Below are 56,753 nucleotides of genomic sequence, written 5' to 3' on the forward strand. Positions count from 1 at the left end.
CCTGCGCAGCGCGCCGGAAGTGGGCGATGCGTTGGCCGCGCTGGCTCGTCGCATGGGTCACACGCCCGTGCGCGCCAAGGACATGCCCGGCTTCATCGTCAACCATGCCGGCCGTGGCATGAACACCGAAGGCCTGCGCGTGGCGCAAGAGGCCGTGGCCACCTTTGCACAAGTCGACGCCGTGATGCGCGAGCAGGCCGGCTTTCGCATGGGGCCTTTTGAACTGCTGGACCTGACCGCGCTGGACGTGTCGCACCCGGTGATGGAATCCATCTACCGCCAGTTCTTCGACGAAGCGCGTTTCCGCCCGTCGCCGATCACGACCGTGCGCCTGGCGGGCGGGCTGATCGGCCGCAAGGCGGGCGAAGGCTTCTACGTCTACGCCGACGGCCAGAAGCAGGTGCCGGCCGAACCGCCCGTGCCGGCGCTGCCGGAAGGCCTGAAAGTCTGGGTCAGCCCCAAGCACGCGGAAGGCTACGCGCGCGCGTCGGCACTGATCGAAAAGCTGGGCGCTACGTTGGTGACAGGTGCAACTCCCGATGCCGACGCGCTGGTTGTCGTCACGCCGTTTGGTGATGATGTGTCGACATCGGTGTCCGCCCAAGGCTTGAACGCCGGCCGCACGGTGGGCCTGGACACGCTGTATGCCTTCGACGGCGCCAAGCGCCGCACCATCATGGTGTCGCCCGCCACCGAAGCCAAATGGCGCGATGCCGCGCACGCGCTGCTGGCCGCCGATGGCGTGCCGGTGACGGTGATCGAAGACTCGCCGGGCTTTATTGCGCAGCGCATTGTGGCCATGATCGTCAACATCGCCAGCGACATCGCGCAGCAGCAGATCGCCACCCCGGAAGACATCGATCAAGCCGTGACGCTGGGTCTGGGTTACCCGGTGGGTCCGTTGGCCTTGGGCGACAAGCTGGGCGCCGACCGCATCCTGGAAATCCTGAAGAGCATGCAACGCGTGACCGGCGACCCGCGCTACCGCCCCAGCCTCTGGCTACAACGCCGCGTGCAATTGGGCCTGTCGCTGCTGAAATCGTCCGACACGTAGGATGGGTGAAGCGCGCGAAAGTCGGCAGAAGAATTCTGACGGGCAACGCGCGCAACCCATCAGGCAGCGCCCGAAGCTTCATCTGATCCAGGCAAGAAAAAACCCCCTGAGTTTCTTCTTCAGGGGGTTTCTTATTTGTACGGTTGCTTGATGGGTTGCGCGCGTTGGGCGGTATCTCAGTGGCCTGAATCCTGCCGCGCTTCACCCATCCTACTTGGCGTGGTCGACCATGTATTGGACGGCTGCGCGGATGTCTTCTTCCGAGGCGTTGGCGGCGCCGCCCTTGGGGGGCATGGGCGGCTTGCCTTGCATGGCGACCTTCACCATGGCGTCCATGCCGGTCTTGATGTAGGGTTCCCAGGCGGCCTTGTCGCCAAACTTGGGCGCGTTGGCCACGCCGGTGGCGTGACAGGCGAAGCAGACGCTCTTGTAGAGCTTTTCGCCGGCCGGGTTGACGGCGGCGGCCTGTTGCGGCGCAGCGGCGGCCGGCGCTGCGGCGGCGGGAGCGGCGGCAGTGGCGGGCGCGGGAGCGGCAGCAGGCGCGGCGCCAGATGCAGCGGCAGCTGCAGGAGCAGGAGCAGGAGCAGCGGCAGGAGTAGCTGCCGGAACCGCACCAGCGGCCGGCGCAGCAGCATCCGCTTCCTTCTTCGCGCCTTCTTCGGCGGGGGCGGCGGGTTCGGGCAGCGATGCGCCGGACTTGTTGGCCATGTAGACCACCGCGCGCGCGACTTCGTAGTCGGACAGCGTGGGGTTGCCGCCCTTGGCGGGCATGCCGCCCTTGCCGTGCAGGGCCACGTTCAGCATGGTGTCGTAGCCGGCCTTGATGAAAGGCGCCCAGGCCGCGTTGTCGCCCATCTTGGGTGCGCCGGCCACACCGGCGGTGTGACAGGCCGTACAGACGGCGGCAAAGACCTGTTCGCCCGTCTTGAAGACTCGGGGCGCGTTGGCGTCTACCAGTTCAAACCCCGCGACCGGGGCGATGCGCTTGGTAATGGCTTCCGGGGTCAGCGTGTCCGAGCCGGCTCCGGTCTTGTCGCCGGAGACCACCATGTTCACCAACAGGATGATGATGGCGATTGGGATCACGAAAGACAGGACGATCGTGACGACCAGTTGCTTGGGGGTCTTGATGGGGGAGGAGTGCTCTTCTATGTGTTCCTGCTCGTTGCTCATGACCAAATCCTGCTAACGGGTGGGGCGCCTGACGGCGGCAACAGAAAATCAGTAACTGCACAAATCGGCGAACAAGTCGGGCATCCGCCTGCAAGCAAACGCTGGATTATATAACGGTGTCAGGGACGCACGTCCAATGCCTCTGGCCGGGTTTTCGATGAGATTCGCAGAAGATTTAATGCGCTTCATGCAGGCCACTCAAAACTAGGTACAATGTCGCCTCTTTGCGCTGCGCCCGTAGTTCAATGGATAGAATGAGAGTTTCCGAAGCTCTTGATACAGGTTCGATTCCTGTCGGGCGCACCACACATCATGCAGTGACGAGCAATACCTGATGCAGAACGACGTGGCATAGAAAGTCGAATCCCGGATTCGATATTCGAAACCCGGGATCCATCAGCGTGTACACATCAGCGTCTGCACACCAACGTCTACACATCAGGGCGGCCATCCAGTCATACGGCCATCAAGCTCCCTGAATATCAAACCCCCCTGGATTTGAAATTCGCTTCAATACGCGCGGCGGCTTTGTTGCGTTCAATCATCCAGCGACGGCACCGTGCCGATCTGCGTCAGGATGCGCGGCGATTCCATGTCGCCGGTTTCTTTGTCGATCCATACTTCATAAGCGGCCACGCCCGCGAATTTGGAAGCCATGGAATTGGCGATTCGGATGGCGCCGAATTCGCTGCTGGCTGGACGGATCTCCCCAGGGGCCACGCCGTTGGCGGCGGCGCGATAGGGCACGACGATGTACTGAACAAGATGAGCGGCTTCTGACACAGGTTTCTCCCTGGATGACAGGTTTTTGGGCGAGCGAAATGTATCACGTCGAACTGTGTTTTTGTACAGTATTTTGAAGCGTCGCACCAACTAATTCTTGCTTGGCGGGAAAACCCCTAGCGGGCAATCGTTGCCCGAAATTCCGCTCGCCTCTATTATTTTCGAAAATCTTCACGGTTTTATAAAAAAGAGGCAAGGGATGGAAGCGAACCGGTACGACGCCTATCGCGAGGACACCGCAGGCCGCGCCAATGTGGCGGACTCGCCCGAACGCATTGCCTATTACCAGGAGCTGGCACGCCTGGAAACCGGCGCCTTGTGGACCGTGGCGAACAAGATTGAACCCTGGGCGCCGCGTTCGGCGTCGGTGCCAGTGGTGTGGCGCTACCAGGACTTGCGCGCGCATGTGCTGCGATCGGCCGAACTGGTGTCGCCCGAGGAAGCGGGCCGCCGCGTGATCTACCTGAACAACCCCGGCCGGCGCGATGTGGCCGCCGCCGTGGGCTGGTTGTATTCCGGCTTGCAGGTGATGCAGCCGGGCGAACTGGCCTCGGCCCACAAGCATTCGCATTCGGCGCTGCGCTTCATCATGGAAGGCCAGGGCGCCTACACCGTGGTGGACGGGCACAAGATGACGCTGGGCGCGAACGACTTCGTGCTGACGCCCAACGGCACCTGGCATGAGCACGGCGTGGCCGAAGACGGCACCACCTGCATCTGGCAGGACGGCCTGGACATTCCGCTGGTCAATGCCCTGGAGGCGGGCTTCTACGCCGTGCATCCCGACCTGAACCAGACCGTGACCCATCCGGTGGACGACACCAGCGCCGCCTGGGGCAACGCGGCCTTGCGCCCGCAAGTGTCGGGCTGGACCAAACCGTATTCGCCGCTGTTCAAGTACGAATGGGAGCCCACTTACGAGGCCTTGCGCCGTTATGCGCGCACCACCGCCGGCAGCCCGTACGACGGCATCCTGCTTGACTACGTGAACCCCGCCACCGGCGGCTCGGTCATGCCGACCATCGGCGCCAGCATGCAATTGCTGCGCCCGGGCGAACACACCAAGGCCCATCGCCACACGGGCAGCTTTATCTACCAGGTGGCCAAGGGCAGCGGCTTTTCCATCATCGACGGCAAACGTTATGACTGGACCGAACGCGATATTTTCTGCGTGCCGTCCTGGGCCATCCACGAACACGCCAACCTGTCCAGCAACGACGACGCCTGCCTGTTCTGCTTCAACGACCTGCCCGTGATGCGGTCGCTGGCGCTCTACCGCGAAGAAGCGCTCAAGGAAAACGACGGCCATCAAGTGCTGATCTAGCACCGCCCCCCCATTCGAATTTTTATCCGCCGCGCGGGGCTTGCTCGCGCGCCTGGCTCAACTCGTCCTGATTTAACTCTTCCTACTCAACTCGTCCTGAATCAATGGAGTTCCTATGCGCTTGGTGACTTTTCGCGCTCATCCCACCGCTGCCGCGCGGCTTGGCGCGCTGGCCGAAGGCTATGTAATCGACCTGGCCCTGCTGGGCCGCGCCGGCGGCGTGGACCTGCCCGACGACATGCTGGCTTTCATCGACTTAGGCCCGGTAGCCGTGGCGCAGGCCAGCCGCCTGATGGATGCCTACCGTGGCGCGTGGCCGGTGGGCACGGCGCTGCCGCAAGAAAACGTGAAGCTGCTGGCGCCCATTCCGCGTCCGCGCAAGAACATCTTCGGCATCGGCCTGAACTACGTTGAACACGTGGCGGAATCCAGCCGCACGCTGGATACCTCGGCCGACCTGCCCAAGCAGCCGGTGATCTTCTCCAAGCCGCCCACCACCGTGATCGGCCCGGGCGACGCCATCGAGCACAACGCCAAGATTACGCAGCAGCTGGACTGGGAAGTGGAGCTGGCGGTGATCATGGGCCGCCGTGCCTCGCGCGTGGCCGAGGCCGATGCGCTGTCCTACGTGTTCGGCTACAGCGTGATGCTGGACATGAGCGCGCGCGACTGCCGTCGCGCGGGCCAATGGATCTATTCCAAAGGCCAGGACACCTACGCGCCGTTTGGCCCGTGCATCGTCACCGCCGACGAAATTCCGGACCCGCAGGTGCTGGACCTGTGGCTCACGGTCAACGGCGAAAAGAAGCAGGGATCGAACACGCGCCACATGCTGTTCAAGGTGCCGTTCCTGATTGCGGACATCAGCGCCGGCATCACGCTGGAACCGGGCGACATCATCGCCACCGGCACGCCGGAAGGCGTGGGCGCGGGCCGCAAGCCGCAGGAATGGTTGTGGCCGGGCGATGTGGTGGTGGCGTGCGTGGAAGGCATCGGCACGCTGCGCCATCCGGTGGTGGCGGTTTAGCTCAGGCCTGCCGCCAGGCGGGCAACGCAGTCTTCAAGGGGAAAACATGATCAAGAAACAGCATCTGGGCGGCGTGGCCGCCGCGTTGTCCGTCGCGCTGGGCGCGGCCTTTTCAACAAGCGCCGCGCGCGCCGCCGAGCCCGTCAAGATCGGCTTCATCGCCACCTTGTCCACGCCGGCCGGCTACATCGGCGAAGACGAGCGCGATGCTTTCAACCTGGCCATCAAGGAAGGCGACGGCAAGCTGGGCGGGGTTCCCGTGCAACTGGTCATCGAAGACGACGGCTTGAAGCCCGCCAACGCCAAGCAGGCCGCCGACCGCCTGGTGCAATCGGGCGTGAAGCTCTTTACCGGCGTGAACTTCTCCAACGTGCTGGCGGCCGTCGTGCCGGGCGTGGTGAAGTCAGGCGGGTTCTACGTCAGCCTGAATCCTGGCCCGTCGAACTTCGCGGGCGAAAAGTGCGACCCCAACTATTTCGTGGCGTCTTACCAGAACGACGCCTTCCACACGGCGGGCGGCGTGGCGGCCAATGAACTGGGCTACAAGCGCGTGGTGCTGCTGGCGCCCAACTACCAGGCTGGCCGCGACGCCATCGAAGGGTTCAAGCGCACATACAAGGGCGAGGTGGTGGCCGAGATCTACACCAAGCTCGACCAGTCGGATTTTTCCGTGGAGTTGGCGCGCCTGCGTTCGCTGGCGCCTGACGCCATCTACCAGTTTCATCCGGGCGGCACCGGCATCAACTTCGTCAAGCAGTATGCGGCGGCGGGCTTGAACAAGAGCATCCCCATGCTGATGCCCAGCTTCTCGATGGACGCGCGCATGATCCAGGCCACGGGCGATGCGTCCTTGGGTTCCTACACCACGGGCATCTGGTCGGAAGACTTCAACAACCCGCAGTCGCAGGCCTTCGTCAAAGCCTTCAAGGAAGCCTATGGCCGCGTGCCCACCGACTACGCCATGCAGGCCTACGACACCGCGCAGTTGATCGGCGTGGGTTTGAAGGCCACGGGTGGTGATCTATCCAAGGCGGCGGAATTCCGCGCGGCGCTGCGCAAGCCCGGCTTCACGTCCTTGCGCGGCAACTTCAGCATGAACACCAATCAGCATCCCATTCAAGACCTGTACCTGATGCGTATCGACAAGGACAGCGCGGGCGGCCTGGCGCCGCATCTGGTCCGCAAACTGGTGTCTGACGACAAGGACGCCTACGCCCAATTCTGCAAGATGCCATCATGACGCTGCTGTTCGAACAACTGCTTAACGGGCTGCAGTTCGGCGCCATGCTCTTCATGCTGGCGGCCGGACTGACGCTGATCTTCGGCATCATGGGCGTGGTCAACCTGACGCATGGCTCGATCTACATGGTGGGCGCGTACTGCGCGGCCTATGCCATCGGCACCACGGGCTCGTTCCTGGCGGGCGTGCTGGCGGCGCTGCTGGGGGCGGGGCTGTACGGCATATCCGTCGAAGTGCTGGTGATACGCAAGCTGTACAAGCGCGATCACCTGTACCAGGTGCTGGCCACTTTCGGCCTGCTGCTGTTCTCGAACGAAGCCGTCAGCCTGATCTTTGGCCGGCGTCCGCCGCTGGTCAGCATCCCGTCGTTCCTGGAAGGCGCGGTGACGCTGGCGCCGGGCTTTCAGTATCCGCTGATCCGCCTGTCGTTCATCGCCATTGGCGCCTTGGTGGCGGTGGGCTTGTGGTGGCTGGTGAACCGCACGCGCATCGGCATGCTGATCCGAGCCGGCGCGGATGACCGTGAAATGGTCGACGCGCTGGGTGTGGACATCCGCAAGCTCTACACGCTGGTGTTCGGGCTGGGCGCGTTGCTGTGCGGCTTGGCCGGCGTGATGGCCGCGCCGCTGCTGGCGGTGGAAATCGGCATGGGCGAACGCATCTTGATCACCACCTTCGTGGTCATCGTGATTGGCGGGGTCGGCTCGGTGCGCGGCGCCTTGGCGGGCGCCTTGCTGGTGGGCATGGTCGACAGCCTGGGCCGTGCCTTTCTGCCGCAGTTGCTGTCCACGATGTTCTCGCCCGCCACGGCGGACCCGCTGGCCGCCGGCATGGCGTCGGCCAGCATTTATGTGTTGATGGCGATTGTGCTGATCGCCAAGCCGGGCGGCTTGTTTCCGGCGCGAGGATGATGATGGCAAAAACACTTTCAAATCGCGCCCGCTGGGGCTTGGCTGGGCTGGTGGTGCTGATCCTGCTGCCCGCCGCCGCGCTGGCCTCGGGTTCGCCGTTCCTGATTGGCGTGGTGACGCGCTTTCTTATCTACGGGCTGGCCGCGGTCAGTCTGGACCTGGTGATCGGCTACGGCGCCATGGTCAGCTTTGGCCACGCCATGTTCTTTGGCCTGGGTGGCTACGCGGTGGGCATCATTGCCTTTCACACGGCCGAAGCGGGGCCCATCTTCGGCTGGGCCGGCAGCAATGCCGCGTTGGTGGTGTGGCCCATTGCGCTGGCCGTGTGCGCGTTGGCGGGCTGGGTCTTCGGTTACCTGGCGCTGCGCACGCGCGGTGTGCAGTTCATCATGATTACGCTGGCCTTCGGGCAAATGGTGTATTTCATCCTGGTGTCGCTGCAGTTCTATGGCGGCGACGACGGGCTGATGATTACGCAGCGCAACGTGTTGCCGGGCATCAATCTGGAAAGCCCCATGGTGTTCTATTACGTGTGCCTGGCGCTGCTGACGGCGTGGACGCTGCTGTGCATTCGCATCACTAATTCGCGCTTCGGCATGGTGTTGCAGGCGCTGCGCCAAAGCGAGCGGCGCGCGCTGAACCTGGGCGTGGCGCCCACGCCGTACCGCCTGAGCGCGTTCGTGCTGTCGGCGGTGGGCACCGGGCTGGCGGGCGTGCTGTGGGCCAACTATGCCGGGCTGGTGACGCCCGACATGGCGGCGTGGACCAAGTCCGGCGAGCTGATGGCGATTGTCATCCTGGGCGGCGTGGGCACCTTGCTGGGCCCGATTGCGGGCGCGGCGGTATTCCTGGGGCTGGAGCAGATGCTGTCGTCCTTGACCGAGCATTGGCTGCTGTACATGGGGCCGATCCTGGTGCTGGTGGTGCTGTGGGGCCAGAAGGGCCTGTTCGGCAAATTGCTGGAGACGCGCCATGTCGACTGACCCCCAAGCAAGCCTGTTGCGGCTGACGCAGTTGCGCAAGGCCTTTGACGCGGTGGTGGCCACCAATGGGGTGGACCTGGATGTGCGGGCCGGCGAAATCCACGCCATCATCGGCCCCAACGGCGCGGGCAAGTCCACGCTGATCGCGCAGATCTGCGGCGAGATCCGGCCCGATTCCGGCACCATCCATCTGGACGGGCGGGACGTGACCGGGCTGCGCGCGTTCGAGCGGGCGCGGCTGGGCCTGGGGCGTTCGTTCCAGATCACCGAGCTTTGCCACGAATTCACCGCGCTGGAAAACGTGATCTTGTCGCGCATGCTGAAGGACGGCCCCGCGTTTGGCGCCTGGTCCGATCCGCGCCGCGACGCCGGCCTGAAGGCCGAGGCCATGCAATGGCTGACGCATGTGGGCCTGGCTGAGCGCCGTCATGTGCGGTCGGCCGACTTGGCGCACGGCGAACGGCGGCAACTGGAGCTGGCGGTGGCGCTGGCGCGCGAGCCGCGCCTGTTGCTGCTGGACGAACCCATGGCCGGCATGGGGCCCGAGGAATCGGCGCGCATGACGCGCCTGCTGCAAGGCATGAAGGGCGATTACGCCGTGCTGCTGGTCGAACACGATATGGACGCCGTCTTCGCGCTGGCCGACCGCATCAGCGTGCTGGTCTATGGCCGCGTGGTGTTCAGCGGCACGCCGGACGAGGTGCGCCGCCATCCGGACGTGCGCGCGGCCTACCTGGGAGAAGAACATGTTGAAGGTTGACGGCCTGACGGGCGGTTACGGATCCAGCAAGGTGCTGTTCGGCATGTCGTTCGAGGCCAGCGAAGGCGAGGTGATTTCGCTGATAGGCCGCAACGGCATGGGCAAGACCACCACGGTCAAGACCCTGATGGGCATGTTGCCCGCCACCGGCGGCGCGGTGCAGTTCCGGGGGCAGACGCTGGGCCGGTCTGCGCCCAGCACGGTGGCGCGCCTGGGCGTGGGGCTGGTGCCGGAAGGGCGGCGCGTGTTTGGCTCGCTGACGGTGCAGGAAAACCTGGTGGCGACGGCACGCGCGGCCGCGGGAGGCTCATCGGGCGGCTGGGACCTGGAGCGCGTCTACACCCTGTTCCCGCGCCTGAAAGAACGCCGCGCGCAGTCGTCGCGCACCTTGTCGGGCGGCGAGCAGCAGATGCTGGTGGTGGGCCGCGCGCTGATGACCAACCCCAAGCTGCTGATTCTGGACGAGGCCACCGAAGGGCTGGCGCCGCTGATCCGCCAGGAGATCTGGCGTTGCCTGCGGTCGCTGAAGGCCGAGGGCCAGACCATTCTGGTCATCGACAAGAACCTGCCCGAGATGGCCACGCTGGTGGACCGACACTACATCGTGGACAAGGGCCGCGTGGCCTGGTCTGGCAAGCCCGCCGAGCTGTCCGCCCAACCCGAATTGGCGCAGCGGTATCTGGGGATATGAGGTGGCCGAGCCCACGCGTGCCGCCCACGGGCGCGAGTAGAATGGGCCGCCTGTGCGCGGATCAGCGGACACGCCGCTGACATCTGGAGAGCATGTTGAAGCCAAGAATCAAAGCTTCCCGCCAGGACGATTCCGGATCGGCCGGGAATGCCGACGTGGAAGACATCACGCTGTCGGAGCAGGTTTACCGCCTGCTTCGGCGCGACATCATGAGCGGGGTTTTCGCGCCGGGCCAGTCGCTGCGGCTGGAATTGTTGAAGCAGCGCTACGGCAGCAGTTTTTCGCCCATCCGCGAAGCGCTCAACCGCTTGCGCAGCGAACGCATGGTGGTGAACACCACGTCGCGCGGCTTCAGCATCGCGCCCTTGTCGGTCGAGGAAATGTGGGACGCCTGTGAAACCCGCATCCTGATCGACTGCGATGCCTTGCGCCGGTCGCTGGCGAATGCGGACGACGCCTGGGAAGCGCGGCTGGTGGGCGCCTATCACGCGCTGACGCTGGCGGCGCAGCGGGCGGGCGAAGCGTCAGCCCCGTCCGACGAACTGGAAGATCTGCTGGAAGCGCGCCACCTGGATTTCCATCATGCGCTGATTGGCGCATGCCGCTCGCATTGGCTGTTGGACCTGTCCACGCAGCTGTATGCGCAAACCGAGCGCTACCGCCGCCCCGCGCGCGCGGGCGCCACGGCCTATGGGCCGGAACGCAACGTCGACGACGAACACCGCCAACTGCTGGACGCCGCGATCTCGCGCGACGCCGAGCGTTCCGTGGCCATGTTGGCCGCGCACTATCGCAAGACCGCGCAATTCATCGAACGCATCATTTCACAGCCCGACACCCAGGCACGACATGCATAACGCCGAGATCGATCTTTTCTTTTCCTCTATCGCCGAGCGCGACGTGCAATACAACGCGCGCGAATCCGTGGCCGACTTCGACGCCTGCGTGCGCCGCTACGCGGAGTCGTCGGCGCGAGTACGCTCGCGTCGCCCCGGCGTGCTGGACCTGCGCTACGGCATGGGCCAGGACGAACGGCTGGACCTGTTCCTGCCCGCCGCGTCGCACGCGCCCGCGCCGCTTTTCGTGTTCATTCATGGCGGCTACTGGCGCGCGCAGCGCAAGGAAGACGCGCCCGTGATGGCCGAGGCCTTCAACGCGGCGGGCGCGGCGGTGGCCACGCTGGAATACACGCTGGTGCCCGAAGCCACGCTGGGCGAAGTGGTGCGCGAAGTGCGTTCCGCCGTGGCCTGGCTGTACCAGAACGTGGCGGCCTACGGCGTGGACCCCAAGCGCATCTACGTGAGCGGCAGCTCGGCCGGCGGCCACCTGGCCGGCATGCTGGCGGCACCCGGCTGGCCCGCGCGCTATGGCGTGCCGGACGACATCATCAAGGGCACGCTGGCTTTGTCTGGCCTGTTCGATCTGCGTCCGCTCTGCGACATCCTGCCCAACACCTGGCTGCGACTGACGCCGGAGCAGGCCGCGCATCAAAGCCCCATCTTCAATCTGCCCGAGCGCGCCGGCCCCATGCTGCTGGCGGTGGGCGGGCTGGAGACGCAGGGCTTCAAGAACCAGACGAGCGCGTTCGAGGCGGCCTGGAACGCGGCGGGCCTGGCGTCCACCCGCATTCCCACGCCGCACTGCAATCACTTTGACCTGGTCAACGAGCTGGAAGACCCGGACAGCGCGCTGACCCGGGCCACGCTGGCGATGATGGGGCTGGCCGCCCGTTGAGGGCCAGCGCTGATGGCCGCCGCGCATGGCTGACCTGAAACTCCTGGAAGACCTGATCGCGCTGGCGCGCACGGGCAGTTTCGTGCGCGCCGCCGAACTGCGCCACGTGACCCACCCCGCGTTCGGGCGGCGCATCCGCGCGCTGGAAGCCTGGGCGGGCGCGCCGCTGGTCGAACGCCAGCACCTGCCCGTGACGCTGACCCCGGAAGGCGAGGCGCTGCTCCGGACGGCCACGCAGGTGGTCGAGCAGATGGGGCTGGTGCGCCATCGCATCAGCAGCTCGGGCGCGGGTGGCGAAGCCGTGTTGCGCATCGCCACGGGCCGCAGCCTGGCCCGCACGTTGGTGGCGGACTGGATTGCGCGCTTGCGGCATCGCACGCCCAAGGTGCTGACCGAAGGCACGCAGGTTGAACTGTCGACCGGCCAGGCCAAAGACCTGGTGGTGCGGCTGGAGCAGGGCAAGGTGGACCTGCTGTGCTGCTACGAGCATCCGGCCTTGTCCGTGCCCTTGAGCCCGGCGCGCTACCGCTACATGACGCTGGCCACCGACAAGCTGGTGCCCGTAAGCCAGGTGGATGCGCGTGGCCGTACCCGATATACGCTGCAAGACGGCGGCCAGCCGGTGCCGCTGATCACCTACACGGGCGGCCTGGCGATGGAGCGCATTGTGGGCGACCGCCTGGAAACCACGCCCTATGCGCTGACACCGTTCGTGCGCAGCGATTCGCTGGATGCCGCGCACGGCGCCGTTGCCAAGGGTCTGGGCGTGGCGTGGTTGCCGTGGTCCATGGTGGCGGCGGATTGCCGTCGCGGGGCCTTGGCCGCGCTGGGCGGCCGCAGCGAAGAGATCGCTTTCGAGGTGCGCCTGTACCGTCCGCGCGCGCGCTTGACGGACCTGGCGGAGGCCGCCTGGGAGGCCACCGCCAACCGCAAGGTCTGACGCGCGCCGTTGCGTCAGCCGTTTTGGGCCAGGCCGGATCGGCACGAAGATGTGCCGTTTCGGCACAGTGGGTGGCCAGGGCACCCGTGAAAATACAATCCTATACCTCCAACGAGACGGCCACGCCGTCCACCTCAGCACCCCAAGGAAGAAAACATGAAATCTCACCTGCATACGCTGCGTGCAGCGCTTGTTGCGCTTTGTGCCGCCTCGGCCGTGGCGGCCGCGCCGTCCGCCGTCGCCGCCGATTACCCCTCCCGCAGCATTTCGCTGGTTGTTGGCTACCCCGCTGGCGGTAGCCTGGACTTGACCGCGCGCCTGTTGGGCGAAGAGCTGGGCAAGCGCCTGGGCCAGACCGTCGTGGTTGAAAACGTGGGCGGCGCTGGCGGCACCATCGGTGCGCAGCGCGTGGCGCGCGCCGCACCCGATGGCTATACGATTTTCCTGGGCTCCACCAACGAAATGGTGATTGCCCGCATGATCAACACCGCGGTGAAGTACGACAGCGCCAAGGATTTCACCCCCTTGGGCCTGGTGGCGTCGCAGCCGATGCTGCTGGCCGCCAGCAAGAATTCCGGCGTCAAGACGGCGGCGGAGTATCTGCAGAAGCTGCGTGGCGCGGAAGCGGGCACGTTCAATTACGGCTCGTCCGGCGTGGGCACCACCTTGCACCTGGCCGGTGAAATGATCAACCGGGCCACCGGTACGCGCGCCGAACACGTGCCGTACCGTGGCGTGTCGCCCCTGGTCACGGACCTGATGAGCGGACAGCTGGACTTCGGCATGCTGGTGCTGTCTTCGGGGCTGCCGCAAGTACGCAGCGGCAACATCGTGGCGCTGGGCCTGACCGAAAACAAGCGTTCGCCGGCCGCGCCTGAAATCGCGCCGCTGGCCGCAACACCGGGTTTTGAATCCGTCGACATCAACCTGTGGTTCGCGCTGTATGGCCCGGCCGGCCTGCCGGAGCCGGTAGTCGCCAAGCTGCGCGGCGCGCTGGACGAGACGCTGAAGTCGGATCAGTTCCGCGGCAAGTTGCAGGACGCGGGCGGTGAAATCGCCAAGCCGGGTGTGGATCTGGCGGCCTACCAGGTTGAAGAAACGAAGAAGTATGGCGCGCTGGTCAAGGCCGCCAAGATCGAAGCGCAATAAATCAGGCGCAAGCCCAAGCTCTTGCCACACCGGAATCAAGCGGATCACACCATGGAATTCAAGCTACCCGTTCCTGACCTGAGCGCCGAGCGCGCGGGCAATACCGACACGCCGGGCGTCTGGCATTTTGATTCGGGCGTGCCGGGGCGGGCGCTGATGGTGACCGCGCTGGTGCATGGCAACGAGCTGTGCGGCGCCTGGGCACTTAAAGACCTGCTGGCGGCCGGCGTCAAGCCGCGCCGTGGCAGCCTGACGCTGGCCTTTTGCAACCTGAACGCCTTCGATCGCTTTGACCACGCCAACCATGACGCCTCGCGTTTTGTGGCCGAAGACATGAACCGCGTCTGGAGCGCCGAGCGTCTGGACAACCCCACCACGCCCGACCGCCAGCGCGGCGCTGAGCTGCGCCCCTGGGTGCAGCGCGCGGATTGGTTGCTGGACCTGCATTCCATGCACGAGCCGGGCGCGCCCTTGCTGCTGACGGGCGTGCTGCCGCGCAACATCGCGCTGGCGCGTCGGCTGAAAGCGCCGCAGCACGTGATCGTGGACGCGGGGCACAAGGACGGCGTGCGGATGCGTGACTTCGCGCAGTTCGGCGACCCCGCGCGTGAAGACGCCTGCGCCTTGCTGATCGAATGTGGTTTCCATGGCGAGCTGGCGGCACGCGATGTCGCTCGCGACATGGTGGCCCGCATGCTGGTGGAGTCGAAGGTGCTGGACGCGGCTGATGTGCCGGCCGGCTGGCGCTTGCCGGACCCGGCGGCGCAGCGCGTGCTGGAAGTGACGGACGCCGTGGTCGCGCCGTCGATGGATGTGACGTTCGCGCAGCCATGGACGGGCCTGGAAACGTTGGAGCAGGCCGGCTCGGTGATCGGCTGGGCAGACGGCCAGCCCATCGTGACGCCTTACGACAACTGCACGCTGATCATGCCGTCGTTGCGGCAGTTGAAGCCCAGCGTGACGGTGGTGCGGTTGGCCCGCGATTACGTGGGCTGATTACGCGGGCTGATCGCGCGGGCTGAACCCCCGCGCAAAAGCCCCGCGTGGGACGCCCGCGTTATTTCTGCGGCGTGTACCGCAGTTCGTCCAGCTCGTAGCCTTGGGCCTTGGCGGCAGCCAGGGCCTTGTCCAATTCTTCCTTGGGCAATTGGGGCGAACGCGACAATATCCACAAGTACTTGCGATCGGGCGTGCCGACCACGGCCCAACGGTATTCGGGGTCCAGGCCGATGACCCAGTAGTCGCCCTTGAACGGCTTGAAGAAGGTGACTTCCAGCTTGGCGTTGTTGCTGCCTTCCACGACGGTGGCGGTGCCGGATGCGGAATCAATGTCGCCATCCTTGGTGCGGCAGCGATTGTTCACGCCGACGGTGCCATCGGCATTCGCGGTGTATTCCGCGGTGGTGTCGCCCACGCAGTTGCGCTGGAAGAACATCGGGAAATTCGCGATTTCGTACCACATGCCGGCGTAGCGTTTCAGGTCCACCGATTCCACGGTCTGCATGGGCGGCGGCGCGGCGTGGGCGATGCCCACACTGGCGGCCAGGGCCATCAGGAATGTTGCGGTGCGGCGCATGAAAAAAACCTCCGGAGTAACGGATAAGGAATTGAGCCACGGCGCGCCTGCCCGTTGGGCACGCGCGCCGCGAACGCAAACCCTAACGATACGCTTTATTTACGCGGCGCTTTCAGAGCGTCGTGATAGCGGGCCACGTAGGTGGCGAAGTCCACCGTGTCCGATTCCTCAAGGCGTTGCTGTTCCTGCGTGGATTGCACCGCCGCCTGCTGATAGGCCGCCGCCACGTCCGCGGGCAGTGCCTGCGCACGCAGCGTGTTGGCGTGCTTGGCGCTTTGCGCCAAGGAGTAGTCGTGAAACGACATGCCGCTTTGCGTCAGGGCTTCCAGCAGGCGTGCCGACGGGGTGGTGTCAGGCTGATCCAGCTTGAGCCGTTGCGCGGCCAGGGCGTCCGCGTAGGCGGTACCGCCCAGGGCCGAATCAAACAGAGCGGCATAGGGCGCGATCTGGTCCAGAAGATCGTGACCCCACTGCGGCAGCGCCACGGCCTGGCCGTCGCGGTCCAGCGTCAGACCGGGCTTGCGGCCTTCTTTGACCACCGTGGAAAAATTGTCGGCGCTGCGTTGACAGTAGCCGTTAGCGGGAAAGAAGGGGCTGTCGGACGCCGCGCAGAACAGCAGGAAGGCGTCCACGAAGCGGCTCGTGCTGGCATCGATGCCCACGGGCGATTCGGGGTCGATATCCAGGCAGCGCACTTCCACGTACTGCACGCCGCGTTCCGCGAGCGCGGTGATGGGGCGTTCGCAGCGGCCGGTGGCGCGCTTGGGGCGGATGCTGGAGTAGTACTCGTTTTCGATCTGCAGCACGTTGGTGTTCAGCTGGATCCATTCGCCGTTGCGGTGCGTGCCGATCTTTTCGTAATCGGGCCAGGGTTTTGTCACGGCGTCGTACAGGCGGCCCAGGAAGGTGTCGAGGTCGTTGTAGCAAAGCTTGAGCTGCGACTGCGCCTTGTTCTGGTAGCCAAGATCGCTCATGCGCAAGCTGGTGGCGTAGGGCAGGTAGAGCGTATGGTCGCCCAGGCGTTGCAGCGGGTGGTCCTGGCCGCGCAGGAAGTCGCTGGCCAGCGCGGGGGCCGCGCCAAACAGGTACATCAGCAGCCAGGAATAGCGCGTGAAGTTGCGGATCAGGCTGATATAGCCGCGCGAACGGCGGTCTTGCGCGGAGCCGGCCTGCGTGTCCAGCACCGACCACAGATCTTCCGGCAGCGAGAAGTTGTAATGCACGCCGGCAATGCATTGCATTGTCTTGCCATAGCGTTCGGCCAGCCCACGGCGATACACATGCTTGAGCATGCCCGTGTTGGACTTGCCGTACCAAGCGATGGGAATGTCCGCTTCGGCGGGCAGCGTGGCGGGCATGGACTGGTTCCAGATCAGCTCGTGGTCCAGCACGCTGTAGACGTGGCGGTGGGTGTTGGTGAGCTCGGCCAGCAGCGCATCCACATCGGTGTGCGTGCCCGTGATCAGTTCCAGCAGCGATTCGGAGTAATCGGTGGTGACGTGTTCATTGGTCAGCGCCGAACCCAGGCCGGCAGGGTGGGGCGTGCGGGACAAAATGCCCTGCTCGTCCACGCGCAGGCCTTCTTTTTCAATGCCTCGCAGCGTCTGGGTCAGCAGCGAGCGGTTGGCCTCTAGGCGGGAGAGGCGGTTGGCGGCGGTATCAGTCACGGATTCTTCTCGTTGGGGTCTGTCGCGGGATTTTACGGGGTGCCGGCCTCCTGTGCCGAGGGAGTCAATACAGGGGGCAGGGACAATGCCTGTGCCGTGCGCGCCAGCCATTCGTCCAGGTCAGCATAAACCGGATCAGAAATAGGGGCCGTTTCATTGAAGATCTCGTGCCAGGCGCTGTCGTACCAGCGCAGGGTCAGCAATTCCGCGGGCGCGCGCTGGGCGAATTGGCGGCTGCCTTCGGCGGCGACGATGGAGTCATCCCCCGCCACCATCAGCAGGGTGCGGCAGGGCAGCAGGCCGGCCTCGCGCAGGGATTCGCGGCCGTTTTCATCGACGAAGCGGGCCAGCCGGCCCGTCATGCGCCGCCGCACCAAGGGGTCGGACCGGTAGGCTTTGACGACGGCCCGGTCGTGCGAGATACGCGCGGGCGCCAGGCCGTGGGGCACGCGCAGGTCAGGGGCATGCAGCGACATCCAGGTCAGCGTGCGGCGCACCCACAGGGGCACGTTGACGACAAAGGGCGGCGAGCTCAGGACCAGCGCGTCCAGTTCGGCCATGCGGCGCAGGGCGACACGCACGGCCACCAGCGCGCCCAGGCTATGGGCCAGCAAGATGGGTGGGCGGCCCTGGGCCTGGGTCCAGGCCTGCAGGCGGTCCACGGCGTCGTGAACCAGATCGTCCTGGTGGCTCAGGGTGGCGGGCGGGCCGCCCGACCGCCCATGGCCGCGGTGGTCATGCGCGCCCACGGTCCAGCCGCGGGCGGCCAGCCAACGGGCCAGGCGGTCGTAGCGGCCGGCGTGTTCGCTTAGCCCATGCATCAGGTAGACGCTGGGGGTGCCGGGGCCGGTGATGGGGGCGGGCACATTGGGGGCGGCGGGCCAAAGATAGTTGGCCAAGGGGGTGCCGTCGGGCGCGGGGGTCATGGAAATCGGCGACAATTTCAGCCTTCCTAGAAATGAATGGGCCGTCGGGTCACGGTAATGACGATTTCATCGCTGTTTCGTTTCATGTTCAAGAAAGCCGGCCTGATTGTGGGGCTGGCCTTGCTGGTGGCGGCGTGCTCGCCCCGTTACAACTGGCGGGAAGTCGACGTGGCCGATGGCCATGTGCGCGCGGCATTCCCGGACCGCGTGTCCACCGACAGCCGCGACCTGCGCCTGGATACCCATACCTTGCGTTTTACCCTGTCCACCGCGACCGTGGGCGAAGCCGTGTTCGCGATCGGGTCCGCGCCGCTGCCGCCCGAGATGGCGGCGGACCCGGCTGCCCGGCAGGCGCTGGGCATGGCGCTGATGCAGTCCCTGTACACCAACATGCAGGCGCCGCCGCCCGCACAATGGCCAGCCTACGGGCAGGTCATTGAGGTGCACGGCAAGGCCATGGGCAAGCCGGGATGGCTGCAGGCCAGGGTCTGGGTGACCGACACGATGCTGATCGAAGCGGTGGCCGCCGGCACGACGGAAAGCCTGCCCCCGGAACGCGCGCGGGAATTCCTGCAGTCAGTGGTGATCAAGCCCGGGGCGCCCAGCCAGGCCAGCCAGACCAGCCAGCCGGCGAGCCCTGCCGGCGTTTCTGGCGGTATCCCAGAACCCGCCAGCCCCGTCAGGTAATGACGGTGTCCAGCAGCCCTTGGCGCAGCGCCGCCACCACCGCGGCCCTGCGGCCCCGCACGCCCAGCTTGGCGCAGGCGTTGCGCAGGTGGAAATTCACGGTACTTTCACTGACGCCCAGGATGCGGCTGGTTTCCCAACTGGTCTTGCCCGCCGCCGACCAGAACAGGCACATGGCCTGGCGGTCGGACAGCGTTTTCGGGGCTGGCAGCGCTGATAGTGGCGAGAGCGGCGCCAGCGGTGGCCCCAGCGCCGACAGCGGCCCGCCGCCCTGGGCAAGCTCTGGGTGGAACGCGCACAAGCGTTGAAAGGCGGACGACCGCGGGAACGTGGACGAACGCGGGAAAGTGGGCATGCGACGGCTGGCGGTCATGGCGGCTGGGGGTACGAAGCCCCGTCATTGAAGTTGCTGCATGCTGCGGCCGCCACGGGCGCTGCGCAAGCATTGATGCGTACGCGCATTGATCTCCTTATCTCTAACGGAATAGCTGTATGTTTGCCATCGCCCAGTTCTACCTTTCAGCCATTGTGCTGATGCTGCCCTTGCTGTCCTGCGTGGGCATCGGGGTGTTCTGGGGCAAGCGCGACATCCCCTTTGGCGGCGCGTTCATCACTACGCTGGTGACCTCGGTGACCACCCCCGCGCTGGTGTTCCACACCTTCGTCACGACCCACCTGGACGACCGCGCGTTGGCCGACATTGTTGGCGCTACGCTCTTGGCCTTGCTGCTGTGCGCGCTGATCGGTGCGCTGCTGCTCAAGGTCTGGAAGCTGCCCGTGCTTACGTTGCTGCCCACTGCGTGCCTGCCGAACGCCGGCAACCTGGGGCTGCCGATCTCGCAACTGGCGTTTGGCGACGCGGGCCTGTCGGTGGCGGTGGCGTTTTTTGCGGTGAACTCATTCGTCATGCATACGGTGGCCGTGCGGCTGTTGCCCGGCGTCAACACCAAGGGCAGTTGGAAAAGCCCCATCTTGCTGGCGTCGGTGGTGGCGGTGGCAATGCGCTTGTTGCACATTCCAGTTCCCGAATGGCTGATTGAAACAGCCCGTATGCTGGGCGCCGTCACGGTGCCGCTGATGCTGCTGAGCCTGGGCCACGCCTTGGCGCTGATCCCGTCCAATGGCCTGCGCGACGGCGCCAAGGTGGCGGCGATCCGGTTGGTGGTGGGCCTGGGGGCCGGACTGGCCGTAGTGTGGGCACTGGACCTGGAACCCGTGCTGGGCGGGGCGCTGACCCTGCAGATGGCCATGCCCTGCGCCGTGGTCAGCTATATGTATGCCAAGCGCTACACGACGATGGGCGACACCGCGGCAGGCGCGGTGTTGGTGTCGACGGTGGTGTTCCTGCTGCTGGCGCCGCTGATGTTGTGGTTCACGCACGGAGCATAGCGGCGCGGCTGGGTGCGGGAAGAAGGACGTGGCGGGGTGCGAAGCATGGCGCGGCCAGGTACGCGAAGCATGACGCGGCCACACCGGCTACTTCAAGCCGCCCCGGCCATGTCGCGCAACTGCGCCATGAGCGCGTCGGGGATATCCACGCCATGCTTGATGGCGGCGTCGCGCAGTTTGCGGCGACGGTCGCCGGGCAGGCGCACGCCGTCGTCTTCCAGCATGGCGTCCACCAGGGTCTCGACGCGTTCCAGATAGGCGTTGTTGCCGGCCAGCGCGCCGGGGTCGATCGCCATGAACGCCTGCCCCAACCGGGCGGGGCCGCCCGCGTCGACAAAGAACGATTCCGTTTCGAAGCCGAAGTGCGCGCCCGTCAGCGCGCAGGCCAGGAGTTCGACAATCAACGCCAGCATGGCTCCCTTGACGCCGCCCGCCGGCAGCATGCTGCCCGCCAGACCGGCCTTGGGGTCGGTGGTGGGTTGGCCATCCGCGTCCAGCGCCCAGCCCAGCGGAATGGGCTGATTGTCGCGCGCGGCGATCATCAGCTTGCCGCGCGCCACCTGCGACAGCGACATATCAATCACCAGCCTTGCGCCGTTGCGCCGGGGAAAGATCGCCGCGATGGGGTTGGTGCCGAACAGCGGGCGCTTGCCGCCCCAGGCGGGCATGGCGGCGGGGGAATTGCTCAGGGCCAACGCCACCAGCCCGGCGTCCGCCAGGGCTTCAAGGTGGTAGGCGGCTTCACCGAAATGATGGCTGTTGGCCACGCCGATGAAGGCGATGCCGTGTTCACGGGCGCGCAGCGCGGCTTGTTCGACCGCCATCGCGCAGGCGGGAAACGCCAGGCCCGAGCCCGCGTCGATCAGCGCCGCGCCACCGCGTTCATGCACGATTTTCGGCACGGCCGAGCCGATGGCGCGGCCCGCGCGCAGGTGCCCCGCATAGAACGGCACGCGCGACAGACCGTGCGAACTGATGCCCTGGCTTTCCGCAAAAACCAAGGCGCGGGCGGTGCTGTCCGCCATGGCCGGATTGGCGCTGGCGGCGGCCAGCGCGGCGGCGGCCAGATGTTGCAGTTCGTCCAGATAGATGTGAGCCATAGCCTTCCTGTCAGGGGGGGGCGCGCGTCCGGTCGAAAGTGGGGCGCCGCCAGCAGGCACGATTGTCCCACCAGCCTGAGGTGGCTGCAGCATCCGCAAGCAGTGCTAGAATTCTTTTCGCTGTACCCATGCAGCACCCATATTTCGGCGCCGATTTGCCTGATCCGCTTGCGGGCGCCTTCCAATAAATCCAGCTAAAGAGGTCCGTATGACCACTCCTGCCCAACATTTGGCCGGTGATCTGGCCGCTGATCCGGCCAACGGGTTCGTCCCCGCCACCGTCACGACTTCCGACACCGTTGATCCCGGTTCTGTCGGCCTGGTCGCACCCACCTTCATCCGCTTCGATGAGCCGCTGCCTTTGCTTAGCGGCCAGTCGCTGGCTGCCTACGAACTGGCCGTGGAAACCTACGGCACGCTCAACGCCCAGCGCAGCAACGCGGTCTTGATCTGCCACGCGCTGAACGCCTCGCACCACGTTGCCGGGCAAGCGGCCGACAACCCCAGCGACGTCGGCTGGTGGGACAACATGGTGGGCCCCGGCAAGCCGGTGGACACCAATATCTTCTTTGTGATCGGCGTCAACAACCTGGGCTCGTGCTTTGGTTCGACCGGCCCGGCAAGCATCAACCCCGCCACCGGCAAGCCCTGGGGCGCGGCATTCCCCGTGTTGACGGTGGAAGACTGGGTGCGCGCCCAGGCCCGTGTGGCCGACCACTTCGGCATCGACCGCTTCGCGGCCGTGATGGGCGGATCCCTGGGCGGCATGCAAGCGCTTAGCTGGGCCATCACCTTGCCCGACCGCGTGGCCAATTGCGTGGTCATCGCCAGCACGCCGCGCTTGTCGGCGCAGAACATCGGCTTTAACGAAGTGGCGCGCCGCGCCATCATCACCGACCCGGATTTCCACGGCGGCGACTACTACGCGCAAGACACCGTGCCGCGCCGCGGCCTGTCGGTGGCGCGCATGATCGGCCACATCACGTATCTGTCCGACGACGACATGGCCGAAAAATTCGGCCGTGCCCAACGCGCGCCGGCCGAGAACGGCGCCTATCACTATGGCTACGACGTTGAATTCGAAGTGGAGTCGTACCTGCGCTACCAGGGCGAAAAGTTCACTCGCTATTTCGACGCCAATACCTATCTGCTGATTACGCGCGCGCTGGATTATTTTGATCCGGCCCGCACCACGGGCGGCGACCTGGCGCGCGCGCTGGCCCCGGCCAAGGCCGACTTCCTGCTGGTGTCGTTTTCCACCGATTGGCGCTTTCCGCCGGAACGCTCGCGGGAAATCGTGCGCGCGCTGTTGAAGAACGCCAGCCCCGTGACCTATGCCGAAATCGACGCGCCGCATGGGCACGACGCCTTCCTCTTGGAAGACGCGCGCTACCACGCCGTGGTGCGCGGCTACTACGAACGTATCGCGCGCGAGCTAGGCCTGGCCGCCGGCGCCGCGCAGACCGAAGGACGCTCCGAATGACTCCTGTCACCCCCCGCTATGCCCATAGCGCGCTGCGGCCCGACCTGGCGCGCATCGCTGGCTGGATCGACCCCGGCAGCCGCGTGCTGGACCTGGGCTGTGGCGACGGCGCGCTGCTTGCGCATCTGCGCGACCATCGCCAGGTGCGCGGCGCGGGCGTCGAGCTGGACGACACCTGCGTCATCGCTTGCGTGCGGCGTGGGGTCGAGGTGATTCAGCAAAACCTGGAAGACGGGCTGGCGCTGTTCGACGACAAGCAGTTCGACACCGTGGTGCTGTCGCAGACCTTGCAGTCCATGCATCGCACCGAGCACATTCTGCGCGAGATGGCGCGCGTGGCTCGCCACGGCATCGTGTCCTTTCCCAACTTTGGCTACTGGCCGCATGGCTGGGCCATTCTGCGCGGCCGCATGCCGGTGACGGGCCAGATGCCTTACCAGTGGTACAACACGCCGAACATCCACTTGTGCACGCTGCGCGATTTCGAGCAACTGGCCGGCGAGCTGAAGCTGCGCATTCTTGAACGCGCAACCTTTAACGAAGGGCACGAGGTCAAGCTGTTCCCAAGCTGGCGCAGCACGCTGGCGGTGTACCGTTTCGCCACGCCCTGACATTCCGACACCGATCCTCCTGACGGCACGGCTGAACAGGCCCTAAAATGCCGCAAGCCCGTGGCGCAACCCTGTTGCTCCACGCCGCCGCGTTTCAGGAGACCGTCATCACCGCTGTATCCAACGTCTATACCAGCCCCCGCGTGGCCCCCTTGCTGGTCCTGGGCTTTGCCAGCGGACTGCCCCTGGCGCTAACCGGCGGTACCTTGCAGGCCTGGGCCACCGTGGAAGGGGTGCCGCTACAGGAAATCGGGTTTCTTACGCTGGTGGGCACCGCCTACACCATCAAGTTTCTTTGGGCTCCCTTTGTTGACCGCTACGTGCCGCCCCTGCTGGGCCGGCGCCGGGGCTGGATGCTGCTGACGCAACTGCTGCTGGCCGTGACGATCATGGTGATGGGGGCGCTGTCGCCGTCCACCGCGCTGATGCCGCTGGCCATGCTGGCGGTGCTGGTCGCCTTCCTGTCCGCCACCCAGGACATCGCGTTCGACGCCTATTGCACGGACGTGTTGCGCAAAGAGGAGCGCGGCGCGGGCGCGGCGGTCAAGGTCATGGGTTACCGGCTGGCGATGATCGCGTCCGGCGGCTTGGCGCTGATCATGGCGGACCAGTGGATCGGCTGGGGCTATACCTATGTGCTGATGGGCGGCCTGATGCTGCTGTGCGCGATCGCCACGCTGCTGGCGCCCGAGCCCGAGCACGTCGCGCGCGCGCCGCGCAACCTGGGCGAGGCGATCGGCGAACCGCTGCATGAATTCTTCACCCGCCGTGGCGCGCTGTCGATACTGGCGCTGATCGTGCTGTACAAGCTGGGCGACGCCTTCGCGGGCGCTTTGTCCACCACCTTCCTGATACGCGGCGCGGGCTTCTCGCCCACCGAGGTCGGCACGGTCAACAAGGTGCTGGGGCTGGCCGCCACCATTGTCGGTGCGTTGGCCGGGGGCACCTTGATGGCGCGTTGGGGGTTGTACCGGTCTCTGATGGCCTTTGGCCTGTTGCAGGCGGTGTCGAACCTGGCGTATTGGCTGATCGCCATCAGCCCGAAAACGCTGTGGCTGATGGCCACCGGCGTGGGCATTGAAAACCTGTGCGGCGGCTTGGGCACCGCGTCTTTCGTGGGCCTGTTGATGGCGCTGTGCCAGCGGCGGTTTTCCGCGACGCAGTTTGCGCTGCTATCGGCGTTGTCGGCGGTGGGACGCACCTATCTGGCCGGGCCGCTGACCCCACCGCTGGTGGACTACATGGGTTGGCCGGGCTTTTTCCTGCTGACGGTGGTGATCGCCTTGCCGGGCCTGGTGCTGTTGCAGGTCTTGCGCGGCACCATCGACACCATGGAAAAGCAGGGCGAGCAGGCCTGAAGTCATGGCGGCGCGCGATGCGCCGCCATGTGCCGTCTAGCTTTCGTCTTGCAGCCGGACGATCAGCACGTCGCTGGGCAGCGCTTCCAGCAGGCGCTCGGCCACGCTGCCGATGGCGGTACGCAGGATGCCGGTGCGGCCATGCGTGCCCGTCACCACCAGGTCCGAACGGTGGTTGAATGAATATTCCGACAGCACGGTTTCGGGCTGGCCGGGTTCCAGCACCACCTTGGGCGGTGGCAGGCCCGCCAATTCAGGCGTGTTGGCGGTGAATTCGCGCGCGCTCTGTTCCGCGCCCTTGTAGAAGCTGCGGGTGACGGCGTCGTCGGGCACGGTCGCCTTGCCCTGGAACGGCACGTCATAAGCGTGGAACAAGGTCAGGTTGGCGTTGGGCACCAGTTGCAGCGCGGCACGCAGGGCATGGCGGGATCCGGCGGAAAAGTCGGTGGCGACCAGCACGTCGCGATACGGTTTGCGCGGACGGGTCTTCACCACCAGCACCGGTTGGCGTGCCTGGCGGACCAGCTTTTCCACGGTGGTGCCCAGCAGCAGCCGGCCCAGGGTTTCGTCGCGGGCGGTGCCGGTCACGATCAGCGAGCAGCCGTAGCTGTCGGCGGTTTCGATGATGTGCGTCAGCGGGTCGCCCGATACGACGACCACTTCGGTGGATACGTCGGCGGCGGCCAGGTCTTCGGCCAGCTCGCGTTCGGCCAGCGCCTTGTGGTCGGTGGACAGGCGCCGCCAGACCGGGGTGGTCAGGCGGGCCGGCGTGGCGTGGCTTTCCATGACGTGCAGCACGATCAGTTGAGTGCCGAGTTCACGCGCGAGCTGTAGCGCGCGGTCCAGGGCTCGGTCGCCGCGTGCGCTCAGGTCTGTCGCCAAAAGGATGGGGCCTGTTTGTTGTGTCATACGTTTTCTCCCGGTTGTGGCCAGAGTGGCGACTCCCGCGTCCGCGCAGCCTGGCTTTGTTGCCCATGAGGGCATGTCCCCATTGTCCTGCCGCGATGCCAAACGGGGATTGATTGATATCAACGCACGGTCCAGCGTAGGGGATGGCGGGGCGGGTGGCAATGCGATCGGGGCGGGGGCAGTCTCAATACAATGGGGGCCGGCCTTGCCTTGCGGTTCAGCCGTTGTCGCCGTCGCCTGTCTCTTGCCAGGCAACGTCCGATCACCGCCTTTCCTGACTGTTTCTCATGCTCTCAGACATATCCCCCTTGTTGCTGCACACGCTGTACCTGGTTGCCATCGTGGCCGAAGCGATGACCGCGGCGCTGTCCGCCGGCCGGCGTGACATGGACTGGATGGGCGTGTGCATCATTGCCTGCGTAACGGCGCTGGGCGGCGGTTCGTTGCGCGACGTGCTGCTGGGGCACTACCCGCTGACCTGGGTCATCCACCCCGAGTACCTGTGGATGACGGGGGGCGCGGCCATCCTGACGGCATTGATCGCGCCGGTGATGCGGCGGCTGCGCAGCCTGTTCCTCCTGGCCGACGCGCTGGGCCTGGTGGCCTTTACCGTCATCGGCTGCCAGGTCGCGCAGATGATGCAACTGCCCATTACCGTCGTGCTGATCAGCGGCATGATCACCGGCTGCGCGGGCGGAGTGCTGCGCGACGTGCTCTGCAACGAAGTGCCGCTGCTGTTTCGCAAGGAGCTCTACGCCAGCGTGTCGGTGGTGACCGGGGCGCTGTACCTGGGTGGCCAATCCCTGGGGCTGTCGGCCAATGCGGCCGTGCCGCTGGCGCTGGTGGCAGGGCTGGCGCTGCGGCTCCTGGCCTTGCGTTTCAACTGGCAAATGCCCAAGTTTGTGTACCGAGACGATTGGCATTGAGCCGTTCGCCAGGGCTGGCAGGCGGGCGACAGCGGCTCTGCAACAATTTTCTTATTTGTGTTTCAATAGATTTCTAGTATCTTCTCGCTGTCTCATACCATGCCTCGCGCAGTACAAGGGGAGCCGATTGGACGTCAAAGCGCCCGCCACGATTCCGTATTTTCTGCAGGAACAAATTCGTGCGTTGATAGTGGATGGCACCATCCGGCCCGGGCAGCCCTTGCGGGAGCAAGAACTGGAGCAGCGTTTCGGCACCAGCCGCAGCCCGATCCGGGAAGCGCTGCGCTTGCTGGAACTGAGCGGCCTGGTCACGCATATCCAACGCAAGGGCTTTCGGGCCACGCTCTATACCGAAGCGCAGATCCGTCATCTGTACATGCTGCGCGCCGAACTGGAGGCGTATTGCCTGCGCCAGCTGGCCGACATGCAAGACCTGGCGCCGCTGTTGGCCGAACTGCGCAGCTATGACCAGGCCATCGCGTCCGCGATGGCCAAGCGCGATGCGCGGGCCTGCATCGCGGCCGCGCGCGAGTTCTATCTGGCCTGCGCCCGGTATACGGGCAATACCCCGCTGACCAGTATGTTGAGCAAGCTCTATGAACAGGTAGAGCCACTGCGCTTCCTGCTGGCCAAGCGGTCGGTGCAAACCCATGTGATCCAGTCGTACACCCACGGCATCACGCAGGCCTTGGCGCTGCGCGACGTCGACCGCGCGGCCGATCTGACGCGCACCTATGTGACGGAAGTGCTGCCGAGCATTCTTGAGGCTTATCACGAAGCCGCGGGTCAGGTTTCGGCGGACGCGCCGGCCCGCTACGCCCGCGTCTGATCCGTCACGCTGACGCCATCGGCTGACAGCAGCGTGGCGCGCAGCGGCGCCAGCGCCTCGTGTAATTGCGCAAAGGCGCGTTCGCGCTCGGCGTCCAGACGCTGCGCCTCGTCCATGTCGATCGGCTCGAAACGCAGCGTTTGGCCGGGCGCAGCCTGGGCCAGCGCCGCCAGGTCCACCGTGGCAACCTGGGCAATCTTGGGATAGCCGCCAGTTGTCTGCCGGTCGGCCATCAGAATGATGGCTTCGCCGCCCGCGGGCACCTGCACGGTGCCGAAGCTGGCGGCCTCTGACAACATCTGGCGCGGTGCGTCCATGAACAGCGCCGGACCCGCCAAGCGATACCCCATGCGATCCGACTGTGGGCTGATACGGAATTCCGCCGTGGTGAAGGCCTGGCGCGAGGCCTCGGAAAACTCAAGCCAATGCATGCCGGGCAGAAAGCGGATCGGCCCCCGGCGCTTGCTGGCCAAGATGCCGGGCAGATAGATGCGCAGATTCCACAGCGATTGGCGCAAGCGGCCCACGTCGCGGTCTGTTGCCAGGGGCGCGCGCAGCGCAACGCGGTCGCCTTTGATCAGCGCGCGTCCGTTGAATCCGCCGAAACCGCTGCGCAGATACGTACTTTCGCTACCCATCACGGGCGGCAAGGCAAAGCCGCCATATACGGCCAGGTAGCCCCGCACGCCCGTCGCCGGGCGAGCGCCGAAGGCCAGGATGTCCCCCGCCTGGGCCACCAGCGGTCGGTGCACGGGGATGTCCTGGCCGTTCAGCGTGGCGCCCAGGTCGGCGCCGGCCAGGGCGAAACAGGTGGGCGCATCAAAGCGCAGGGTGGGGCCGGCCAGCGTCATTTCCAAGGTGGCGGGGTCACCCGTATTGCCGGCCAGCGCATTGGCAAGACGGTGCGCGCGCTCGTCCATGGCGCCCGCGGCGGGAATGCCCTGGTGCTGGTAACCCGCGCGGCCGCTGTCCTGAAAGCTGGACAGCATGCCGGGTTTGATAACGGTCACGCTCATGGCTGGCCTTGGCGCATACGGTCGAATTCCTCGGGCGAAATCGGCACGAAGCGGACGGAATCGCCCGGCTGCAGCAACGATGCGGGTTCGCGGGCGGGGTCGAACAGGGTCAGCGGGGTGGCGCCAATGATGTTCCAGCCACCCGGCAGGCGGCTGGGGTAGATCACCGTCTGGCGGTTGGCGACCGCGACGGCGCCCGCGGGGACCGCGGTGCGGGGCGAGGCCCGGCGGGGAAGGTTCAACTTTTCATCGTGCACGCCCAGGTAAGCATGGCCGGGGGCAAAGCCCAGCATGAAGACCATGCTGCGTGGCTGGCTGTGCAGGGCAATGACGGCCTCGGGCGACAAGCCCGCGGCTTGCGCCACGTCGGCCAGGTCGGGGCCATGTTCACCGCCATAGCAAACGGGGATGTCGATGTCGCGTCCGCCCACGGCGTCGGTGGGGATGCCTTCGGCCAGCAAGGCGTCGATGCGGGCGGAAAGGCTAGCGCAGGTAGGGCCGTTGCCCAGGTAGTCGGGGCGATAGTGCACCGCGACCGCGGCAAAGGACGGCACCACGTCGGTGACGCCCGCCCAGCGCGCGTCGCGCAGTTTGCGCGCGGCGGCCAGGCAGGTGCGCCCCAGCGCGGGGTCTATGCCGTCGCCAAACGAGACGATGATGCAGCGGTCACCCTGGGGCAGGATGCGCCAGCGGGGAGAGGCCGAGGAAGGGGGTTCTGAAGAATCGTTCAACGGCGCGACACCTGTTAGGCGGATTACTTGGCGAAGAGCGAATCCATGTTCTTGAACGCCTTGAATTCCAGCGCGTTGCCCGACGGATCCAGGAAGAACATCGTGGCTTGTTCGCCGACTTCGCCTTTGAAGCGGATGTAGGGCTCAATGACGAATTCCGTGCCGGCGTCGATCAGGCGCTTGGACATGGCTTCCCATTGTTCCATGGAAAGCACGGCGCCGAAATGGCGCACGGGCACGTTGTGAGAGTCCACGGCGCTGGTGGCCTTGTGACCGCATTCGCTTGGGGCCAGGTGGGCAACGATCTGGTGGCCGTAGAAATTGAAGTCGATCCATTCGTCCGAGCTACGGCCTTCCGGACAGCCCAGCTTTTCGCCGTAGAAGGCGCGGGCTTCGGCCAGGTCGCGAACCGGAAAGGCCAAATGGAACGGCGGCAGATTGGTTTGGGCAGTCATGAAGAACTCCGGGTCATTCAAGGTGTGAGGGCGATGCGGATGCTTGCACCAGTGCCTAGTTTAGGGATTGTTTTTTTGATTGAAAAACGATATTTTTTGTTTCTTAGCCTCAAAAAAATTGATCGTGATCAAAGAATTCAAGACATTCATCGCGGTAGCGCGAGACGGCACCTTCACCGGCGCGGGCACGCATCTGGGCCTGACGCAGTCGGCGGTCAGCGCCCAGATCAAGCGTCTGGAGGAATATTTGGGGGTGGCGCTGTTCGATCGCAGTGCGCGGGCGGCGGTGCTGAACGCCCATGGTCGCGAGATGTTGCCGCAGGCGGAAGAACTGGTGGCCATGGCTGAACGCATGGTCACCACGGCTGGCGCCGGGCAGGTCAGCGGGTCCCTGCGAATCGGCGCAATTGCGTCGGTGCAGCAAGACTTGCTGGTCAAAGCGCTGGGCCGCTTTCGCGCGGTGTATCCCGACGTGCGGGTACGCGTGGTGCCGGGGGTGTCGTTATCGCTCTTGGGGCAGGTGGACGCGGGCGAGGTGGACATGGCCGTGCTGATCCGCCCACCGTTTGCGCTGCCGCCGGAACTGGGTTGGCAGCGTCTGTTGAGTGAGCCGGTGGTTTTGGCCATGCCGGAATCCATGCCGGTGGCGCCGTGGCGAGAGCTGCTGGCCACGCAGCCGTTCATCCGGTATGACCGTGCTTCTTTTGGCGGGCGCGTGGTGGATATCTTTCTGAAGAAGCATCGCATCAACGTGCACGAGGCCGTGGAGCTGGATGAGATTGAGGCGATTGCCAGCATGGTGCGCCACGGCGTGGGGGTGGCGCTGCTGCCGCAGTTGCGCGGGTTGGACGTGACGGGCTTGCGCTTGGTGCCGCTGGGCGAACAGGCTTTCTACAGGGAAATCGGCATCATCGGCCGCCTGCCTTTCGATGCCGGCAGCGTGCGGGAAAAAATGGCGGAATGTTTAGCCGCGTCCGCATAACCTCGCGCAGCCCCCTCCCACAGGCGACCGCGGCTCGTAGGATGGGTGAAGCGCGCCAGGGCCATCAGAAAAAACCCGCTCTAAATCGCGCGCAACCCATCAAGCAGCGGTAAAACCACAACAAAGCAGCCAGATAGGCAACGCCGCTAGATGGGTTACGCGCGAACCACGGCAGTGTTCTTGCCGCTGCCTTCGCGCGCTGCACCCATCCTACAGTCGGTCGCAGCGGACGGTGATGGGGTGGCTGCGTAATGTGGTCATGACGATGTCGTCTACCTGGCCTTCTACGTCGGTGATGACGTAGCCGATTTGGCCCTTGGTTTGCAGCGTCTGGCTGACGATGTTCAAACCATGTTGCGCCATCAGATTGTCCAGGGTGCCCAGCGCGCCCGGGGCGTTGCGGTGTACGTGCAGGATGCGGGTGGCGCCGGCCGGTTCCAGGTAGGGCAGTTCGGGGAAATTGACCGCGCCCTTGGTGGTGCCCGCCTGCATGAAACGCACCAGCTTTTCGGCCACTTCGCGGCCGATGTTCTCTTGCGATTCCTGCGTGCTGCCGCCAATGTGCGGGGTCAGGATCACGTTTGGCATGCCGATCAAGGGGCTGGCCAACGGTTCGTCGGCGCTCTTGGGTTCGGTGGGGAACACGTCCAGCGCCGCGCCGGCCAGATGGCCGGACTTCAGTGCCGCGTGCAGCGCGTCGATGTCCACGACCGTGCCGCGCGAGGCGTTGATGAGGATGGCCCCGCGCTGCATGCGCGCGATGGTCTCGGCGTTCATGATGTTCTCGGTCGACTTGCCGCCCGGCACGTGCAGCGTCACCACGTCGGCCTGTTCCAGCAACTCGTTGAGCGTGCCGGCGGGCCGTGCATTGCCCAGCGGCAGCTTGGCTTCGACGTCGTGGTAGATGACGCGCATGCCCAGGCTTTCGGCCAGCGTGCTGATCTGCGAGCCGATGTTGCCGTAGCCGACGATGCCCAGCGTCTTGCCACGGGTTTCAAACGCGCCCGAGGCGCTTTTGTCCCAATGGCCCAAGTGCACACGAGCGTTCTTTTCCGGGATGCGGCGCAGCAGGAGGATCGCTTCGCCCAGCACCAATTCAGCCACCGAGCGGGTGTTGGAGAACGGTGCGTTGAATACCGGGATGCCGCGCTGCATGGCCGCGTCCAGATCGACTTGGTTGGTGCCGATGCAAAAGCAGCCCACCACGCGCAGGTCGGGGCTGGACAGCAAGGCGGCGTCCAGGTGCGTGCGAGAACGGATCCCCGCCACTTGCGCGCCGCGCAGGGCGTCGTGCATCTGCGACGGCGGCAAGGCCGCTGCGTGCGTGACGATATCGGTGTAGCCGGCGGCTTCGAAGACCGCGCGGGCGCTCGGGTGGATGTTCTCGAACAGGACGATTTTTGCCATGACTGCCAGGGGGTGGTGAGAAAGCTTGTTATTTATTGTGGCGCATTTTTGCTGCAGTGCAAGGAGTAGCCATTGAGACGGTGTGGATGAATTGTTTCAACGGTAGCCCTGGAATACCTGGGCGCCACCTTGCTTGCCGACCAGCAGCACGTCGTGCGGCGTCTTCCTGCCGCCGTACTCGGGGCCGTCCATGCCCGGCGAACCCAGCGGCATGCCAGGGGCGGCCAGGCCGGCGGCGTTGGGCTTTTCCAGCAGCAGGCGGCGCACGTCGCGGGCGGGCACGTGGCCTTCGACCGCGTAGCCGTCGACCATCGCGGTGTGGCAAGAGCCGTAGTCGGCCATGCCCGCGTTGCGGCGGATGGGGCCGGTGTCTTGCACATCATGCGTGGTGACGATGAAGCCGTTGTCGCGCATGTGTTTGACCCAGTCTTCGCAGCAGCCGCAAGTGGGCGTCTTCCAGACCTCGACCTTGACGGGGCCTTGGGCGGTGGCGAACGCCGGCGCGCAGAGCGCTGCGGCAAGAACCAGGCGAGTCAGTCGGGATACGTTCATGATGCTCCGATCAGGGTAATGGACAAGGGCAAGGTTCATCAGAACCAGAATCGTACGCCGGCCATGACGGCGGTCTGCGACCGGCTGGCGCCGGCGTCCGACGCGTAGCGTGCCGTCTGGCCGAACTTTCGTTCAAAGGATACGCCGATATACGGCGCGAATTCGCGCGTGATTTCGTAGCGCAAGCGCAAGGAAAGCGAACCCGTCGACAGGCCCGACCCGATGCCGCGTTCGGCGTCCGACTTGCCATACAGGCTGGCTTCCAGCTCGGGCGTGAAGATCAGCCGTTGCGTCAGCAGCAGGTCGTACTCGGCCTTCAGCGCCAGCGCCGTGCGACCCGACGCGCCCACATATGCCGTGGTTTCCAGTTCCACGTTGTAAGGCAGCACGCCTTCAATGCCGAAGGCGGCCCAGTTGCGCTTGGGGCCTGAGCCGATGTCGCGGCGCGCACCCAGTTGCAGATCCCAGAAGGGCGATACCGCGTGGCTCCAGAACGCTTCGACCTTGCCGTCCGAGCCGCCGCCGTTTTCGCGTTCGCCTTCGCTCTTGACGACCAGGCGGTCGGTGGCGGTGCCGAACCAGAAGCGGCCATCCCAGTTCAGCGCATTCTGGCCATCGCGGTTGCGCGACACGCCGAACTTGTCGAACAGCACCTGCCAGGCGGGCGCGTTGTCCATCATGTGCGGGTGGATGCCATAGCTGTCATAGCCGCGTTCGCTGCCGCCATCGCTGGACGGCAGGCTGCCCACGGGGGGCGAGCCCGAAGCGGGGGCGTCATGGTTCATGTCCGCGTGATCCAACGCGGCCGGAGCAGTTGGCGGCGTCGCGCCGTGGTCCATGCTGGAGTGGTCCATCGCGCCGTGATCCACGGCGGGCGACTGCGCCTGCGCGCCCGCCGCGGCCAGCGTCGTTGCCATTGCCAGGACGCACAGCTTCAGTCGCCGTGTGTTCGATGTCATCAAGGTTTTCATCGAAAGCTTCATCGCTTACTCCACCACGACCGCTCTGAACATACCGGCCTCCATGTGATACAGCAGGTGGCAGTGGTAAGCCCATAGCCCGCGGGCGTCGGCGCTGACCCGGTAGCTGAGCCGCTGCGCGGGGTTCAGCGTGATGGTGTGCTTGCGTACCTGGAAGGCGCCGTCGGGCGACTCCAGGTCGCTCCACAGGCCATGCAGGTGGATGGGGTGCGTCATCATCGTGTCGTTCACCAGCACAAAGCGCACGCGCTCGCCGTAGCGCAGCACGATGGGCTTGGCATCCGAAAATTTCACGCCGTTAAATGACCACATATAGCGTTCCATATTGCCCGTCAGATGCAGTTCGATTTCACGCGATGGCGCACGGTTGTCGTCGGGTTCGCGCAGCGAATGCAGGTCTGCATAGGTGAGCACGCGGCGGCCGTTGTTGCGCAGGCCCACGCCCGGGTCGTCCAGGCGGGTCGATACCTGGTCGGGCAACATGGAATTGCCCACGCCGCGTTCCGTGGCGTAGGGATGTTGGACCTCGACCATGCCGCCTTGGCCTGCCCCCGAGTCGTGCGCGTCGCCGTGCTCCATGCCGGGCACGGCGCCGTGGTTCATCGCGCCATGGTTCGTGTCGCCGACATTTTCCACGGGGGCTTTCATGCCCCCACCCATGTCATGCGACATCCCCATGTCCATCATGCCCAGCAGTTGCACGCGGTCCAGCGCGGGCACGTCCGCCTGCATGCCGGCGCGCGGCGCCAGCGTGGCGCGGGCGTATCCCGAACGGTCCATGGCTTGCGAGAAGATGGTGTAGGCGCGTGCGTCCAGCGGTTCCACGATGACGTCATACGTTTCCGCCACGCCGATGCGGAATTCCTCTACCTCCACCGGCCGCACGTCTTGCCCGTCGGCGGCCACCACCGTCATCTTCAGGCCGGGAATGCGCACATCGAAGTAGGTCATTGCCGAGCCGTTGATGAAGCGCAGCCGGACGCGTTCGCCCGGCTTGAACAGCCCCGTCCAGTTGCCAGCGGGCGTGGCGCCGTTGGTCAGGAAGGTATAGGTGGCGCCAGACACGTCCGCCAGGTCCGACGGGTTCATGCGCATCTGCTCCCACATCAGCCGTTCGGAGAGCGCGGCGCGCCAGCCGTTTTCGCGCGCGTCGGCCGACAGGCTTTGGACGCTGGGCTGGATGCCGTTGTAGTAGTCGGGCATGACCTTGAGCTTGTTGAAGAGCCGCATGGGGTCTTCGTCCGTCCAGTCGGACAGCAGCACGGTGTGCTCGCGGTCGAAGGCAACAGGGTCGTGGTGGCGCGGGTCGATGACGATGGCGCCGTACAGGCCGGTCTGTTCCTGAAAACCCGAGTGGCTGTGATACCAGTAGGTGCCGCTTTGGCGCACGGGGAAACGGTAGGTGAACGTCTGGCCGGGGTCGATGCCGTTAAAGCTCAGGCCTGGCACGCCGTCCATGTCGGAGGGCAGAAGAATGCCGTGCCAATGAATGGATGTTTGTTCGCGCAGCCGGTTGGTGACGTGCAGCGTGACCGTGTCGCCTTCGCGCCAGCGCAGTATCGGCGCGGGCAGTTGCCCGTTGACTGTGGTGGCGATGCGGGCCGCGCCGGTGTAGTTCACGGGTGTTTCGCCGATCTCCAGATGGAACTCGGTGCCGCGTAGTTCGGCGGATGTGGACATGGGCCGGGGCGCGGCCAAGGCGGCGCGCCAGCCACCCAGCGCCGCCAACGCGCCGCCCGTGGCCAGGCCTTGCACAAAGCGGCGGCGGGCAAGAGATGAGGTGCCCTTGGGCTTTGCGGCGGGGCGCAAGCGGGGCAGAGCGTCTTTCACGAAAGTCCTTGAAGGAGTGACCGTGATGACACTTTAGGAAAACCGGGGTGACCTGATTCTGTCGCCTAGATTACGGATTTGTAATGTTCGCCCGGGGGCGGGGCCGAATTGCGCAGTGTGATGCCCACCACCGTGCCGTTCGCGTCAGACGCCGCATCGACATCGCCGCCATGCATGCGGGCGATGGCGCGCACGATGGCCAGTCCCAGGCCATGGCCCTCGCTGCGCGGCGCGCGTGATGCGCCCGACCGGAAGAACCGGTCAAAGATGCGGGGCAGGTCCGCCGCCGGAATCGGCGTGCCGGGGTTGCGCACTTCCACGCGCGCGCCCGGGGCTTGTGCGAAACAGCTCAGCACGATTTCGCCTCCGGCTGGCGTGGCCTTGATGGCGTTGGCGATCAGGTTGGCCAGCGCGCGGCGCACCAGGCCGGGGTTGGCCGCCACCGTCGCGTCGCCCTCGCAGCGCAGGCGCACGCCTTGCGCCTCCAGCATGGCCTCGTAGTAGTCCGCCACGCGCCGCGCTTCGGCGGCCAATGACACGGGCGCCAGGTCGGCCGCCTGTTCGCCCCGGTCGGCGCGGGCCAGGAACAGCATGTCGTTGACCAGCGTCTTCAGGTCTTCAAGTTCTTCCAGGTTGGATTCCAGCGCGTCACGCAGTTCGGCGGCATCGCGGGGCGACGACAACATGACCTGGGCGCCGTTGATCAGAGTGGCCAGCGGCGTGCGCAGCTCATGCGCCACATCGGCGTTGAAGCCTTCCATCTGCTGATAGGCCGCTTGCAGGCGCTCCAGCGTGCGGTTGAACGAGCGCACCAGGTCGTGCAGTTCGCGGTCGGTGTCTTCCAATGGCAGGCGGTGCGCCAGATTGTCGGGCTGGATGCGCGCGGCTTGCTCCGACAGGCGGCGGGTGGGGGCCATGCTGCGTCGCACGGCCCAGGCCGCCAGCACCACGGTCGCGCCCACCCACAGCGCGCAGATCAGCACCAGCGCGGTGCCGTAGGCGTATAGGAATTGCGAGCTGGCGCGGGTACTGACCGCCACGGTCAATTGCGCGCCGGGCAGGATGCGGTCGTTCATGGCCACGCGCAGCCCGCGCATGCGGCCGCCGTCGGCGGTTTGCAGCACCACCTGCCGGCCGTTGACCATGTCCAGCGTTTCAGGTGGCGCTCCGCCATAGACGGCATGGCCTTGCGCGTCCACGATCCAGATGCCCAACTGGCCTTGCCCCGCGCGCATCTGGTCAAAGGTGGCGGCCAGGTCTTGCAGGCCGCTGGCGCTGTTCTGCATGTCGATCAAGTGATCGATCAGTTCCAGCTTGCCGCTGACCTCGGTGATTTCCTGACGTTCGACTTCGCGCTTGAGCGCCCAGAACAAGGTCGCGCCCGCCAGGCTGGACACCAGCAGCGCAATGGCGCCCAGCAGCAGCGTCAGTCGTGCTTGCATCGAGCGCATGCGGGGTGGCTTCATGCCGGCAGCGGCTGGCTGCGCGACTCCAGCACGTAGCCCATGCCGCGCACGGTATGCAGCAGCTTGGCCTCGTAGGGGTCGTCCAGTTTGCTGCGCAGGCGGCGCACGGCCACGTCGATGACGTTGGTGTCGCTGTCGAAATTCATGTCCCACACCTGTTCGGCCAGCGTGGTGCGCGACAGCACCTGACCCTGGCGGCGCAGCAGCAGCGCCAGCAGGCTGAATTCCTTGGCGGTCAGGTCCAGCCGACGCCCGCCGCGTTGGGCGCGACGACTGGCCAGGTCCAGTTCCAGGTCGGCCAGCCGCAGCAGCGTGGGCTCCTGCGCGCGGCCCCGGCGCAACAGCGCCTGCACGCGCGCCAGCAATTCCGAAAAGGCAAAGGGCTTGACCAGGTAGTCGTCGGCGCCGCCTTCCAGGCCGCGTACGCGGTCTTCCACCGCGTCGCGTGCGGTCAGCATCAGGATGGGGGTGTCTTTGCGCGCTCGCACGGCGGCCAGAATGCCGAAGCCGTCCACGCCAGGCAGCATCACGTCCAGCACGATCAGGTCGTACGCGCCTTCCAGCGCCAGATGCAGGCCGTCCACGCCGTCGCGCGCCACGTCCACGACATGGCTCTGTTCCGACAAGCCCTTGTTCAGGTAGTCGGCCAGTTTGGGTTCGTCTTCGATGACCAGGATGCGCATGGCCCGGAATTTACCACCCGCGCCGCAAGCGCGGCGCGGGCGGGGCCGGGGGGCAGCCGACGGCGCCGCAGGGTTGCGGCCAAGCTCGCAGCCGGGGGTGCAGTCGAGCTTGCAGCCGGGGCCGCAACCCCTTATTCGGCTTCGTCCACGGCGATGCGTTCGGGCGGAAAACGCAGGGAGAAAACGCTGCCCTTGCCGGGTTCGCTGGTGATCAGCAGTTCGGCGTCATGGCGCATGGCGATGTGCTTGGTGATGGCCAGCCCCAGGCCGGTGCCGCCGACCGCGCGCGAGCGCCCGCGATCCACGCGGTAGAAGCGTTCGGTCAGGCGCGGCAGGTGGCGCGCGGGGATGCCGATGCCTGTGTCCTGCACGCTGTAGCGCGCGCCGCCATCGGCTTCGCGTTCCCAGCGCACGGTGATCGTGCCGCCGTCCGGCGTGTAGCGCACCGCGTTGGTCAGCAGGTTCGACAGCGCGGAAGTCAGCTCCGTTTCGGCGCCCAGCACGTCCAGCGCTTCGTCTATATGCCATTCCAGCACGTGGCGGCCGCCCGACAGTGCTTCGATCTGCTGGCGCGCTTTTTGCAGCAGCGCGCCCATGTTGACGGCACGCGGGTCGCTGCCCGGTGACGATTCCAGCGTGGACAAGGTCAGCAGGTCTTCGACAATGGCCTGCATGCGCTGGGCCTGCTCGTGCATCATGTCGATGTACTGCTCGCGCTGTTCCGCGGGCAGCGCGTCGGCCGGCATGTCGCGCAGCGTTTCCAGAAAGCCCGCCAGCACCGTCAGCGGCGTGCGCAGTTCATGCGAGACGTTGGCGACGAAGTCGCGGCGCGTCGTTTCCAGGCGTTCGATCTGCGTCACGTCGCGCGTGATCAGCAGGCGCTGGTTGCTGGCGTAAGCGGTCAGCTGCATCATCATCAGCCGTTCCTGGCCCTGTTGGCCCAGGCGCACCAGGATGGGCTCAGGCCACGCGGGCCGATGCGCGTATTCCACGAATTCGGGCGCGCGCAGCAGGTTCAGCAGGTTGTGGCCCCGATCGGCCGGCAGGCGCAAGCCCAGATGCTGGCGCGCCATGCGGTTGCACCAGTCAATCTGGAAATCTTCATTCAGCGTGACCGCGCCGTCCGGCAAGGCTTGGGCGGCGGCCAGCATGCCTTGCATGGCATCGCGGGTTTCGGCCAGTTCCCGGGCGCGGGCCCGGGTGTAGCGGTAGAGGGGGGCGAGGATGTCGTCCCAAGGCCCGACGGAAGCGGGGGGAGACGTGTCCGGGTTATTGGCCCAGTGGGAAACCAGCGTCAGGCGCCAACTGCGCCAAAGCAGCATGGCGGTCAGCGCGGCTGAAAACACGATCCAGCCCAACGGATCGCCTATGAGCCATTGCGCCAATAGTGAAACAACCGCCCACAGGGCGACCAGGAAAAGTGTGCGCAGCCAGATCATCGTGCGGGAGTTTTACCGCGTCGGAAGCTGTGCCGTAAACCGGTAACCGCTGCCGCGCACGGTTTCCACGTGCGCGTCATGGCCGCTGGGCTCCAGCGCCTTGCGCAAGCGGCGGATATGGACGTCCACGGTGCGCTCTTCGACGAACACGTGGTCGCCCCAGACCTGGTCCAGCAATTGCGAACGCGAGAACACGCGCTCGGGGTGGGTCATGAAGAAGTGCAGCAGGCGGAATTCGGTGGGGCCGATCTGCAACGACTGGCTGTTGCCCGACAGGCGATGCGTCACCGGATCCAGCTTCAGGCCGCCCACGTCGATGACGTCATCGGTCAACTGGGGCGCGCGGCGGCGCAGCACGGCCTTGATGCGGGCCATCAGTTCTTTGGGCGAGAACGGCTTGGTGATGTAGTCGTCGGCGCCGGCTTCCAGGCCGTCCACCTTGTCTTGTTCGGAGCCCTTGGCGGTCAGCATGATGACCGGCACGGCGCGGGTGCGCTCGTCATTGCGCAGCTTGCGCGCCATGGCCAGGCCGGAGGTGCCGGGCAGCATCCAGTCCAGCAGGATCAGGTCGGGCAATTCGGCGCGGATAAGGGTCTGGGCTTGGTCGGCGTCGAAGGCGCGCAGCACTTTGTGCCCCGCGAAGGACAGGTTGACGGCGATCAGTTCCTGGATTGCGGGTTCGTCTTCGACGACGAGGATGGTGCTGGACATGGCGAATTTGGCACGCTTCTGAGCGCCGGCGCGGCGCGAACATTGCGATAGTATGGCCGCAATATTTCAGGTATGTGACCGTGGCGGGCTTGCCGGGCCGGATTTCGGGCCGTCGGCCCCTGCCCGATAGGCTACCATTGCCCGATATATCGGGAATTCACCATGCAAAACCCCTCCGAATCGCAACATTCCACGCCATCCAACGACTCTTCCACGCATTTCGGCTTTCAAACGGTGCCGGAAGGCGAAAAGGCCCGTAAAGTCGCTGAAGTCTTTCATTCGGTCGCTCAGCGCTACGACGTCATGAACGACTTCATGTCGGCCGGCCTGCACCGCGTCTGGAAGGCCTTCACCATAGGCCGCGCCGCCATCCGCCCCGGCATGAAGGTGCTGGACATTGCCGGCGGCACGGGCGACCTGGCCAAGGCGTTCGCCAAGCGCGCCGGCCCCACGGGCGAGGTCTGGCTGACCGACATCAACGATTCCATGCTGCGCGTGGGCCGCGACCGCATGACCGATGCCGGCCTGCTGCTGCCCACCGCCGTGTGCGACGCCGAGCGCCTGCCGTTCCCCACCGGGTATTTCGACCGTGTCAGCGTGGCCTTCGGCCTGCGCAACATGACCCACAAGGACCGCGCGCTGGCTGAGATGGCGCGGGTGTTGAAGCCGGGTGGCAAGCTGCTGGTGCTGGAGTTTTCGCGCGTGGCAAAGCCCTTGTCGCCCGCCTACGACTGGTATTCGTTTAACGTGCTGCCCTGGCTGGGCAAGAAAATCGCCAACGACGAGGCCAGCTACCGCTATCTGGCCGAATCCATCCGCATGCATCCCGACCAGGACACCCTGGCCGACATGCTGCGCACCGCCGGCCTGGAACGGGTGCAGTATTTCAACCTGACCGCCGGCATCGCCGCCCTGCACGAAGGCGTGCGCCTGGGCTGAAGCCGGCGTGTTCATCGGCTGAGGCGACCACTCACGGGGAACTTGTGAGGCAGTCGCTTGTCCGTTATTCTTACGACGTTCAGATTACTGTAAGAAAGTCGCGTATAGGTCCCACTGTCCGTGGGGCTCCTTGCTGCTCGGGGCAGCGGGGGCGCGAGTACGAGGGAGCAAACTCTATGTCCAAATTCTGTCTTTCGCGGTTTGTCGCCGCGGCGCTCATCGCCGTTTCCGGCGCGGCGTTGGTTACGGCATCGTTTGATGCCGAAGCTCGTCGCGCGGGTGGTGGTGGCAGCTTCGGCCGTCAATCCTCCAATGTGACCCAGCAGCGCCAGGCCACCACGCCGCCGACCGCCACCAACAATACGGCCGGCGCCACCGCGGCCCCGGCGGCTGCTGGCGCGGCCACGGCCGGTGCCGCGGGCGCCGCCGCCAAGAGCGGCGCGTCGCGCTGGCTTGGCCCCATCGCCGGCATCGCCGCTGGCCTGGGTATCGCCGCCCTGTTGTCCAGCATGGGCCTGTCGGGCGCGTTCGCCGAATTCCTCGGTTCCGCGCTGCTGATCGCCGCTGTTGTGTTCGCCGTCATGTTCATCATCCGCCGCCTGCGTGGCGCCGGTCCGCGTGCGGCAACGCAAGGCGCGTTCAATGGCGCCAACAACGCACCGGGCCAGCAACAGCAGCCCATGTGGCGTGAAGCGCTGAAGCCGACCGCCGCTGCCGCTCCGGCCGCTGCCGCCGCACCCGTGGCGCCGCCTGCCGTGCTGCCCAAGGCGGGTGAGGACAACAACTGGTTCGTGCCGGGCGACTTCGACACGCCGGCGTTCCTGAAACAGGCCAAGGAGCAGTTCGTCCGCATCCAGGCAGTGTGGGACAGCGGCAGCACCGACGGCCTGCGCGACTTCCTGACCGATGACCTGATCACCGAGCTCAAGCCGCAACTGGCCGAGCGCGGCGCGGCGCCCAACAAGACCGAAGTGGTCCTGCTGAACGCTGAAATGCTGGGTATCGAGACAGTGTCCGACGGCCACCTGGCCAGCGTGCGCTTCTCCGGCATGCTGCGCGAAGCCCCGGGTACCGAAGCCTTCCGTTTCGAAGAAGTCTGGAACCTGTTCAAGCCCGCCAACGGCGGTTGGCTGTTGGCTGGTATTCAGCAGATCCCCGTGGATCTGGCCAGCTAAACGCTGTTTGACCGGGGTTGACCCTGTCCTCTGCTGAAGGATGCCGCCCGGCATCCAATTGAACCGGCCCTAGATGGGCCGGTTTTTCCTTGTCTCGCTACGTGAAACACGCTCGCATCTAACCCGTTACACTCCCGATTTACCCACTAATTTCGGCAACCCCGGCCACCGGGTCGTTGCAAACCGTCATGCTGCCTTTTTCGTTCCTGCCCACCCCCTCGCGAATGGCTGTCAGCGCGCTCAACGCCTTGTTGCGGCGTGAGGACTGGGCGCGCGAGCGTTTGGCCAGGCACGCCGGCAAGACCGTGCGATTCGCCTTGGGCGGATTCACCTTGGCCCTGACGATCGATACCGAAGGGCAGGCGGCGCAAGCTGACCCCGCCGTGGTGCCGGACGTGACCTTGACGGTCGCCCCTGAAAAACTGCCCTTGCCGCGCCTGGGGGCAGAGCGTGACGCGCCTGATTTCGCCGAAGCCACGCACATTTCTGGCGATGCGGCCCTGGCGCAGGTGGTGGCGGATCTGTCCAGGCAATTGCGCTGGGATCCCGAAGATGCGCTGGCCCGCGTGGTGGGCGATATCGCGGCGCTGCGCATCGTGGGCGGCGCGCGCGCGGCAGCCGATGGCGCGCGTACGGCCAGCAAGCGGCTGGCCGAAAACGTGTCTGAATACCTGGCCGAAGAAAGCGGCGTGCTGGTGGGCCGCCCCGCGTTGGAACAATGGCGCCTGGACCTGGCCGAGCTGAACGCGCGCGCGGATGCGCTGGTGCGTTCGGCCGGCGCGCTGCAAACCCGTCTGGCGTCCGCCAGCGCAAAGCGGGGTGCCTGATCCATGTTTCCCCTGCTGCGCCTGCTTCGCATCATCGTCGTATCGCTGCGCTATGGCCTGGACGAACTGGTCCTGTCCAGCCTGAACCATCCCTTGGCCACCTGCCTGTTGCGCGTCATTCGTCTGGGCACGCGTCCGCGCCAGCCGCGCGGGCAGCGTCTGCGCCTGGCGCTGGAATCGCTAGGCCCCATCTTTGTGAAGTTCGGGCAGGTGCTGTCCACCCGCCGCGACCTGATCCCCGCTGATATCGCCAACGAGCTCGCTCTGCTGCAGGACCGCGTACCGCCGTTCCCGTCGGCACAGGCCGCGGCGTGCATCGAGGCCGCGCTGGGCGCGCCGCCCGACAAGTTGTTCGCGCAGTTCGACGTGGATCCGGTGGCGTCGGCGTCCATCGCGCAGGTGCACTTCGCCGTGCTGCACGACGGCCGCGAGGTCGCGGTGAAGGTGCTGCGGCCGGGCATGCTGGGCATCATCGAAAAAGACCTGTCGCTGCTGAAGATCGTGGCGCGCATCATCGAACGCCTGGGCGCCGACGGCCGCCGCCTGAAGCCGCGCGAAGTCGTGGCCGAATTCGACAAATACCTGCACGACGAACTGGATCTGGTGCGCGAAGCATCCAACTGCAGTCAGTTGCGCCGCAATTTCGGCCCGGAATCCGGCCGGGGCGACATGTTGATCGTGCCCGAGGTGATCTGGGAATACACCGCATCCACCGTATTCACCATGCAACGCATGTACGGCATGCCGGTGGGTCAGGTGCAACGCATGCGCGAGGCGGGCATCGACATCCCGACGCTGGCGCGCACCGGGGTGGAAATCTTCTTCACGCAGGTGTTCACCGACGGTTTCTTCCACGCCGACATGCACCCCGGTAACATCTACGTGTCGGATCGCCCCGAGACGCTGGGCAGCTATATCGCGCTTGACTTCGGCATCGTGGGCTCGCTGTCCGAGTTCGATAAAAACTATCTGGCGCAGAATTTCCTGGCCTTTTTCCATCGCGATTACCGGCGTGTGGCGCAGTTGCACATTGAATCCGGCTGGGTGCCCGCCGACACGCGCGAAGAAGAACTGGAAGGCGCCGTGCGCGCCGTCTGCGAACCGTACTTTGACCGGCCGCTGTCCGAGATCTCGCTGGGGCAGGTTCTGCTCCGCCTGTTCCAGACGTCGCGCCGGTTCAATGTAGAGATCCAGCCGCAACTGGTCTTGCTGCAAAAGACCTTGCTGAACGTCGAGGGCTTGGGCCGTCAGCTCGACCCCGACCTGGATCTCTGGAAGACCGCCAAGCCGTATCTGGAACGCTGGATGCGTCAGCGTGTCGGATTCAAGGGCTTGCGCCAAAGCCTGGAAAAAGAAGCCGTGCAGTGGTCGCAAATGCTGCCCGCCTTGCCCAGGCTAGTCCATGACCACCTGAGCCGTCCGAATGTCTCGCCAGCGCTGCTGGCCGAGATGATTCACTTGCGGCGCGCCCAGGAACAGAACAACCGGCTGGTTGCAGCGCTGGTTGGGGTAGTGGCTCTTGCGATCGGGGTCGCAATATGGGCCTTGACCCGGTAGGCGGCGCGATGATCTAGACGAACGCTGTCATGTTTCATTCATGAAACGGTCATCATAGCTTCGCGGGAAACGGCGAAAAATAGCGCTGCGGTGGATGAATGCAGCGTTACGCCGACAAGACGCGTGCGCCATTCATTAATTTCTATCGCCCCACAAGCGGGACGAATACAAGGGCAGACCATGCTTTATCCTGAACTCTTCAAGACCATGGAAGCGGTGCGCTGGAACATGGCTCATGACATCCCCTGGGGGGATTTCGATCGCAGCAAGCTCTCGGACGAGCAGGCGCAAACGATCAAGATGAACGCCATCACCGAATGGGCGGCGCTGCCGGCCACGGAGATGTTTCTGCGCGACAACCGCGGCGACAGCGATTTCTGCGCATTCATGTCGGTGTGGTTCTTCGAAGAGCAGAAGCACTCGCTGGTGCTGATCGAATACCTGCGCCGCTTCCGTCCGGACCTGGTTCCCACCGAAGAAGAGCTGCACAACGTGCGCTTTGAATTCGACGTTGCGCCCGAACTTGAAACGCTGATGCTGCATTTCTGCGGCGAGATTCGCCTGAACCACTGGTATCGCCGTGCCGCCGAATGGCACACGGAACCGGTCATCAAGGCCATCTACAAGACCGTGGCGCAAGACGAAGCCCGCCATGCCGGCGCGTACCTGCAATACATGCGCCGCGCGCTGCATGACCGCGGCCAGGACACCAGCGAACAGGCTCGCCTGGCGTTCTCGAAGATCGGTGTGCTGATGGCTTCGGCCGGCCGGACCCAGCAGGCGCTGCACCCGACCAACCTGCACGTGAACAAAGACCTGTTCCCCAACGACACCGTGCAATCGCGCCTGCCCGAGCCGGGCTGGCTGGAGCACTGGCTCGACACGCAGATTCGCTTTGACGGCATCTGGGAACAAAAGGTCGCCAGCCGCATCCTGCACATCCTGTCCAAGCTGATGGATCGCAGCTTTGAAACGGTGAAAGACCTGAATCGCTACCGCAAGGAAATGACGGCGCTGGTCGTGCCCAAGGAAAAGAAGATCATCCTGGGCGGCGCCTGATATTTCGGGGCGACCGGGAAAGCTCGCCGGAGAGCCCCCGGGGATGCTGCTTCTTGGCGGCGGATGCGCGGATATAATCGCCGCATGTCCGCCGCCCGTTTTGAGTCCAAAGTCCTGTCCCGCGACGAATGCGTCGCCGCCGTCGCCGCTGGCCGCCTGCCGCGGCCGCTGGTATTCACCAACGGCGTCTTCGACATCCTGCATCGCGGCCACGCCACGTATCTGGATCAGGCCGCCCAGCTGGGCGCGACGCTGGTGGTGGCGGTGAACACCGACGAGTCGGTGCGCCGCCTGGGCAAAGGCGCCGAACGCCCGTTGAATCGCATGGAAGACCGCGCCGCGCTACTGGCCGCGCTGGGCTGCGTGACCGTGGTCACGTCGTTCCACGAAGACACGCCCGAAGCCTTGATCGGCGAGATCAAGCCCGATCTGATCGTCAAGGGCGGCGACTACGACATGGAAACGCTGCCGGAAACGGCGCTGGTAAAAAGCTGGGGCGGCCGCGCGGTGGCGATCCCGTTCGAATTCGAACGGTCCACGACGGCGCTGGTGAAGAAGATTCAGGGCGGCTGACAAACATGCGGCTCAAGGGCCGCATCTTTTTGCGCGGGAAGGTGATGGATTCCGCGCGATCTTCGGTGGGGTTCTTGCGACGGGTATCGCGCGCTTCACCCATCCTACGAGCGAGGCCGCTTGTCCTTGATGCGTAGGATGGGTGAAGCGCGGCACATCGGTCATGAACGACCAAGCGCCCATCGCGCGCAACCCATCACCTCCTTACCTCGGGTCCCTCAACAAGCGATTGATCGCTTCCAGATCCGTCTCGGCCAAAATCCCGCTGCTTGCCTTCAGCCTCAACCCCGACAGCACCGTGCTATACCTCGCCAGCGCCAGATCGCGTTGCGTCGCATAAAGCTGTTGCTGCGCGTTCAACACATCCAGGTTGATCCGCACGCCGACTTCGTATCCCGTACGGTTGGCTTCCACGGCTGCCCGGCTGGATTTTTCACCGGCTTCCAGCGCCCGGATACGTGCCAGCCCACTCGTGACGCCGGTGTAATACTGGCGCGCGGCCTGAATTGCCTGGCGGCGCGCGGTTTCGAAATCGTGGCGGGCCTTCTGTTCCAACTGCACCTTTTCGGTCACTTGCGACGACACGCCGCCACCGGAATACAGCGGAATCGACAGCACCACGCCCACCGTGTTGTCGATCGGCTTGCCCGGCGCGGCATTGCGCATGACTGCGTCGCTGGCGCTGCCGCTGGTGGCGCGCAGGTTCAGCGTGGGATAGTGGCCGCTCTTGGCGATCTGGATTTCTCGCCCCGCGATGCGGGTCAGTAATTGCGCGCGCAGCACTTCCAGGCTGGACGATTCGGCCTGCGTGCTCCAGTCGTTGACGCGCGCGGGTTGGGGCGCCGGCAATTGCACGCCGTAGGGCAGTTCGGCCAGCGCGCCAGGCGGTGACCCTATGATCTTGGCGAGTTCGTCGCGGCGCACGTCCAGATCGTTCTGCAGGCGCAGTTCCTGCGCCACCACCAGGTCGTAGCGCGCCTGTGCTTCATACGTGTCGGTGACCGTGGAATTGCCCAGCTCGAAATTGCGCTTCGCCGATTCCAACTGTCCGGCCACGGCGGCCTTTTCGGCCTCGGTGGCGGTCAGCGCGTCTTGCGCATACAGCACGTTGAAATAGGCGTCGGCCACGCGCAGCAGCAGGTCTTGATAGGCCTGCTGCAGTTGCACCTCGACGTCGGCAACGATCAGTTTGGACTGCTCGTAGTTCTGCCAGCGGCCCCAATCAAACAGAGGCTGGGTCAGCGCCAGATCCCAGACGCCGCGCCCGCCGCTATACGACACGCCCAGGCCGCGCGTGCTGCGGGTTTCCTGGTAGGCGCCGCCAGCTTCCGCCGAGATCAGCGGCAGCAGCAGCGAACGGGCTTGGGGTTCTTTTTCCAGGCCGGCGCGATAGTTCGCGCGGGCCGCGGCGTAGATCGGGTCATTGCCCAGCGCGGCTTGCCAGACCTGGATCAGGTTCTGCGCGAACACGGACGACGAAGCGACGCTTGCGGCGCAGGTAAAAACCAGTAAAGCCGTAAGCAGTCGGACGCGCATGATTGTCAACGATACGCCGGGCCGTCCCAGGGCGCGCGGGCCCCGATGCGGGGCGGGCGCGGGGCGGCAGGGAGGGGGGTTAGAACTTGAACTGCGACACCGCAACGCCACGCAGCGGCTTGATCACGGTTTCGAACAGGTTCACCGTTTCAAAGCTGGCGGCGGTGGTGCGGGTGATGCGACAGGCCGTCATGACGGGGGCCTGGCCCACGATCACGACCAGACGGCCACCCACGCGCAGTTGGTACTTCAGCGCGTCCGGCACGACCGGCACCGAACCCGTGACCAGAATGGCGTCGTATTCGGTGGAGCCCCAGCCGTTGCGGGCGTCGCCGGTTTCAACCTTGACGTTGGTGACGTTGTTCATTTGCAGGTTCTGCTGCGCGAACGTCACCAGGCGGCTGTCGATTTCAACCGAGGTCACCTGTTGGGCCAGATAGCCCAGCAGCGCGGCCTGGTAGCCGGAACCGGTGCCGATTTCCAGTACGCAGTCGGACTTGGTCAATTGCAGTTCTTGCGCCAGACGCGCTTCAACCTTGGGGGCGAGCATGGTCTGGCGGGTGTTGACCGCATTGATTTCAAGCGGCAGTTCCAGGTCGGAAAACGCCAGGGCGCGCAGGGCCGGCGGAACGAATTGTTCGCGGCGCACATCGAACAGCGCTTGCAGCACGTTGGCGTCCAGGACGTCCCACGGGCGGATCTGCTGTTCCACCATATTGAAGCGGGCTTGTTCTACGTCGGGCAGGGTCGAAGCGTTCATGACGGTCAGGAAAAAACAGAGGAATCAGGCGGCCATTGTACCGATTCGTAGCGGCCTGTGACGGCGCGCGCCGCAGGCAGGTGTTTCAGCGCCCGGAAACGATTGCGGCGCTTCGAAAAGCGCCGCGATTATCAGCATACCCAGCGAGCAAGCCCCGGGCTGGGGCCGTCCGTTACCACCAGGCGTGGAAGTGATGCACCGGGCCGTGTCCCGACCCCACCGACAGCCGCTCGGCGTGGCGAATGGCTTCGGTCAGATAAGCCTTGGCGCGGCGCGCCGCCTCCGGTGCGTCCCCAATTTGAGGCAACAAGGCCGCCAGCGCTGCCGACAGCGTGCAACCGGTGCCGTGGGTATTTGCCGTTTCAATGCGGTGGCCGGGCAGCTCGATCATGCGGTCGCCGTCGTGCAGCAGGTCGATGGTCTCGTTGCCAGGCAGATGGCCGCCCTTGACCAGCACCCAGCGTTCGCCCGAATGCGCCAGCTTGTTGCGCAGGCGTTCGGCCACGCGCCGCATTTCCTTGACGGTTTCCACCGGCCGCTCTTCCAGCAGCACGCCAGCTTCGGGCAGGTTGGGCGTCAGCATCGTGCATTGCGGCAGCAGCGCTTCGCGCATGGCGCCCACGGCGTCGTTCTCCAGCAGCAGGTCGCCGCTTTTGGCCACCATGACCGGGTCCAACACCACATGCGCCGGGGTCCACTTGGCCAGCTTTTCAGCCACCACTTCAATCACCGGGCGCTGGCCCAGCATGCCGATCTTGACCGCGTCGATGCGCACGTCGGAGAACAGCGTATCGATCTGCAAGCCCACAAACGCGGGCGGCACGGCCGAGATGCCGGTGACGCCCTTCGTGTTCTGGGCCGTCAGCGCCGCGATGATGGCGCAACCATAGGCGCCCAGCGCGCTCATCGCCTTGACGTCGGCCAGGATGCCGGCGCCGCCGGACGGGTCGACGCCGGCAATGCTCAGCGCGTTGGGAATGGGACGGGCGTTGCCGTCCTGTTGGCGAGAGCTCATTTCGCCGCGCCCGGGCCGCCAGTGATCAGCCCTTCGGTGGGCGAGCTGGGCGCGCCGCTGTACAGCTTCTTGGGCATGCGGCCGGCCAGGAAGGCCTCGCGGCCGGCTTCCACGCCCTTTTTCATGGCGCTGGCCATCAGGATCGGGTCTTGCGCGCCAGCGATGGCGGTGTTCATCAGCACGGCGTCGCAGCCCAGTTCCATGGCGATGGCGGCATCCGACGCGGTGCCCACGCCAGCGTCCACCACGACCGGCACGCGGGCCTGATCGATGATCAGGCGCAGGTTCCAGGGGTTCAGGATGCCCATGCCCGAGCCGATCAGGGACGCCAGCGGCATCACCGCCACGGCGCCCATGTCTTCCAGCATGCGGCACTGGATGGGGTCGTCGGTGCAATAGACCATGACCTTGAAGCCCTCGTCCACCAGCGTCTTGGTGGCCTTCAGGGTTTCGGGCATGTTGGGGAACAGGGTGTGCGGGTCGCCCAGCACTTCCAGCTTGACGAGATCGTGGCCGTCCAGCAGTTCGCGCGCCAGGCGCAGCGTGCGCACGGCGTCGTCGGCGCTGTAGCAACCGGCCGTGTTGGGCAGCAGCGTGAATTTAGACGTTGGGACGTAGTCCAGCAGGTTCGGTTCGCCCGCGTTCTGGCCGATGTTGGTGCGGCGGATGGCGACGGTGACGATTTCCGTGCCGCTGGCGTCCAGCGCCGCGCGGGTCTGTTCAAAGTCCTTGTACTTGCCGGTGCCGACAAGCAGGCGCGACGAATAGGCGCGTCCGGCGATGGTGAGAGTGTCTTGTGTGGTCATGGCGGTGTTTCAAAGGGCGGGTGCGCACAGCGATGCCCGCGGTAGGCTGACTGAAAGGCTTTCGCGAATGATAAAGCACGATGTCGCGCCGCACGCCGAAGTCCATGAGAAGCGGCGTTCCGTTTTTCAAGGATTGCGCCAAATACCAAGAACGGATCAGCGCAGCCGGTCCAGGTCGGCGCAGATGGCTTCGGCCGCGTCGATCAGGCGCGGCCCAGGGCGATACAGCGCGTCGGCATCCACGCCGTAGACGTGCCCAAGGCGCGCGGCGGGCAGCCCCAGCGCCTGCCAGGCGGTCAGGTTGCGGGCTGTGTCCTCGGGCCGGCTTACGCCCGCCAACACGGCTTCGGGCCGGGCCGCCAGCACGCCTTCCAGGCTGACCTGGGGGGCCACGATGGGCGCCTGCCCAAAGACGTTGACGCCGCCGCAGATGCGCAATGCGTCGCTGACGATGCTGCTGTCGTTCAGGGTGTAGATCGGGTCCAGCCCGGCCTGGATGAAGACGCGCACGGGCCGGCGGCCGGCGTAGCGCTCGATCAGGGCGTCCAGGCGCGCGCGCAGTTGCGCGGCGGCCGGTTGGGCTTGTGCCTGGGTGCCGAACAACACGCCCATGCGTTCCACGGCGTCGGGTATGGCGGCCAGCGTCAAGGGGTCGCTGTAGAACACCGGCACGCCCAGCTTGTCCATGACGCGCACCACGGGTTGGGCCGCGGTGGGTTGCCAGGCAATCAGCAGGTCGGGGCGGACGGCGGCCACGCGTTCGGCGTCGGGTTGTGTGCCGTCGCCGATGACGGGCACCTGGCGCGCGGCGGGGGGGTAGTCGCTGCCGCGGATGGTGGCGGCAAGGTAGTCGCCCGCACCGGCCGCGTAAACCAGTTCGGTCGCATGAGGGGCCAGCGTGATGGCGCGGCGCGCGGGCGCGGCCAGGGAAACCGGGCGGCCCTTGTCGTCCTGCGTGTGGATGGCGGTGTCGGCGGGCGTTGCGACCGGGGTAGCGGCCAAGGGGGCGGACGAAGGTACGACCGAGGGGGCGTCCGAAGTTGCGGCCGACGCTGCGACCGAGGGCGCGGCCAGGGTCGCCGCCCAGGCCAGCAGGGCACCCTGGGCCAGCAGAAGGCCCAGGGACCGCTTCAGGAACCGCCCCGGGCAGGGGCGAATCAATGCGCGTGCGAACGTCATGCAAGAGCCGATAAGGTCAGCGAAGAACGCCGACTATATCGGATGTCCGCCATCAATAGCGCAGCGTGAGCGACGCGTAGAAATTGCGGCCCGGCGCCGGGTACAGGTTGTAGTTGGCAACCGGCCCCAGCATCTCGAACGACGCATTGCCACCGCGTATGCCGTAGGTGGCGTACTGGCGATCGAAGATGTTGTTCACGCCGATGGCGCCTTCGATGTTGCGCGTGAATTTGTACGCAACCTTCGTGTTGAACAGCACGTAGGCGTCCAGTTCCTTGTCGAACTGGTTGGCCTGGTCGTTGTCCATGCGCGACTTGCCCACGTACTGCGCCGACACGTTCCACAGGAAGGCGTCGGTGGGGCGCCAGGTCACGCCCGCATTGGCCAGCCACTTGGGCGCCAGCGGCACGGTCTTGCCGGCCAGGTCCACGCCCGCGTAGGTGCCCGAGCGGAATTGCGCTTCCATCCAGGTCAGGTTGGCATCCAGCGTGACGCTGCTGGACACGGCGGTGCGGCCTTCCAGTTCGATGCCTTGGCGGCGGGTCGGATCCAGGTTGGTGTTGGCGCCGGTGCCCGGGCCCCACATGCCGTCGGCCAGCGGGTTGTACTGGATTTCGTTGGTCAGGTCATAGCGGAAGTACGACAGGCGGGCGCTGCTGGCCGCGCCTTGCCACGTCACGCCGATTTCCTTGTCGGTGGACGTTTGCGGGGCCAGCGGGCTTTGCACCGACAGCAGTTCGTCTGCGTTGGGCAGGCGGAAGCTGCGGCCGACCTTGCCGTACAGGCCGAAGCCGGCCGACAGTTCCTGGCGCACGCCCAACTGCCAGGCGGTCAGGTGGTTGCTGCGGTCCGACGCGGTGCCCGATCCGCTAAGCACTTCCAGGTCGTCCGAGGCGTACTGGCGGCGCACGCCGGCCGTGACGGTGGTGCTGTCGGTGGCGCGGATCTGGCCTTCGGCGAACAGGCCGTACTGGTGCTGGCGCGATTGCCACTTCGACGGTTCGAAGTCGTAGTAGGCGTTCTGGTCGGCGGTGGTCTTGGATTCTTGCGCGTCGGCGCCGAACACGATGCTATGGCCGCCGTTGATCGGCAGGCGATAGCGCACGCTGGCAATGTTCTCTTCCAGCTTCTGGTCGCGCAAGGTGTCGCCAAAGCCGTCGAAAGACAGACCGTTCAGCTTCTTTTCGCGGGTGGACAGGTCGGCGTACAGCATGCCCGTGCCAATGGCTTGCTCCACTTGCAGGCCGAAGGTGGTGGACGTGGTCTTGACGTAGTCCACATCGTTCTTCGAGCCGCGCGGGTCGTCCTGGAATTCGTTCACGCCCGTCGACGGGCTGATCAGGCGCGGGCCGGGCAGTTCCAGCTTTTGCGTGGTGGTGCGGCCGTACAGGCGGATCGAGCCGTTGTCGTGGCGCAGCGTGATGCCACCGCCGCCGCCTTCGCGGCGCTCGCCGCTGTGGTCGCGGTAGCCGTCGCTGTGCAGCGACTGCATGTAGGCGTCTACGCCGACCTTCTGGTTGTTCAGGGCCACCGCGGCGTCGTACTGACGCAGGCCGTAGCTGCCAAACGTGGCGGTGGCGCGGGCCGTCACCGGCTCTTTCGAGAAATCCGATTTTGTGATGATGTTGATGACGCCGCCGGTCGTGCCGCCGCCGTACTGCACCGAACCGCTGCCGCGCACGATTTCAACGCGTTCCACCTGGTCCAGTGGCACCACGCCCAGGCTGGGGGCCGACAGGTCATTCGTGTTCTGCTTCACGCCGTCGATCAGGATCAGCGTGTTGCTGGCGCCCGTGATGCCGAAGCCGCGCAGGTCGACAATGGCGTTGTCGCTGGAGCTGCTGGTGTTGATCAGGTTGATGCCGGCCTGGGTCGACAGCAGGTCCTGCATGGTGCGGGCGCTGCTGGCTGCGATGTCTTCGGCGGTGATCACCGAAATGGACACCGGCAGCGTGCGGCCGTCGGTCGGCACGCGCTGGGCGGTGACGGTGACCGTGTCGAGTTCAGGGGTGGGGGAGGCAGCTTGCTGAGCGGCGGCGATGGCCGGAGCGGAACAGAGCAGGGCGCCGGCGTAACGCCGGATAGAGCGGGCTTTCATCTACGTAACCTCGATGCGACCCGCGACCCCGCAGGCCAATCACGATGGGAGGATGCCACCGCGCCACGTTGGGCCAGACTGGCCTGGCGCGGCGGCGATGGACTTCCTGACGAGCGAACTGGCCGGTATCGGGCTGCCATGGGCGCAAAGCGCGCATGGGGACCGTTGCGGGGGCAGCACAGGCTGGACGCGGGGCCTGCCGGCAGCCTGCTGTGTGGCAAGGCGGCGGCGGCCCGGGGGGCGTCTTCCTGTTTCCCGTTTACCTTTCGCACGCGGGCAGGCAAGTGTTGCGTTCTTGCCAGCCCAATGCGCCGAAAGCACCGGTTCGGGGCCGAAACTGTATCACCCGAGGGCGCGCGGGACCTCGTTTTGTTACGATCAGGGCTTGTTTTTTCGGCGTTTTTCGCTTTTTAGCCACATCCGCGCCGCCGTTGGCCAACTTTATCCCGGACCTGCCCGTGTCGTATCCCCGCCTGCCGTACCCGCCCGAAGCCTATACCCAAGGTGGTGAATTCGCCCGCCTGCTGGGCAAGCGCATCCTGATCCTGGACGGCGCCATGGGCACCATGATCCAGCGCTACAAGCTGGGCGAGGCAGACTTCCGGGGCGAGCGTTTCGCCGACCACGGCAAGGACGTCAAAGGCAATAACGAACTGCTGTCGCTGGTGCGCCCCGACGTCATCTCCGAGATCCACCGCCAGTATCTGGAAGCGGGCGCGGACGTCATCGAGACCAACACCTTCGGCGCCACCACCATCGCGCAGGGCGACTACGACCTGCCGGAACTGGCCTACGAACTGAACCTGGTTTCCGCGCAACTCGCGCGCGAAGCCTGTGACGCCTATAGCACGCCCGACAAGCCGCGTTTCGTGGCTGGCGCCCTGGGCCCGCAGCCCAAGACCGCGTCGATCTCGCCCGACGTGAATGACCCCGGCGCCCGCAACGTCACGTTCGACGAATTGCGTGTGGCTTATATAGAGCAGTTGAACGGGTTGCTGGACGGCGGCATCGACATCGTGCTGATCGAAACCATTTTCGACACGCTGAACGCCAAGGCCGCCATCTTCGCCACCGAAGAAGTGTTCGAAGCGCGCGGCATCCGCCTGCCCGTGATGATCTCGGGCACTGTGACCGACGCTTCCGGCCGCATCCTATCGGGCCAGACGGTCGAAGCCTTCTGGAATTCCGTGCGTCATGCGCGCCCCGTCACCATCGGCCTGAACTGCGCGCTGGGCGCGGCGCTGATGCGGCCCTACGTGGCCGAGCTGTCCAAGATCTGCGACACCTACGTCTGCGTGTATCCCAACGCCGGCCTGCCCAACCCCATGGCCGAAACCGGCTTTGACGAAACGCCCGCCGACACGTCCGCGCTGCTGGAAGAATTTGCCCGCGCAGGGCTGGTGAACATGTCGGGCGGTTGTTGCGGCACCACGCCCGACCACATCCGCGCCATTGCCGACAAGGTCACGGCGCTGACGCCGCGCGTCGTGCCCGACATTCCGGTCAAGACGCGCCTGTCCGGCCTGGAAGCGCTGAACATCGACGAAGACACGCTGTACGTCAACGTGGGCGAACGCACCAACGTGACGGGCAGCAAGATGTTCGCCCGCCTGATCCGCGAAGAAAAGTACGACGAGGCGCTGGCCGTGGCCCGCCAGCAGGTCGAGAACGGCGCGCAGATCATCGACATCAACATGGACGAGGCCATGCTGGATTCGGTGGCCTGCATGCACCGCTTCCTGAACCTGATCGCGTCCGAGCCCGACATCGCCCGCGTGCCGGTCATGATCGACAGTTCCAAGTGGGAAGTTATCGAAACCGGCCTGAAGTGCGTGCAGGGCAAGGCGGTGGTGAACTCCATTTCCATGAAGGAAGGAATCGAGCCCTTCCGCCATCACGCGCGCTTGTGCCGCCGCTACGGCGCGGCCGTGGTCGTCATGGCTTTTGACGAACTGGGCCAGGCCGACACGCTGGAACGCCGCAAGGAAATCTGCGGCCGCGCGTACAAGATCCTGGTGGACGAAGAAGGCTTCCCGCCGGAAGACATCATTTTCGACCCGAACGTTTTCGCGGTCGCCACCGGCATCGACGAACACAACCACTACGCGGTGGACTTCATTGAAGGCACCCGCTGGATCCGCGACAACCTGCCGCACGCCCGTATATCGGGCGGCGTGTCCAACGTCAGCTTCTCGTTCCGTGGCAACGAGCCGATGCGCGAAGCCATCCACACCGTGTTCCTGTATTACGCGGTCAAGGAAGGCATGACGATGGGCATCGTCAACGCCGGCCAGTTGGGCGTGTACGCCGACCTGGATCCCAAGCTGCGCGATCTGGTCGAAGACGTGGTGTTGGACCGCGCCGAACCCGTGGGCAAGACGGACCCGGCCGACGAACGCACGCCCACCGAACGCCTGGTGCAGTTTGCCGACAGCGTGAAGGGCTCCGGCGCCAAGCGCGAAGAAGACCTGACCTGGCGCAAGGCGGATGTCGAACAGCGCCTGTCGCACGCGCTGGTGCACGGCATCACCACGTTCATCGTGGAAGACACCGAAGAAGTGCGCCAGAAGATCTTTGACCGGGGCGGGCGCCCCATCGAAGTCATCGAAGGCCCGCTGATGGACGGCATGAACGTCGTGGGCGACCTGTTCGGCGAAGGCAAGATGTTCCTGCCGCAAGTGGTGAAGTCGGCCCGCGTCATGAAGCAGGCCGTGGCCCATTTGATTCCGTTCATCGAAGAAGAAAAACGCCAGATCGCGGCGGCCGGCGGCGACGTGCGCGCCAAGGGCAAGATCGTCATCGCCACCGTCAAGGGCGACGTGCACGACATCGGCAAGAACATCGTGTCGGTGGTCTTGCAGTGCAATAACTTCGAAGTCGTGAACATGGGCGTGATGGTGCCCTGCGCGCAGATCCTGGAAAAAGCCAAGGAAGAAAACGCCGACATCGTCGGCCTGTCCGGCCTGATCACGCCCAGCCTGGAAGAAATGGCCTACGTGGCCAGCGAAATGCAGCGCGACGACTACTTCCGCAGCCGCAAGCTGCCGTTGATGATCGGCGGCGCCACCACCAGCCGCGTGCACACCGCCGTGAAGATCGCGCCCAACTACGACGGCCCGGTCATCTATGTGCCCGACGCCAGCCGTTCGGTGGGTGTGGCCACCAACCTGATGTCGGACCAATCCGAAACCTACCTGGCCGATTTGGCCCAAGAATACGAAGACGTGCGCCGCCGCCACGCCAACCGCAAGGCCACGCCGATTTTGCCGCTGGCCGACGCGCGCGCCTCGCGTCCGGTCATCGATTGGGACAACTACACGCCGCCGCGCCCGAAGTTCATCGGCCGCCGCACGTTCAAGAGCTATGACCTGGCCGAGATCGTGAAGTACGTGGATTGGGGTCCGTTCTTCCAGACGTGGAGCCTGTTCGGCCCGTTCCCCGCCATTCTTGACGACAAGGTCGTGGGCGAGCAGGCGCGCAAGGTCTACGCCGATGGCCTGGCCATGATGAAGCGCATCGTCGAAGGCCGCTGGCTGACCGCCAACGGCGTGGTGGGCTTCTACCCGGCCAACAGCGTCAACGACGAAGACATCGAAATCTACAAGGACGAAACGCGCAGCGAAGTGCTGTTCACGTATCGCAACCTGCGCCAGCAGGGCGCCAAGCGCGAAGGCGTCAGCAACAAGTCGCTGTCGGACTACATCGCGCCCAAATCGTCGGGCAAGATGGACTACATCGGCATGTTCG

At 65.5% G+C, this 56,753-nt stretch carries 53 protein-coding genes, 1 tRNA gene and 1 riboswitch (2 of these 55 running past the window's edge); of the genes, 29 read left to right on the forward strand and 25 right to left on the reverse strand.

Annotated elements, in window-relative coordinates:
* Positions 1–1,054: the 3' portion of a 3-hydroxyacyl-CoA dehydrogenase gene (locus WBR68_RS19220; RefSeq protein ID WP_230694996.1), read on the forward strand. Its footprint begins 470 nt before the window's first position; only the last 1,054 of its 1,524 coding nucleotides appear in the window; the start codon falls outside the window, past its left edge; its stop codon occupies positions 1,052–1,054.
* 210 nt (positions 1,055–1,264) lie between these two features.
* On the opposite strand, the gene WBR68_RS19225 is transcribed toward WBR68_RS19220, so the two are convergent.
* Positions 1,265–2,227, reverse strand: coding sequence for a c-type cytochrome (locus WBR68_RS19225; protein ID WP_230694997.1), 963 nt, complete (start codon positions 2,225–2,227; stop codon positions 1,265–1,267).
* 231 nt (positions 2,228–2,458) lie between these two features.
* Here WBR68_RS19225 and WBR68_RS19230 point away from each other — a divergent pair.
* Positions 2,459–2,533: transfer RNA gene (locus WBR68_RS19230), tRNA-Arg, on the forward strand.
* Between the two features lie 231 nt (positions 2,534–2,764).
* On the opposite strand, the gene WBR68_RS19235 is transcribed toward WBR68_RS19230, so the two are convergent.
* Positions 2,765–3,010, reverse strand: coding sequence for a hypothetical protein (locus WBR68_RS19235; protein ID WP_006217094.1), 246 nt, complete (start codon positions 3,008–3,010; stop codon positions 2,765–2,767).
* A gap of 199 nt (positions 3,011–3,209) precedes the next feature.
* Between WBR68_RS19235 and WBR68_RS19240 the strand changes: the two genes are divergently transcribed.
* The 12 genes from WBR68_RS19240 to WBR68_RS19295 all read left to right on the forward strand — a co-directional run bounded on the left by WBR68_RS19240 (position 3,210) and on the right by WBR68_RS19295 (position 14,765).
* Positions 3,210–4,334, forward strand: a complete 1,125-nt coding sequence (locus tag WBR68_RS19240) for a cupin domain-containing protein (protein ID WP_230694998.1) — start codon at positions 3,210–3,212, stop codon at positions 4,332–4,334.
* Positions 4,335–4,449: 115 nt separating this feature from the next.
* Positions 4,450–5,361: a fumarylacetoacetate hydrolase family protein gene (locus WBR68_RS19245; protein ID WP_050449138.1), complete on the forward strand. Its 912-nt coding sequence runs from the start codon at positions 4,450–4,452 to the stop codon at positions 5,359–5,361.
* A 46-nt stretch (positions 5,362–5,407) separates the two neighbouring features.
* Positions 5,408–6,601, forward strand: coding sequence for an ABC transporter substrate-binding protein (locus WBR68_RS19250; protein WP_230694999.1), 1,194 nt, complete (start codon positions 5,408–5,410; stop codon positions 6,599–6,601).
* Positions 6,598–7,512: a branched-chain amino acid ABC transporter permease gene (locus WBR68_RS19255; protein ID WP_230695000.1), complete on the forward strand. Its 915-nt coding sequence runs from the start codon at positions 6,598–6,600 to the stop codon at positions 7,510–7,512. Before WBR68_RS19250 ends, WBR68_RS19255 begins: the two co-directional genes overlap by 4 nt.
* Positions 7,509–8,495, forward strand: coding sequence for a branched-chain amino acid ABC transporter permease (locus WBR68_RS19260; RefSeq protein ID WP_100853339.1), 987 nt, complete (start codon positions 7,509–7,511; stop codon positions 8,493–8,495). Before WBR68_RS19255 ends, WBR68_RS19260 begins: the two co-directional genes overlap by 4 nt.
* The gene (locus WBR68_RS19265; protein WP_230695001.1) at positions 8,485–9,255 is read left to right on the forward strand and encodes an ABC transporter ATP-binding protein; all 771 of its coding nucleotides are present in this window, start codon (positions 8,485–8,487) and stop codon (positions 9,253–9,255) included. The genes WBR68_RS19260 and WBR68_RS19265 overlap by 11 nt, the downstream gene beginning before the upstream one ends.
* A complete protein-coding gene (locus WBR68_RS19270) occupies positions 9,242–9,946 on the forward strand; it encodes an ABC transporter ATP-binding protein (protein ID WP_230695002.1) in 705 nt (234 codons plus the stop codon). The genes WBR68_RS19265 and WBR68_RS19270 overlap by 14 nt, the downstream gene beginning before the upstream one ends.
* 95 nt (positions 9,947–10,041) lie before the next feature.
* Entirely contained in the window at positions 10,042–10,803 is a 762-nt protein-coding gene (locus WBR68_RS19275; RefSeq protein ID WP_127186232.1) for a GntR family transcriptional regulator, read from the forward strand.
* The gene (locus WBR68_RS19280; RefSeq protein WP_127183342.1) at positions 10,796–11,680 is read left to right on the forward strand and encodes an alpha/beta hydrolase; all 885 of its coding nucleotides are present in this window, start codon (positions 10,796–10,798) and stop codon (positions 11,678–11,680) included. The genes WBR68_RS19275 and WBR68_RS19280 overlap by 8 nt, the downstream gene beginning before the upstream one ends.
* Positions 11,681–11,705: 25 nt before the next feature.
* Entirely contained in the window at positions 11,706–12,620 is a 915-nt protein-coding gene (locus WBR68_RS19285; RefSeq protein WP_050449152.1) for a LysR family transcriptional regulator, read from the forward strand.
* A 156-nt stretch (positions 12,621–12,776) separates the two neighbouring features.
* Positions 12,777–13,769: a Bug family tripartite tricarboxylate transporter substrate binding protein gene (locus WBR68_RS19290; protein ID WP_050449131.1), complete on the forward strand. Its 993-nt coding sequence runs from the start codon at positions 12,777–12,779 to the stop codon at positions 13,767–13,769.
* Positions 13,770–13,820: 51 nt separating this feature from the next.
* A complete protein-coding gene (locus WBR68_RS19295) occupies positions 13,821–14,765 on the forward strand; it encodes a succinylglutamate desuccinylase/aspartoacylase domain-containing protein (protein WP_230695004.1) in 945 nt (314 codons plus the stop codon).
* A 61-nt stretch (positions 14,766–14,826) separates the two neighbouring features.
* Here the strand turns inward: WBR68_RS19295 and WBR68_RS19300 are convergent, their stop codons facing one another.
* The 3 genes from WBR68_RS19300 to WBR68_RS19310 form a co-directional block, all read right to left on the reverse strand.
* Positions 14,827–15,345 carry a lipocalin family protein gene (locus tag WBR68_RS19300; protein ID WP_050449129.1) on the reverse strand — a complete coding sequence of 173 codons (519 nt, stop codon included), beginning with the start codon at positions 15,343–15,345 and terminating at the stop codon, positions 14,827–14,829.
* Positions 15,346–15,440: 95 nt separating this feature from the next.
* On the reverse strand, positions 15,441–17,012 hold the full coding sequence (gshA, locus tag WBR68_RS19305) for a glutamate--cysteine ligase (RefSeq protein WP_127183344.1): 1,572 nt from the start codon (positions 17,010–17,012) through the stop codon (positions 15,441–15,443).
* Positions 17,013–17,044: 32 nt separating this feature from the next.
* A complete protein-coding gene (locus tag WBR68_RS19310) occupies positions 17,045–17,938 on the reverse strand; it encodes an alpha/beta hydrolase (RefSeq protein ID WP_050449127.1) in 894 nt (297 codons plus the stop codon).
* A gap of 57 nt (positions 17,939–17,995) precedes the next feature.
* On the opposite strand from WBR68_RS19310, the gene WBR68_RS19315 reads away from it, so the two are divergent.
* A complete protein-coding gene (locus WBR68_RS19315; RefSeq protein ID WP_230695005.1) occupies positions 17,996–18,625 on the forward strand; it encodes a hypothetical protein in 630 nt (209 codons plus the stop codon).
* Here the strand turns inward: WBR68_RS19315 and WBR68_RS19320 are convergent.
* Positions 18,618–18,836, reverse strand: coding sequence for a helix-turn-helix domain-containing protein (locus WBR68_RS19320; RefSeq protein ID WP_050449151.1), 219 nt, complete (start codon positions 18,834–18,836; stop codon positions 18,618–18,620). The two genes, WBR68_RS19315 and WBR68_RS19320, sit on opposite strands and share 8 nt — an antisense overlap.
* A gap of 281 nt (positions 18,837–19,117) precedes the next feature.
* On the opposite strand from WBR68_RS19320, the gene WBR68_RS19325 reads away from it, so the two are divergent.
* Positions 19,118–20,014, forward strand: coding sequence for an AEC family transporter (locus WBR68_RS19325; RefSeq protein ID WP_050449126.1), 897 nt, complete (start codon positions 19,118–19,120; stop codon positions 20,012–20,014).
* A gap of 92 nt (positions 20,015–20,106) precedes the next feature.
* Here WBR68_RS19325 and WBR68_RS19330 read toward each other — a convergent pair whose 3' ends face one another.
* Positions 20,107–21,114, reverse strand: coding sequence for an Ldh family oxidoreductase (locus WBR68_RS19330; RefSeq protein ID WP_230695007.1), 1,008 nt, complete (start codon positions 21,112–21,114; stop codon positions 20,107–20,109).
* 137 nt (positions 21,115–21,251) lie between these two features.
* Positions 21,252–21,333, forward strand: a riboswitch (SAM riboswitch).
* On the opposite strand from WBR68_RS19330, the gene metX reads away from it, so the two are divergent.
* From metX to WBR68_RS19345, 3 genes are all read left to right on the forward strand, one after another.
* Positions 21,323–22,597, forward strand: coding sequence for a homoserine O-succinyltransferase MetX (gene metX / locus WBR68_RS19335; protein WP_230695008.1), 1,275 nt, complete (start codon positions 21,323–21,325; stop codon positions 22,595–22,597). (Overlaps the previous riboswitch by 11 nt.)
* On the forward strand, positions 22,594–23,208 hold the full coding sequence (metW, locus tag WBR68_RS19340) for a methionine biosynthesis protein MetW (RefSeq protein ID WP_050449123.1): 615 nt from the start codon (positions 22,594–22,596) through the stop codon (positions 23,206–23,208). The genes metX and metW overlap by 4 nt, the downstream gene beginning before the upstream one ends.
* 47 nt (positions 23,209–23,255) lie before the next feature.
* Positions 23,256–24,566, forward strand: a complete 1,311-nt coding sequence (locus WBR68_RS19345) for a muropeptide transporter (protein WP_255696144.1) — start codon at positions 23,256–23,258, stop codon at positions 24,564–24,566.
* A gap of 36 nt (positions 24,567–24,602) precedes the next feature.
* Here WBR68_RS19345 and WBR68_RS19350 read toward each other — a convergent pair whose 3' ends face one another.
* Positions 24,603–25,475: a universal stress protein gene (locus WBR68_RS19350; RefSeq protein WP_050449122.1), complete on the reverse strand. Its 873-nt coding sequence runs from the start codon at positions 25,473–25,475 to the stop codon at positions 24,603–24,605.
* Between the two features lie 287 nt (positions 25,476–25,762).
* Between WBR68_RS19350 and WBR68_RS19355 the strand changes: the two genes are divergently transcribed.
* Together WBR68_RS19355 and WBR68_RS19360 are read left to right on the forward strand one after the other, a co-directional pair.
* Entirely contained in the window at positions 25,763–26,401 is a 639-nt protein-coding gene (locus WBR68_RS19355; protein WP_050449121.1) for a trimeric intracellular cation channel family protein, read from the forward strand.
* Between the two features lie 127 nt (positions 26,402–26,528).
* Positions 26,529–27,230, forward strand: a complete 702-nt coding sequence (locus WBR68_RS19360; protein ID WP_083447517.1) for a GntR family transcriptional regulator — start codon at positions 26,529–26,531, stop codon at positions 27,228–27,230.
* On the opposite strand, the gene WBR68_RS19365 is transcribed toward WBR68_RS19360, so the two are convergent.
* Genes WBR68_RS19365 through WBR68_RS19375 form a run of 3 tightly spaced genes read right to left on the reverse strand, consistent with a single transcriptional unit; the run spans position 27,215 to position 29,432 of the window.
* Entirely contained in the window at positions 27,215–28,246 is a 1,032-nt protein-coding gene (locus WBR68_RS19365; protein WP_230695009.1) for a 5-oxoprolinase subunit C family protein, read from the reverse strand. The two genes, WBR68_RS19360 and WBR68_RS19365, sit on opposite strands and share 16 nt — an antisense overlap.
* Entirely contained in the window at positions 28,243–28,977 is a 735-nt protein-coding gene (gene pxpB, locus WBR68_RS19370; protein ID WP_230695010.1) for a 5-oxoprolinase subunit PxpB, read from the reverse strand. The genes WBR68_RS19365 and pxpB overlap by 4 nt, the downstream gene beginning before the upstream one ends.
* A 23-nt stretch (positions 28,978–29,000) precedes the next feature.
* A complete protein-coding gene (locus WBR68_RS19375) occupies positions 29,001–29,432 on the reverse strand; it encodes a VOC family protein (RefSeq protein ID WP_050449117.1) in 432 nt (143 codons plus the stop codon).
* Positions 29,433–29,556: 124 nt separating this feature from the next.
* Between WBR68_RS19375 and WBR68_RS19380 the strand changes: the two genes are divergently transcribed.
* Positions 29,557–30,414 carry a LysR substrate-binding domain-containing protein gene (locus tag WBR68_RS19380; RefSeq protein ID WP_050449146.1) on the forward strand — a complete coding sequence of 286 codons (858 nt, stop codon included), beginning with the start codon at positions 29,557–29,559 and terminating at the stop codon, positions 30,412–30,414.
* Between the two features lie 210 nt (positions 30,415–30,624).
* Here the strand turns inward: WBR68_RS19380 and serA are convergent, their stop codons facing one another.
* From serA to phoB, 8 genes are all read right to left on the reverse strand, one after another.
* Positions 30,625–31,821 (reverse strand): phosphoglycerate dehydrogenase, encoded by a 1,197-nt coding sequence (gene serA / locus WBR68_RS19385; RefSeq protein WP_050449115.1) that lies wholly within the window; start codon positions 31,819–31,821, stop codon positions 30,625–30,627.
* Positions 31,822–31,917: 96 nt separating this feature from the next.
* On the reverse strand, positions 31,918–32,373 hold the full coding sequence (locus WBR68_RS19390; protein ID WP_230695011.1) for a DUF411 domain-containing protein: 456 nt from the start codon (positions 32,371–32,373) through the stop codon (positions 31,918–31,920).
* A gap of 38 nt (positions 32,374–32,411) precedes the next feature.
* Complete coding sequence (locus WBR68_RS19395) at positions 32,412–33,332, reverse strand: copper resistance protein B (protein WP_230695012.1); 921 nt, start codon at positions 33,330–33,332, stop codon at positions 32,412–32,414.
* Between the two features lie 27 nt (positions 33,333–33,359).
* On the reverse strand, positions 33,360–35,162 hold the full coding sequence (locus WBR68_RS19400) for a copper resistance system multicopper oxidase (RefSeq protein WP_255696152.1): 1,803 nt from the start codon (positions 35,160–35,162) through the stop codon (positions 33,360–33,362).
* Positions 35,163–35,248: 86 nt separating this feature from the next.
* Entirely contained in the window at positions 35,249–36,649 is a 1,401-nt protein-coding gene (locus tag WBR68_RS19405; RefSeq protein WP_230695013.1) for a heavy metal sensor histidine kinase, read from the reverse strand.
* Entirely contained in the window at positions 36,646–37,332 is a 687-nt protein-coding gene (locus WBR68_RS19410) for a heavy metal response regulator transcription factor (RefSeq protein ID WP_050449111.1), read from the reverse strand. Before WBR68_RS19410 ends, WBR68_RS19405 begins: the two co-directional genes overlap by 4 nt.
* 131 nt (positions 37,333–37,463) lie before the next feature.
* Positions 37,464–38,771, reverse strand: a complete 1,308-nt coding sequence (gene phoR / locus WBR68_RS19415) for a phosphate regulon sensor histidine kinase PhoR (protein ID WP_050449110.1) — start codon at positions 38,769–38,771, stop codon at positions 37,464–37,466.
* A 12-nt stretch (positions 38,772–38,783) separates the two neighbouring features.
* On the reverse strand, positions 38,784–39,482 hold the full coding sequence (gene phoB, locus WBR68_RS19420; RefSeq protein WP_006227196.1) for a phosphate regulon transcriptional regulator PhoB: 699 nt from the start codon (positions 39,480–39,482) through the stop codon (positions 38,784–38,786).
* Positions 39,483–39,644: 162 nt separating this feature from the next.
* On the opposite strand from phoB, the gene ubiE reads away from it, so the two are divergent.
* The 6 genes from ubiE to rfaE2 all read left to right on the forward strand — a co-directional run bounded on the left by ubiE (position 39,645) and on the right by rfaE2 (position 45,612).
* The gene (gene ubiE, locus WBR68_RS19425; RefSeq protein ID WP_050449109.1) at positions 39,645–40,421 is read left to right on the forward strand and encodes a bifunctional demethylmenaquinone methyltransferase/2-methoxy-6-polyprenyl-1,4-benzoquinol methylase UbiE; all 777 of its coding nucleotides are present in this window, start codon (positions 39,645–39,647) and stop codon (positions 40,419–40,421) included.
* Between the two features lie 176 nt (positions 40,422–40,597).
* Positions 40,598–41,596, forward strand: a complete 999-nt coding sequence (locus tag WBR68_RS19430; protein WP_050449108.1) for a Tim44 domain-containing protein — start codon at positions 40,598–40,600, stop codon at positions 41,594–41,596.
* A gap of 188 nt (positions 41,597–41,784) precedes the next feature.
* A complete protein-coding gene (locus WBR68_RS19435; protein WP_230695014.1) occupies positions 41,785–42,423 on the forward strand; it encodes a ubiquinone biosynthesis accessory factor UbiJ in 639 nt (212 codons plus the stop codon).
* 3 nt (positions 42,424–42,426) lie between these two features.
* The gene (gene ubiB, locus WBR68_RS19440; RefSeq protein WP_050449106.1) at positions 42,427–43,980 is read left to right on the forward strand and encodes a ubiquinone biosynthesis regulatory protein kinase UbiB; all 1,554 of its coding nucleotides are present in this window, start codon (positions 42,427–42,429) and stop codon (positions 43,978–43,980) included.
* A 180-nt stretch (positions 43,981–44,160) separates the two neighbouring features.
* Positions 44,161–45,039, forward strand: a complete 879-nt coding sequence (locus WBR68_RS19445; RefSeq protein ID WP_050449105.1) for a ferritin-like domain-containing protein — start codon at positions 44,161–44,163, stop codon at positions 45,037–45,039.
* An 84-nt stretch (positions 45,040–45,123) separates the two neighbouring features.
* A complete protein-coding gene (rfaE2, locus tag WBR68_RS19450) occupies positions 45,124–45,612 on the forward strand; it encodes a D-glycero-beta-D-manno-heptose 1-phosphate adenylyltransferase (RefSeq protein WP_050449144.1) in 489 nt (162 codons plus the stop codon).
* Positions 45,613–45,816: 204 nt separating this feature from the next.
* Here the strand turns inward: rfaE2 and WBR68_RS19455 are convergent, their stop codons facing one another.
* The 6 genes from WBR68_RS19455 to WBR68_RS19480 all read right to left on the reverse strand — a co-directional run bounded on the left by WBR68_RS19455 (position 45,817) and on the right by WBR68_RS19480 (position 53,006).
* Positions 45,817–47,148, reverse strand: coding sequence for a TolC family outer membrane protein (locus tag WBR68_RS19455; protein ID WP_050449104.1), 1,332 nt, complete (start codon positions 47,146–47,148; stop codon positions 45,817–45,819).
* A 79-nt stretch (positions 47,149–47,227) separates the two neighbouring features.
* Positions 47,228–47,908, reverse strand: a complete 681-nt coding sequence (locus tag WBR68_RS19460; RefSeq protein WP_050449103.1) for a protein-L-isoaspartate O-methyltransferase family protein — start codon at positions 47,906–47,908, stop codon at positions 47,228–47,230.
* Between the two features lie 172 nt (positions 47,909–48,080).
* Positions 48,081–48,923, reverse strand: a complete 843-nt coding sequence (gene thiD / locus WBR68_RS19465; RefSeq protein WP_230695015.1) for a bifunctional hydroxymethylpyrimidine kinase/phosphomethylpyrimidine kinase — start codon at positions 48,921–48,923, stop codon at positions 48,081–48,083.
* On the reverse strand, positions 48,920–49,729 hold the full coding sequence (locus tag WBR68_RS19470; protein ID WP_050449101.1) for a thiazole synthase: 810 nt from the start codon (positions 49,727–49,729) through the stop codon (positions 48,920–48,922). Before WBR68_RS19470 ends, thiD begins: the two co-directional genes overlap by 4 nt.
* A 156-nt stretch (positions 49,730–49,885) precedes the next feature.
* On the reverse strand, positions 49,886–50,908 hold the full coding sequence (locus WBR68_RS19475) for a cobalamin-binding protein (RefSeq protein WP_230695016.1): 1,023 nt from the start codon (positions 50,906–50,908) through the stop codon (positions 49,886–49,888).
* A gap of 52 nt (positions 50,909–50,960) precedes the next feature.
* A complete protein-coding gene (locus WBR68_RS19480) occupies positions 50,961–53,006 on the reverse strand; it encodes a TonB-dependent receptor (protein ID WP_050449100.1) in 2,046 nt (681 codons plus the stop codon).
* Positions 53,007–53,464: 458 nt separating this feature from the next.
* Between WBR68_RS19480 and metH the strand changes: the two genes are divergently transcribed.
* Positions 53,465–56,753: the 5' portion of a methionine synthase gene (metH, locus tag WBR68_RS19485; protein ID WP_230695017.1), read on the forward strand. The gene runs 485 nt beyond the window's last position; the window shows 3,289 of its 3,774 coding nt (coding positions 1–3,289); it begins with the start codon at positions 53,465–53,467; the stop codon falls past the right edge of the window.

Origin of the sequence: Achromobacter sp. JD-1, assembly GCF_038594925.1 — a bacterium.
Classification (GTDB): Bacteria; Pseudomonadota; Gammaproteobacteria; order Burkholderiales; family Burkholderiaceae_B; genus Achromobacter; species Achromobacter spanius_C.

Coding starts and splice junctions, on each gene's coding strand:
- WBR68_RS19470 (WP_050449101.1), bottom strand. CDS start 49,729: ATGACCACACAAGACACTCTCACCATCGCCGGACGCGCCTATTCGTCG.
- WBR68_RS19350 (WP_050449122.1), bottom strand. CDS start 25,475: ATGACACAACAAACAGGCCCCATCCTTTTGGCGACAGACCTGAGCGCA.
- WBR68_RS19395 (WP_230695012.1), bottom strand. CDS start 33,332: ATGACATCGAACACACGGCGACTGAAGCTGTGCGTCCTGGCAATGGCA.
- WBR68_RS19435 (WP_230695014.1), top strand. CDS start 41,785: ATGCTGCCTTTTTCGTTCCTGCCCACCCCCTCGCGAATGGCTGTCAGC.
- WBR68_RS19295 (WP_230695004.1), top strand. CDS start 13,821: ATGGAATTCAAGCTACCCGTTCCTGACCTGAGCGCCGAGCGCGCGGGC.
- WBR68_RS19315 (WP_230695005.1), top strand. CDS start 17,996: ATGACGATTTCATCGCTGTTTCGTTTCATGTTCAAGAAAGCCGGCCTG.
- WBR68_RS19310 (WP_050449127.1), bottom strand. CDS start 17,938: ATGACCCCCGCGCCCGACGGCACCCCCTTGGCCAACTATCTTTGGCCC.
- WBR68_RS19460 (WP_050449103.1), bottom strand. CDS start 47,908: ATGAACGCTTCGACCCTGCCCGACGTAGAACAAGCCCGCTTCAATATG.
- WBR68_RS19245 (WP_050449138.1), top strand. CDS start 4,450: ATGCGCTTGGTGACTTTTCGCGCTCATCCCACCGCTGCCGCGCGGCTT.
- phoB (WP_006227196.1), bottom strand. CDS start 39,482: ATGTCCAGCACCATCCTCGTCGTCGAAGACGAACCCGCAATCCAGGAA.
- WBR68_RS19285 (WP_050449152.1), top strand. CDS start 11,706: ATGGCTGACCTGAAACTCCTGGAAGACCTGATCGCGCTGGCGCGCACG.
- WBR68_RS19290 (WP_050449131.1), top strand. CDS start 12,777: ATGAAATCTCACCTGCATACGCTGCGTGCAGCGCTTGTTGCGCTTTGT.
- WBR68_RS19390 (WP_230695011.1), bottom strand. CDS start 32,373: ATGAACGTATCCCGACTGACTCGCCTGGTTCTTGCCGCAGCGCTCTGC.
- serA (WP_050449115.1), bottom strand. CDS start 31,821: ATGGCAAAAATCGTCCTGTTCGAGAACATCCACCCGAGCGCCCGCGCG.
- metW (WP_050449123.1), top strand. CDS start 22,594: ATGACTCCTGTCACCCCCCGCTATGCCCATAGCGCGCTGCGGCCCGAC.
- WBR68_RS19405 (WP_230695013.1), bottom strand. CDS start 36,649: ATGAAGCCACCCCGCATGCGCTCGATGCAAGCACGACTGACGCTGCTG.
- WBR68_RS19240 (WP_230694998.1), top strand. CDS start 3,210: ATGGAAGCGAACCGGTACGACGCCTATCGCGAGGACACCGCAGGCCGC.
- WBR68_RS19260 (WP_100853339.1), top strand. CDS start 7,509: ATGATGATGGCAAAAACACTTTCAAATCGCGCCCGCTGGGGCTTGGCT.
- WBR68_RS19255 (WP_230695000.1), top strand. CDS start 6,598: ATGACGCTGCTGTTCGAACAACTGCTTAACGGGCTGCAGTTCGGCGCC.
- ubiE (WP_050449109.1), top strand. CDS start 39,645: ATGCAAAACCCCTCCGAATCGCAACATTCCACGCCATCCAACGACTCT.
- rfaE2 (WP_050449144.1), top strand. CDS start 45,124: ATGTCCGCCGCCCGTTTTGAGTCCAAAGTCCTGTCCCGCGACGAATGC.
- WBR68_RS19330 (WP_230695007.1), bottom strand. CDS start 21,114: ATGGCTCACATCTATCTGGACGAACTGCAACATCTGGCCGCCGCCGCG.
- WBR68_RS19325 (WP_050449126.1), top strand. CDS start 19,118: ATGTTTGCCATCGCCCAGTTCTACCTTTCAGCCATTGTGCTGATGCTG.
- WBR68_RS19265 (WP_230695001.1), top strand. CDS start 8,485: ATGTCGACTGACCCCCAAGCAAGCCTGTTGCGGCTGACGCAGTTGCGC.
- WBR68_RS19225 (WP_230694997.1), bottom strand. CDS start 2,227: ATGAGCAACGAGCAGGAACACATAGAAGAGCACTCCTCCCCCATCAAG.
- phoR (WP_050449110.1), bottom strand. CDS start 38,771: ATGATCTGGCTGCGCACACTTTTCCTGGTCGCCCTGTGGGCGGTTGTT.
- ubiB (WP_050449106.1), top strand. CDS start 42,427: ATGTTTCCCCTGCTGCGCCTGCTTCGCATCATCGTCGTATCGCTGCGC.
- WBR68_RS19300 (WP_050449129.1), bottom strand. CDS start 15,345: ATGCGCCGCACCGCAACATTCCTGATGGCCCTGGCCGCCAGTGTGGGC.
- WBR68_RS19375 (WP_050449117.1), bottom strand. CDS start 29,432: ATGACTGCCCAAACCAATCTGCCGCCGTTCCATTTGGCCTTTCCGGTT.
- WBR68_RS19430 (WP_050449108.1), top strand. CDS start 40,598: ATGTCCAAATTCTGTCTTTCGCGGTTTGTCGCCGCGGCGCTCATCGCC.
- WBR68_RS19280 (WP_127183342.1), top strand. CDS start 10,796: ATGCATAACGCCGAGATCGATCTTTTCTTTTCCTCTATCGCCGAGCGC.
- WBR68_RS19480 (WP_050449100.1), bottom strand. CDS start 53,006: ATGAAAGCCCGCTCTATCCGGCGTTACGCCGGCGCCCTGCTCTGTTCC.
- metX (WP_230695008.1), top strand. CDS start 21,323: ATGACCACTCCTGCCCAACATTTGGCCGGTGATCTGGCCGCTGATCCG.
- WBR68_RS19250 (WP_230694999.1), top strand. CDS start 5,408: ATGATCAAGAAACAGCATCTGGGCGGCGTGGCCGCCGCGTTGTCCGTC.
- thiD (WP_230695015.1), bottom strand. CDS start 48,923: ATGAGCTCTCGCCAACAGGACGGCAACGCCCGTCCCATTCCCAACGCG.
- WBR68_RS19410 (WP_050449111.1), bottom strand. CDS start 37,332: ATGCGCATCCTGGTCATCGAAGACGAACCCAAACTGGCCGACTACCTG.
- WBR68_RS19355 (WP_050449121.1), top strand. CDS start 25,763: ATGCTCTCAGACATATCCCCCTTGTTGCTGCACACGCTGTACCTGGTT.
- WBR68_RS19345 (WP_255696144.1), top strand. CDS start 23,256: ATGCCGCAAGCCCGTGGCGCAACCCTGTTGCTCCACGCCGCCGCGTTT.
- WBR68_RS19445 (WP_050449105.1), top strand. CDS start 44,161: ATGCTTTATCCTGAACTCTTCAAGACCATGGAAGCGGTGCGCTGGAAC.
- WBR68_RS19455 (WP_050449104.1), bottom strand. CDS start 47,148: ATGCGCGTCCGACTGCTTACGGCTTTACTGGTTTTTACCTGCGCCGCA.
- WBR68_RS19365 (WP_230695009.1), bottom strand. CDS start 28,246: ATGAGCGTGACCGTTATCAAACCCGGCATGCTGTCCAGCTTTCAGGAC.
- WBR68_RS19270 (WP_230695002.1), top strand. CDS start 9,242: ATGTTGAAGGTTGACGGCCTGACGGGCGGTTACGGATCCAGCAAGGTG.
- WBR68_RS19475 (WP_230695016.1), bottom strand. CDS start 50,908: ATGACGTTCGCACGCGCATTGATTCGCCCCTGCCCGGGGCGGTTCCTG.